The 55,567-nt window shown below is 67.7% G+C and carries 50 protein-coding genes and 1 tRNA gene (2 of these 51 running past the window's edge); 31 read left to right on the plus strand and 20 right to left on the minus strand.

Annotated elements, in window-relative coordinates; translation table 11 throughout:
- Positions 1–333 carry the 3' end of a hypothetical protein gene (locus tag ACZ5R1_RS17095; protein WP_464712592.1) on the plus strand. Its footprint begins 678 nt before the window's first position, so the window shows 333 of its 1,011 coding nt (coding positions 679–1,011); its start codon lies off the left edge, out of view; the stop codon is at positions 331–333.
- A 10-nt stretch (positions 334–343) separates the two neighbouring features.
- Here the strand turns inward: ACZ5R1_RS17095 and ACZ5R1_RS17100 are convergent.
- From ACZ5R1_RS17100 to ACZ5R1_RS17110, 3 genes are all read right to left on the minus strand, one after another.
- Positions 344–439 (minus strand) — tRNA-Sec (locus ACZ5R1_RS17100).
- A gap of 9 nt (positions 440–448) precedes the next feature.
- The gene (gene selB, locus ACZ5R1_RS17105) at positions 449–2,362 is read right to left on the minus strand and encodes a selenocysteine-specific translation elongation factor (protein WP_313594230.1); all 1,914 of its coding nucleotides are present in this window, start codon (positions 2,360–2,362) and stop codon (positions 449–451) included.
- An 89-nt stretch (positions 2,363–2,451) separates the two neighbouring features.
- Positions 2,452–3,339, minus strand: a complete 888-nt coding sequence (locus ACZ5R1_RS17110; RefSeq protein ID WP_464712593.1) for a LysR family transcriptional regulator — start codon at positions 3,337–3,339, stop codon at positions 2,452–2,454.
- A 110-nt stretch (positions 3,340–3,449) separates the two neighbouring features.
- On the opposite strand from ACZ5R1_RS17110, the gene ACZ5R1_RS17115 reads away from it, so the two are divergent.
- A complete protein-coding gene (locus ACZ5R1_RS17115) occupies positions 3,450–4,436 on the plus strand; it encodes an aldo/keto reductase (protein ID WP_464712594.1) in 987 nt (328 codons plus the stop codon).
- A gap of 45 nt (positions 4,437–4,481) precedes the next feature.
- Here ACZ5R1_RS17115 and ACZ5R1_RS17120 read toward each other — a convergent pair whose 3' ends face one another.
- On the minus strand, positions 4,482–4,790 hold the full coding sequence (locus ACZ5R1_RS17120) for a DUF2288 family protein (RefSeq protein WP_007159569.1): 309 nt from the start codon (positions 4,788–4,790) through the stop codon (positions 4,482–4,484).
- Positions 4,791–5,004: 214 nt separating this feature from the next.
- Here ACZ5R1_RS17120 and ACZ5R1_RS17125 point away from each other — a divergent pair, with 214 nt between their 5' ends.
- The 5 genes from ACZ5R1_RS17125 (at position 5,005) to ACZ5R1_RS17145 (ending at position 9,894) form a co-directional block, all read left to right on the plus strand.
- A complete protein-coding gene (locus ACZ5R1_RS17125; RefSeq protein WP_007159570.1) occupies positions 5,005–6,126 on the plus strand; it encodes a branched-chain amino acid ABC transporter substrate-binding protein in 1,122 nt (373 codons plus the stop codon).
- A gap of 114 nt (positions 6,127–6,240) precedes the next feature.
- On the plus strand, positions 6,241–7,164 hold the full coding sequence (gene livH, locus ACZ5R1_RS17130; protein WP_007159571.1) for a high-affinity branched-chain amino acid ABC transporter permease LivH: 924 nt from the start codon (positions 6,241–6,243) through the stop codon (positions 7,162–7,164).
- Positions 7,161–8,417, plus strand: coding sequence for a high-affinity branched-chain amino acid ABC transporter permease LivM (locus tag ACZ5R1_RS17135; RefSeq protein ID WP_007159572.1), 1,257 nt, complete (start codon positions 7,161–7,163; stop codon positions 8,415–8,417). Before livH ends, ACZ5R1_RS17135 begins: the two co-directional genes overlap by 4 nt.
- The gene (gene livG, locus ACZ5R1_RS17140; protein WP_007159573.1) at positions 8,414–9,181 is read left to right on the plus strand and encodes a high-affinity branched-chain amino acid ABC transporter ATP-binding protein LivG; all 768 of its coding nucleotides are present in this window, start codon (positions 8,414–8,416) and stop codon (positions 9,179–9,181) included. Before ACZ5R1_RS17135 ends, livG begins: the two co-directional genes overlap by 4 nt.
- A gap of 11 nt (positions 9,182–9,192) precedes the next feature.
- The gene (locus ACZ5R1_RS17145) at positions 9,193–9,894 is read left to right on the plus strand and encodes an ABC transporter ATP-binding protein (RefSeq protein WP_007159574.1); all 702 of its coding nucleotides are present in this window, start codon (positions 9,193–9,195) and stop codon (positions 9,892–9,894) included.
- A gap of 767 nt (positions 9,895–10,661) precedes the next feature.
- Here ACZ5R1_RS17145 and ACZ5R1_RS17150 read toward each other — a convergent pair.
- Positions 10,662–11,573, minus strand: coding sequence for a LysR family transcriptional regulator (locus ACZ5R1_RS17150; protein ID WP_464712595.1), 912 nt, complete (start codon positions 11,571–11,573; stop codon positions 10,662–10,664).
- Positions 11,574–11,671: 98 nt separating this feature from the next.
- Between ACZ5R1_RS17150 and ACZ5R1_RS17155 the strand changes: the two genes are divergently transcribed.
- The 3 genes from ACZ5R1_RS17155 to ACZ5R1_RS17165 all read left to right on the plus strand — a co-directional run bounded on the left by ACZ5R1_RS17155 (position 11,672) and on the right by ACZ5R1_RS17165 (position 15,752).
- Positions 11,672–12,271 (plus strand): short chain dehydrogenase, encoded by a 600-nt coding sequence (locus tag ACZ5R1_RS17155; RefSeq protein ID WP_464712596.1) that lies wholly within the window; start codon positions 11,672–11,674, stop codon positions 12,269–12,271.
- 59 nt (positions 12,272–12,330) lie between these two features.
- The gene (locus ACZ5R1_RS17160) at positions 12,331–13,011 is read left to right on the plus strand and encodes a membrane protein (protein WP_027602537.1); all 681 of its coding nucleotides are present in this window, start codon (positions 12,331–12,333) and stop codon (positions 13,009–13,011) included.
- 260 nt (positions 13,012–13,271) lie between these two features.
- Positions 13,272–15,752, plus strand: a complete 2,481-nt coding sequence (locus ACZ5R1_RS17165) for a bifunctional diguanylate cyclase/phosphodiesterase (RefSeq protein ID WP_464712597.1) — start codon at positions 13,272–13,274, stop codon at positions 15,750–15,752.
- 17 nt (positions 15,753–15,769) lie between these two features.
- On the opposite strand, the gene ACZ5R1_RS17170 is transcribed toward ACZ5R1_RS17165, so the two are convergent.
- Complete coding sequence (locus ACZ5R1_RS17170) at positions 15,770–16,732, minus strand: GlxA family transcriptional regulator (protein ID WP_007159579.1); 963 nt, start codon at positions 16,730–16,732, stop codon at positions 15,770–15,772.
- Positions 16,733–17,015: 283 nt separating this feature from the next.
- Positions 17,016–18,974 carry an acetate--CoA ligase gene (gene acs, locus ACZ5R1_RS17175; RefSeq protein ID WP_027602536.1) on the minus strand — a complete coding sequence of 653 codons (1,959 nt, stop codon included), beginning with the start codon at positions 18,972–18,974 and terminating at the stop codon, positions 17,016–17,018.
- 162 nt (positions 18,975–19,136) lie between these two features.
- Here acs and ACZ5R1_RS17180 point away from each other — a divergent pair, with 162 nt between their 5' ends.
- Positions 19,137–19,487 carry a 4a-hydroxytetrahydrobiopterin dehydratase gene (locus ACZ5R1_RS17180; protein ID WP_007159581.1) on the plus strand — a complete coding sequence of 117 codons (351 nt, stop codon included), beginning with the start codon at positions 19,137–19,139 and terminating at the stop codon, positions 19,485–19,487.
- A gap of 38 nt (positions 19,488–19,525) precedes the next feature.
- On the opposite strand, the gene ACZ5R1_RS17185 is transcribed toward ACZ5R1_RS17180, so the two are convergent.
- Positions 19,526–19,939, minus strand: a complete 414-nt coding sequence (locus ACZ5R1_RS17185; protein ID WP_027597131.1) for a VOC family protein — start codon at positions 19,937–19,939, stop codon at positions 19,526–19,528.
- Positions 19,940–20,064: 125 nt separating this feature from the next.
- Between ACZ5R1_RS17185 and ACZ5R1_RS17190 the strand changes: the two genes are divergently transcribed.
- Both ACZ5R1_RS17190 and ACZ5R1_RS17195 read left to right on the plus strand, forming a co-directional pair.
- A complete protein-coding gene (locus ACZ5R1_RS17190) occupies positions 20,065–20,289 on the plus strand; it encodes a hypothetical protein (protein WP_007159583.1) in 225 nt (74 codons plus the stop codon).
- A gap of 2 nt (positions 20,290–20,291) precedes the next feature.
- On the plus strand, positions 20,292–20,744 hold the full coding sequence (locus tag ACZ5R1_RS17195; RefSeq protein WP_464712598.1) for a GNAT family N-acetyltransferase: 453 nt from the start codon (positions 20,292–20,294) through the stop codon (positions 20,742–20,744).
- Here ACZ5R1_RS17195 and ACZ5R1_RS17200 read toward each other — a convergent pair.
- Complete coding sequence (locus tag ACZ5R1_RS17200) at positions 20,741–20,953, minus strand: DUF3820 family protein (protein WP_042136137.1); 213 nt, start codon at positions 20,951–20,953, stop codon at positions 20,741–20,743. The genes ACZ5R1_RS17195 and ACZ5R1_RS17200 overlap by 4 nt on opposite strands.
- Positions 20,954–21,075: 122 nt before the next feature.
- Between ACZ5R1_RS17200 and ACZ5R1_RS17205 the strand changes: the two genes are divergently transcribed.
- Positions 21,076–21,885, plus strand: coding sequence for an SDR family NAD(P)-dependent oxidoreductase (locus ACZ5R1_RS17205; RefSeq protein WP_007159586.1), 810 nt, complete (start codon positions 21,076–21,078; stop codon positions 21,883–21,885).
- 56 nt (positions 21,886–21,941) lie between these two features.
- Here ACZ5R1_RS17205 and ACZ5R1_RS17210 read toward each other — a convergent pair whose 3' ends face one another.
- Positions 21,942–22,133, minus strand: coding sequence for a hypothetical protein (locus tag ACZ5R1_RS17210; RefSeq protein ID WP_007159587.1), 192 nt, complete (start codon positions 22,131–22,133; stop codon positions 21,942–21,944).
- Between the two features lie 252 nt (positions 22,134–22,385).
- On the opposite strand from ACZ5R1_RS17210, the gene ACZ5R1_RS17215 reads away from it, so the two are divergent.
- The 3 genes from ACZ5R1_RS17215 to ACZ5R1_RS17225 all read left to right on the plus strand — a co-directional run bounded on the left by ACZ5R1_RS17215 (position 22,386) and on the right by ACZ5R1_RS17225 (position 23,849).
- A complete protein-coding gene (locus ACZ5R1_RS17215) occupies positions 22,386–22,661 on the plus strand; it encodes a BrnT family toxin (RefSeq protein ID WP_027602531.1) in 276 nt (91 codons plus the stop codon).
- The gene (locus ACZ5R1_RS17220; RefSeq protein WP_027597134.1) at positions 22,639–22,911 is read left to right on the plus strand and encodes a BrnA antitoxin family protein; all 273 of its coding nucleotides are present in this window, start codon (positions 22,639–22,641) and stop codon (positions 22,909–22,911) included. Before ACZ5R1_RS17215 ends, ACZ5R1_RS17220 begins: the two co-directional genes overlap by 23 nt.
- Before the next feature lie 233 nt (positions 22,912–23,144).
- Positions 23,145–23,849, plus strand: a complete 705-nt coding sequence (locus ACZ5R1_RS17225; RefSeq protein ID WP_464712599.1) for an aspartate/glutamate racemase family protein — start codon at positions 23,145–23,147, stop codon at positions 23,847–23,849.
- Here ACZ5R1_RS17225 and ACZ5R1_RS17230 read toward each other — a convergent pair.
- Together ACZ5R1_RS17230 and ACZ5R1_RS17235 are read right to left on the minus strand one after the other, a co-directional pair.
- A complete protein-coding gene (locus tag ACZ5R1_RS17230; protein WP_464712600.1) occupies positions 23,846–25,150 on the minus strand; it encodes a leucine-rich repeat-containing protein kinase family protein in 1,305 nt (434 codons plus the stop codon). The genes ACZ5R1_RS17225 and ACZ5R1_RS17230 overlap by 4 nt on opposite strands.
- A gap of 74 nt (positions 25,151–25,224) precedes the next feature.
- Positions 25,225–25,902 (minus strand): haloacid dehalogenase type II, encoded by a 678-nt coding sequence (locus ACZ5R1_RS17235; RefSeq protein WP_464712601.1) that lies wholly within the window; start codon positions 25,900–25,902, stop codon positions 25,225–25,227.
- Positions 25,903–26,136: 234 nt separating this feature from the next.
- On the opposite strand from ACZ5R1_RS17235, the gene ACZ5R1_RS17240 reads away from it, so the two are divergent.
- The 4 genes from ACZ5R1_RS17240 to ACZ5R1_RS17255 all read left to right on the plus strand — a co-directional run bounded on the left by ACZ5R1_RS17240 (position 26,137) and on the right by ACZ5R1_RS17255 (position 31,797).
- Positions 26,137–27,894, plus strand: a complete 1,758-nt coding sequence (locus ACZ5R1_RS17240; RefSeq protein ID WP_464712602.1) for a putative bifunctional diguanylate cyclase/phosphodiesterase — start codon at positions 26,137–26,139, stop codon at positions 27,892–27,894.
- Between the two features lie 83 nt (positions 27,895–27,977).
- On the plus strand, positions 27,978–29,231 hold the full coding sequence (locus ACZ5R1_RS17245; RefSeq protein WP_181084162.1) for a sensor domain-containing phosphodiesterase: 1,254 nt from the start codon (positions 27,978–27,980) through the stop codon (positions 29,229–29,231).
- Positions 29,232–29,352: 121 nt separating this feature from the next.
- Positions 29,353–30,600 (plus strand): GGDEF domain-containing response regulator, encoded by a 1,248-nt coding sequence (locus ACZ5R1_RS17250; RefSeq protein ID WP_027602525.1) that lies wholly within the window; start codon positions 29,353–29,355, stop codon positions 30,598–30,600.
- 117 nt (positions 30,601–30,717) lie between these two features.
- Positions 30,718–31,797, plus strand: coding sequence for an SMP-30/gluconolactonase/LRE family protein (locus ACZ5R1_RS17255; RefSeq protein ID WP_144955695.1), 1,080 nt, complete (start codon positions 30,718–30,720; stop codon positions 31,795–31,797).
- Positions 31,798–31,800: 3 nt separating this feature from the next.
- Here ACZ5R1_RS17255 and ACZ5R1_RS17260 read toward each other — a convergent pair whose 3' ends face one another.
- The gene (locus tag ACZ5R1_RS17260; protein ID WP_007159597.1) at positions 31,801–32,154 is read right to left on the minus strand and encodes a hypothetical protein; all 354 of its coding nucleotides are present in this window, start codon (positions 32,152–32,154) and stop codon (positions 31,801–31,803) included.
- A 140-nt stretch (positions 32,155–32,294) separates the two neighbouring features.
- On the minus strand, positions 32,295–33,398 hold the full coding sequence (locus tag ACZ5R1_RS17265; protein WP_464713294.1) for a DUF1615 domain-containing protein: 1,104 nt from the start codon (positions 33,396–33,398) through the stop codon (positions 32,295–32,297).
- Between the two features lie 221 nt (positions 33,399–33,619).
- Between ACZ5R1_RS17265 and ACZ5R1_RS17270 the strand changes: the two genes are divergently transcribed.
- Entirely contained in the window at positions 33,620–34,831 is a 1,212-nt protein-coding gene (locus ACZ5R1_RS17270) for a YeeE/YedE family protein (protein ID WP_144955698.1), read from the plus strand.
- Here the strand turns inward: ACZ5R1_RS17270 and ACZ5R1_RS17275 are convergent.
- On the minus strand, positions 34,828–36,099 hold the full coding sequence (locus tag ACZ5R1_RS17275) for a hypothetical protein (RefSeq protein ID WP_464712603.1): 1,272 nt from the start codon (positions 36,097–36,099) through the stop codon (positions 34,828–34,830). The genes ACZ5R1_RS17270 and ACZ5R1_RS17275 overlap by 4 nt on opposite strands.
- A gap of 37 nt (positions 36,100–36,136) precedes the next feature.
- Complete coding sequence (locus ACZ5R1_RS17280; RefSeq protein WP_077171832.1) at positions 36,137–37,714, minus strand: hypothetical protein; 1,578 nt, start codon at positions 37,712–37,714, stop codon at positions 36,137–36,139.
- A gap of 580 nt (positions 37,715–38,294) precedes the next feature.
- On the opposite strand from ACZ5R1_RS17280, the gene ACZ5R1_RS17285 reads away from it, so the two are divergent.
- From ACZ5R1_RS17285 to ACZ5R1_RS17305, 5 genes are all read left to right on the plus strand, one after another.
- Entirely contained in the window at positions 38,295–40,439 is a 2,145-nt protein-coding gene (locus tag ACZ5R1_RS17285) for a polysaccharide biosynthesis tyrosine autokinase (RefSeq protein ID WP_044341444.1), read from the plus strand.
- A 111-nt stretch (positions 40,440–40,550) separates the two neighbouring features.
- On the plus strand, positions 40,551–41,777 hold the full coding sequence (locus ACZ5R1_RS17290) for a SpoIIE family protein phosphatase (protein ID WP_074583827.1): 1,227 nt from the start codon (positions 40,551–40,553) through the stop codon (positions 41,775–41,777).
- Positions 41,778–41,782: 5 nt separating this feature from the next.
- Positions 41,783–42,346 carry a SiaB family protein kinase gene (locus tag ACZ5R1_RS17295; protein WP_007159604.1) on the plus strand — a complete coding sequence of 188 codons (564 nt, stop codon included), beginning with the start codon at positions 41,783–41,785 and terminating at the stop codon, positions 42,344–42,346.
- An 18-nt stretch (positions 42,347–42,364) separates the two neighbouring features.
- A complete protein-coding gene (locus ACZ5R1_RS17300; RefSeq protein WP_007159605.1) occupies positions 42,365–42,754 on the plus strand; it encodes a DUF1987 domain-containing protein in 390 nt (129 codons plus the stop codon).
- Complete coding sequence (locus ACZ5R1_RS17305) at positions 42,751–43,485, plus strand: GGDEF domain-containing protein (RefSeq protein WP_464712604.1); 735 nt, start codon at positions 42,751–42,753, stop codon at positions 43,483–43,485. The genes ACZ5R1_RS17300 and ACZ5R1_RS17305 overlap by 4 nt, the downstream gene beginning before the upstream one ends.
- A gap of 87 nt (positions 43,486–43,572) precedes the next feature.
- Here ACZ5R1_RS17305 and ACZ5R1_RS17310 read toward each other — a convergent pair whose 3' ends face one another.
- Positions 43,573–45,207, minus strand: coding sequence for a glucan biosynthesis protein D (locus ACZ5R1_RS17310; RefSeq protein WP_027602518.1), 1,635 nt, complete (start codon positions 45,205–45,207; stop codon positions 43,573–43,575).
- A 231-nt stretch (positions 45,208–45,438) separates the two neighbouring features.
- On the opposite strand from ACZ5R1_RS17310, the gene ACZ5R1_RS17315 reads away from it, so the two are divergent.
- Positions 45,439–45,822, plus strand: a complete 384-nt coding sequence (locus ACZ5R1_RS17315; protein ID WP_464712605.1) for a glyoxalase superfamily protein — start codon at positions 45,439–45,441, stop codon at positions 45,820–45,822.
- A gap of 318 nt (positions 45,823–46,140) precedes the next feature.
- Here ACZ5R1_RS17315 and ACZ5R1_RS17320 read toward each other — a convergent pair whose 3' ends face one another.
- Together ACZ5R1_RS17320 and ACZ5R1_RS17325 are read right to left on the minus strand one after the other, a co-directional pair.
- On the minus strand, positions 46,141–48,414 hold the full coding sequence (locus tag ACZ5R1_RS17320) for an ATP-dependent DNA helicase (RefSeq protein ID WP_464712606.1): 2,274 nt from the start codon (positions 48,412–48,414) through the stop codon (positions 46,141–46,143).
- The gene (locus ACZ5R1_RS17325; RefSeq protein WP_464712607.1) at positions 48,411–50,072 is read right to left on the minus strand and encodes a VRR-NUC domain-containing protein; all 1,662 of its coding nucleotides are present in this window, start codon (positions 50,070–50,072) and stop codon (positions 48,411–48,413) included. Before ACZ5R1_RS17325 ends, ACZ5R1_RS17320 begins: the two co-directional genes overlap by 4 nt.
- Positions 50,073–50,254: 182 nt before the next feature.
- Between ACZ5R1_RS17325 and ACZ5R1_RS17330 the strand changes: the two genes are divergently transcribed.
- The 3 genes from ACZ5R1_RS17330 to ACZ5R1_RS17340 all read left to right on the plus strand — a co-directional run bounded on the left by ACZ5R1_RS17330 (position 50,255) and on the right by ACZ5R1_RS17340 (position 55,348).
- Complete coding sequence (locus ACZ5R1_RS17330; protein WP_464712608.1) at positions 50,255–51,532, plus strand: glucarate dehydratase family protein; 1,278 nt, start codon at positions 50,255–50,257, stop codon at positions 51,530–51,532.
- 148 nt (positions 51,533–51,680) lie between these two features.
- Positions 51,681–53,960: a beta-glucosidase BglX gene (bglX, locus tag ACZ5R1_RS17335; protein WP_464712609.1), complete on the plus strand. Its 2,280-nt coding sequence runs from the start codon at positions 51,681–51,683 to the stop codon at positions 53,958–53,960.
- A gap of 449 nt (positions 53,961–54,409) precedes the next feature.
- Positions 54,410–55,348 carry a LysR family transcriptional regulator gene (locus tag ACZ5R1_RS17340; protein WP_027602512.1) on the plus strand — a complete coding sequence of 313 codons (939 nt, stop codon included), beginning with the start codon at positions 54,410–54,412 and terminating at the stop codon, positions 55,346–55,348.
- Positions 55,349–55,361: 13 nt separating this feature from the next.
- On the opposite strand, the gene dld is transcribed toward ACZ5R1_RS17340, so the two are convergent.
- Positions 55,362–55,567, minus strand: the final stretch of a protein-coding gene (dld, locus tag ACZ5R1_RS17345) for a D-lactate dehydrogenase (protein ID WP_464712610.1). 1,564 nt of this gene lie beyond the right edge of the window; 206 of the gene's 1,770 nt are visible here — the last part of the coding sequence; its start codon lies off the right edge, out of view; the stop codon is at positions 55,362–55,364.

Raw genomic sequence — 55,567 nt, forward strand, 5'->3', positions numbered from 1 at the left:
GCCGCGCCGGAGCTCCGCTTCGACATCGCCATGGGCGAGTCCTCCAGCCGGCGGCGGGGCGCGGAAACGGCGGCCGAGATCGCGGTCAGGGTGACCGGTGAGAGGGACGGCCAGACCACCACCGCACGGTCCGTGCTGGAATTCAGCCAGGGGCAAGCCTCGCTGACCGCTCTCGGGCTGGTGCTGTCGCTGGAGCGGGCGCTGGGCCTGGTGGGCGGTAGACCGCTGCCGGCAGGTCTCTATATGCCCGAACAGCTCTGGGCGGCCGACTGGTTTCTGCAGGAGTTGCAGCGGGAGGGCGCGGTGCTCCATCACTCGGTGGACGGGCACTGAGCTCAGGAAATGGCGGAAGGCAGTGGGAGTCGAACCCACCCGGGAACGGCTGCCGTCCCCAACCGGGTTTGAAGCCCGGCCACGCCACCGGGCGTGATTGCCTTCCTCTGTTGCGCTAGCCCTCGGCGGCGCGGGCCCAGGCGCTGTCCGGGCGGACCCGGCGCTCGTCGCCGAAGCGACGGGTGAAACCGATGCGATCCAGGCATTCGAGGATCTGGATGCTGCGCTTGCGACCGATGCCGAGGGCATCGCGAAAGGCCGCGGCGCGAATGATCCCTGCTTCGCGCTCCAGGCGCAATGCCTCACTGGCCGCGGCTTCCAGACTCGCTTGGGGATAGAAGAGATCCTTGACCACCTGGGTCAGTTCCCCCAGCCGGGCCAGTTTGCGCAGCAACAGGCGCACCTCGGCCTCGGGCTGACCCAGGCTCTTGGCGAGATCGCGGGTCCAGGGCGGATCGAAGCGCTGGGCCTCCAGCAGCGGCCAGAGCCGGGCCTTGAGCCCCTCCTCCGCTTCGGTGAGGCGTACCCGGTGATCGGGTAGGTGCAGCCAGGGACCGCTGCTCTGCAAGTGTCCCTCGGCCAGGGCCGTCTCCAGCAGCGCCAGATAGACGGGCCGCTCCAGTTCCGGCGCGGCGATGCGGCGCAGGCGATCCCGATCCGGACCCAGTTCGTCGGGTTGCTCCTGGTGAAAGGTAGCCAGCGCCACGCCCAGGCGCTCGAGTGCCGCCTGCCACAGAGCCGCCGCGAACAGCCGCGGACCGACCCGCGTGTCCACCCTCAGGGTGTCGGCGGGCAACTGCCAGTCGCCTTCGGGGCGGTTGAATTGCCGGGCCAGCAGTCGCGGATCGAGACCGCCCGCGGCCTGGGCCAGGAGTTCGGGCAGGGCTTCCTCCAGGCCGCCCTGCCGCAGCGCCTGGAGTTGCGCCAGGCGCTGCGGGGTGCGGCGATGGCGGGCCGGGGCGAAGGGATCGAGCAGCCGCGCACCGCCCAGGGTGCGCTGGGCGGACTGGTCGCGCAGCACCAGGCGATCACCGTGCACCCCGTGCAAAGGCGCATTGAGCACCAGCTGCGCCAGGGCCGTGGCACCCGGGGCGAGGCTGTCCCCTTCCAGCAGGGCGACGCGCCCGGTGAGATCCTGGGCGCCCAGGTGCACGTGCACCGGCGTCCAGTGCGTCAGGTTGCGCGCCTCGCCGGGCAGCAGGCGCAGCTCCACGTCGATGCGGGTGGTGGGCGCGTGCAGCGCCTCGGCCACCAGCCAGTCGCCGCGGGCGAGGCTGTCGGTGCTCAGGCGCTCGCCCGCCAGATTGAGCGATACGCGCTGACCGGCCTGGGCGGTTTCTGCCGCGCGATTCTGCGCATGCAGCCCCCGCACCCGCAGGCGCTGGCCGCGCGGGGTGAGGATGAGCTCGTCGCCAACGGCCACCTGGCCGGCGAAGGCGGTGCCGGTGACCACCACCCCGGCCCCGGCGACGCTGAACACCCGATCCACCGCCAGGCGAAAGCCACCGCGGACGTTGCGCTGGCGCACCTGGTCCAGGGCCGCGAGCAAGGCGGCGCGCAACGCGGGGATACCGGCGCCGCTGGGGCTGGCCACCGGATACAGCGGCGCCCCGGCGAAGGGCCCGGCAGCCAGCAGCGCACTGACCTCCTGACCAACCTGCGCCAGCCGCTCGGCGTCCACCCGATCGGCTTTGGTCAGGGCCACCAGCAGCCGGGGAATGCCGAGCAATTCGAGGATCGCCAGGTGCTCGCGGGTCTGGGGCATGACGCCATCGTCGGCCGCCACCACCAGCAGGGCCAGATCCAGACCGCTGGCACCGGCCAGCATGTTGTGCACGAAGCGCTCGTGGCCGGGCACGTCGATGAAGCCGGTGAGGCCGCCGTCGCCCAGATCGGCATAGACATAGCCCAGGTCGATGGTGATGCCACGCGCCTGCTCTTCACGGCGGCGGTCACCGGCGACTCCGGTGAGGGCCTGGATCAGCGCCGTCTTGCCATGGTCGATGTGGCCGGCGGTGCCGATGATCATGGGGACGATACCAGGCGGGAGAACAGGGGCGTCATAGGGGCTCCAGGCGGCGGACTGGCGCTCAGGGTAGCGGCGCCCCGCGCGCCCGCCTAGCCGTGATGCTCGCGCAGGAAGGCCACGAAGGCGCGCAGCGGGGCTGGCAGCTGGCGGCGATCCGCGTAGTAGAGCCGCGGACCGGGAAAGGACGGGGACCAGTCCGCCAGCACTTCCACCAGGCGGCCGTCGGCCAGGGGCGCAGCCAGGTAGTCGGCGAAGGAATAGATGAGGCCGACGCCGTCGAGGGCGGCCTGCAGTTCCAGGTCGAGTGCCGAAGCCAGCAGGCGACTGCCCGGCGCGACGTTGATGACCTCGCTGCCGCGCTCGAAGCCCCACTGCGCCACCAGGCCACTGGCGAAGCGATGCCCGATGCAGGAATGCCGGACCAGGTCGGCGGGATGCGCCGGTACGCCATGCTGCTCCAGGTAGGCCGGGGTTCCGGCCACGGCGAATCTCTGGGTGACCGGGCCCAGCCGCACGCTGATCATGTCGGCTTCCAGGTGCTCGTCGTAGCGCACCCCGGCATCGAAACCAGCGGCGAGCACGTCGATCAGCCGGTCCTCGGCCACCACCTCCAGGCGAATGCCCGGATACCGGGCCAGGAAGGGGCCGATCAGCGGTGGCAGCAGCACCCGGGCGACGATGGTGGGCACATTGAGTCTCAGGCTGCCCACCGGACTTTCGCCCTCGGCATTGATCGCGTCCAGCGCGCCGCGCACCTCGCGCAGGGCCGGGGTAAGGCGTTCCAGCAGGCGCTGGCCGGCCGCGGTGGGGGTCACACTGCGGGTGGTGCGGTGCAGCAGCCGCACATCCAGTTCCCGCTCCAGCCGCCGCACCGCATCGCTCAGCGAAGAGGCGGCCACGCCACGCACATAGGCGGCGCCGCGAAAGCTGCGGGCCTCGGCCACGGCGGCGAAGGCCGCCAGGTCATCCAGATTCAAGGCGCCTCCATTGTACGGCTAGGCGAACAGGTCGTTGTGTCAGGACCGGATTATCGCACGGCACCCTGGCGACTAGAGTGAAGCCTCATCCATCTGACGAGGAATCCCTCATGCAACAGCGTCGCTTGGGCCAGCAGGGCCCCCTGGTATCCACGTTCGGTCTGGGCTGCATGGGCATGTCCGATCTCTATGGCGCCGCCGACCGTGGCGAGGCCATCGCCACGGTCCAGGCCGCCCTCGAACGCGGCGTCACCCTGTTCGACACCGGTGACTTCTATGGAATGGGCCACAACGAACTGCTCCTGGGCGAGGCCTTGCGCGGCCGCCGCGATAGTGCCCTGATCAGCGTCAAGTTCGGCGCCCTGCGCGGTCCGGGCGGCGAGTGGTTGGGCTACGACGCCCGGCCGGCGGCGATCAAGAATTTCGTCGCATACAGCCTCAAGCGCCTGGGCGTGGACCACATCGACATCTATCGCCCGGCGCGGCTGGATCGCCAGGTGCCCATCGAGGACACCATGGGCGCCCTCGCCGAGCTGGTGCAGGCGGGCTACATCCGCCACATCGGCCTCTCGGAAGTGGGCGCCCAGACCCTGCGGCGAGCGGCCGCGGTGCACCCGGTCTGCGACCTGCAGATCGAGTATTCGCTGGTCTCGCGCGGCATCGAGGCCGAGATCCTGCCGACCTGCCGCGACCTGGGCATCGGCATCACCGCCTATGGCGTGCTCTCCCGCGGCCTGCTCAGCGGTCACTGGCGCCACCCCTCGGGCAGCGGCGACTTTCGCGCCCTCAGTCCGCGCTTCCAGCCGGGCAACGTGGAGCGCAACCTGGCGCTGGTAGAAGGCCTGAAGCAATTCGCCGAACGCCGCGGCACCACCCCGGCCCGGCTGGCGGTGGCCTGGGTCGCCGCCCAGGGCGAGGACATCGTGCCTTTAATCGGAGCCCGCCGCCGCGCTCAGCTCGACGAATCCCTCGGTGCGCTGGAGGTGACGCTGAGCGATGCGGATCGCGCCGAACTGGAACGCCTGCTGCCGCCAGGCGCGGTGGCCGGCGATCGCTACGGCGAACATCAGCTGCGCGATCTCGACAGCGAACGCTGAACCACCCCCGGCAACAACGGCCCGCCTTGCGCGGGCCTTTGCGTTTCAGCGCTCGGCCGGACGCTCCTGCATCAGCACCCAGGGCGCCACCACCACCGCCCACAGCGCCACCGCGGGCGCTTCCAGCCGGCGCCGCGCGCGCTCTTCGTCGACCTTGGCCAGCTGACCCTGCTGCAGCCACAGACCCACTCGGGCGGCATCGTCCTGGGTCACGGCGATGGCCGCCTCGATCAGGTCCAGCTCGGGCGCCACTTCCAGCAGCACGCCCCGCGCAAAATGCGGTTGCAATTCTTCCCAGCCGATGGCGGCCGTCTGCCCGAGCAGGGTGGCGTAGCGCGTTGCGTGATCGGTCATGGTGCGGGCCTCGCGAAAAGGGCGGATTCTACCGTCGCCCTCCCCGCTTGCCGAGCGCCCGGACGCACGGTCGACAAGCCCGACAAGTTGTCGTCGCCAGCTTTCCAAGACGAACAGACGGTGATTAAACTGCGCGGCGCGTCATAAAGAACAAAATCGGCACATTTTCGCTTCCAACTGCCTCATTAATAAAAGCATTCCGAGTGGAGCACTCATGAAAAAGGCAACTCTGCGTTTCTCCCGCTTGGTCGCGGCCCTGGCCCTGGCCGGCATGGCCAGCCACACCCTGGCAGCCGACACCCTGAAGATCGGTCTGGCCGGCCCCAAGACCGGTCCGGTCGCCCAGTACGGTGACATGGAGTTCATTGGTGCCCAGATGGCCATCGAGCAGATCAACAAGGCCGGCGGCGTCAAGGGCAAGCAGCTCGAAGGCGTGATCTACGACGACGCCTGCGATCCCAAGCAGGCCGTGGCGGTTGCCAACAAGATCGTCAACGATGGCGTCAAGTTCGTCGTCGGCCACCTCTGCTCCAGCTCCACCCAGCCTGCCTCCGACATCTATGAGGACGAAGGCATCCTGATGGTGACCCCGGCGGCCACCAGCCCCGACATCACCAACCGTGGCTACAAGCTGATCTTCCGCACCATCGGCCTGGACAACATGCAGGGCCCGACCGCCGGCAAGTTCATCGTCGAGCACGTCAAGCCGAAGATCGTCGCGGTCATCCACGACAAGCAGCAGTACGGCGAAGGCATCGCCACCGCGGTCAAGCAGACCCTGGACAAGGCCGGCGTCAAGGTCGCCGTGTTCGAGGGCATCAACTCCGGCGACAAGGACTTCTCCTCGCTGATCGCCAAGCTCAAGCAGGCCAACGTCGACTTCGTCTACTACGGCGGCTACCACCCCGAGCTGGGCCTGATCCTGCGTCAGGCGGCCGAGAAGGGCCTGACCGCCAAGTTCATGGGTCCGGAAGGCGTGGGCAACAGCTCCATCTCCGCCATCGCCGGCAAGGCCTCCGAAGGCCTGCTGGTCACCCTGCCGCGCTCCTTCGACCAGGATCCCAAGAACCAGGCCCTGGTGCAGGCGTTCAAGGACAAGAAGCAGGATCCGAGCGGTCCCTTCGTGTTCCCCTCCTACGCCGCCGTGCAGGTCATCGCCGAAGGCATCGCCAAGGCGGGCGACGAGAAGCCCGAGGATGTGGCCAAGGCGCTGCGCAGCAACACCTTCAACACCCCCACCGGCGAGCTGGCGTTCGACGAAAAAGGCGACCTGAAGAACTTCGAGTTCGTGGTCTACGAATGGCACGCCGACGGCACCAAGACTGAAGCCAAGTAAGCCCTGCCTGTAACACCGGAGCCCACCGCCAACGGCGGTGGGCTTCGTTTATCCGCCTCCATCCGAGGCCTGGGACCTGCACCAGAAGTGCACTTGGGTCCCCTGGAGACACCCATGCCCGAGTTCTACCACTACCTGCAACAGCTGGTGAACGGCCTCACGGTCGGCAGCACCTATGCCCTGATCGCCATCGGCTACACCATGGTCTACGGCATCATCGGCATGATCAACTTCGCCCATGGCGAGGTGTACATGATCGGCTCCTACGTGGCTTTCATCGCCATCGCCGGCCTCGCCATGCTGGGCATCCACAGCCTGCCCATCGTCATGCTCGCCGCCTTCGGCGCCAGCATCATCATCGCCAGTGCTTACGGCTACAGCATCGAACGCATCGCCTATCGCCCCCTGCGCGGCGGTAACCGGCTGATCCCGCTGATCTCGGCGATCGGCATGTCGATCTTCCTGCAGAACTGGGTGCTGCTGGCCCAGGACTCCAAGGACAAGTCGATCCCCAACCTGCTGCCGGGCAACTTCATCATCGGCACCGACGCCATGAACGGCGTGGTGATCTCCTATGTGCAGGTGCTGATCTTCATCGTCACCCTGCTCACCATGTTCGGCCTGACCTGGTTCATCTCCCGCTCCCGCCTGGGCCGCGCCTGCCGCGCCTGCGCCGAGGACATCAAGATGGCCAACCTGCTGGGCATCAACACCAACGGCATCATCGCCCTGACCTTCGTCATCGGCGCCACCCTGGCCGCCGTGGCCGCGGTGCTGCTGGGCATCCAGTACGGCGTGATCAACCCGAGCCTGGGTTTCCTGGCCGGCATCAAGGCCTTTACCGCCGCCGTGCTCGGTGGCATCGGCAGCATCCCCGGCGCCATGCTCGGCGGCCTGGTGCTGGGCGTGGCCGAGGCCTTTGGCGCCGACGTCTTCGGTGACCAGTACAAGGACGTGGTGGCCTTCAGCCTGCTGGTGCTGGTGCTGCTGTTCCGCCCCACCGGCATCCTCGGTCGTCCAGAGGTGGAAAAGGTATGAGTGCCCGTCTGCGAACCGCCTTCTTCAGCGCCCTGCTGGTGCTGGCCGTCGCCTATCCCATCCTCGGCCTCAAGCTGGAGACGGTGGGCGTCAACCTCGAAGTGCACGGCGCCACGCCGCGCACCCTCTGGATCGTGGCCCTGGCCGCGGTGCTGATGTTCGTCTGGCAACTGGTGCGCGACCAGGTCACCGCCGGCTGGCGCCGCAGCGGCGGCCTGCCGTTGCCGGCCACCGGCCTGGGCACCAAGCTGACCGAACCCAAGACCCAGCGCTGGGTGATCCTCGGCCTGGTGCTGGTCGCCCTGGTGTGGCCCTTCTATGGCTCGCGCGGCGCGGTGGACATCGCCACCCTGATCCTGATCTACGTGATGCTCGGCCTCGGCCTGAACATCGTGGTGGGCCTGGCCGGTCTGCTCGACCTGGGCTACGTCGGCTTCTATGCCGTCGGCGCCTACACCTACGCCATGCTCTCCCACTACTATGGCCTGGGCTTCTGGGTGTGCCTGCCGCTGGCGGGGCTGATGGCGGCGCTGTTCGGCTTCCTGCTCGGCTTCCCGGTGCTGCGCCTGCGCGGCGACTACCTGGCCATCGTCACCCTGGGCTTCGGCGAGATCATCCGCATCCTCTTGCGCAACCTCACCGAATGGACCGGCGGCCCCAACGGCATCAGTGGCATCGACAAGCCGACCCTGTTCGGCCTGACCTTCGAACGCCGCGCACCTGAGGGCATGACGCCCTTCCACGAGTACTTCGGCATCCCCTACAACTCCGAATACAAGGTGATCTTCCTCTACCTGATCGCCCTGCTGCTGGTGCTGCTGACCCTGTTCGTGATCAATCGCCTCCTGCGCATGCCCATCGGTCGCGCCTGGGAAGCCCTGCGCGAAGACGAGATCGCCTGCCGCGCCCTGGGGCTGAACCCCACGCTGATCAAGCTCTCGGCCTTTACCCTGGGCGCCTGCTTCGCCGGTTTCGCCGGCAGCTTCTTCGCCGCCCGCCAGGGCCTGGTGTCGCCGGAATCCTTCACCTTCATCGAATCGGCCATCATCCTGGCCATCGTGGTGCTGGGCGGCATGGGTTCCCAGCTCGGCGTGATCCTCGCGGCCATCGTGATGATCCTCTTGCCGGAGCTGATGCGCGAATTCAGCGAATACCGCATGTTGATGTTCGGCCTGCTGATGGTCGTGATGATGATCTGGCGTCCGCAAGGCCTGCTCCCGATGCAACGCCCGCACCTGGAGTTGCGCAAATGAGCCAAGCCCTTCTCGATGTCTCCGGCCTGTCCATGAGGTTCGGCGGCCTGCTGGCCGTCAACGGCGTCAACATCCGTGTGGAACAGGGCCAGGTGGTCTCGCTGATCGGTCCCAACGGCGCCGGCAAGACCACGGTGTTCAACTGCCTGACCGGCTTCTACCGGCCCAGCGGCGGCGAGATCCTCCTGCGCGGCGAGGCCATCCAGGGCCTGCCCGGGCACAAGATCGCCCGCAAGGGCGTGGTGCGCACCTTCCAGAACGTCCGCCTGTTCAAGGAAATGACTGCGGTGGAGAACCTGCTGGTGGCCCAGCATCGCCACCTCAACACCGGCTTCCTGGCCGGGCTGTTCAAGACCCCGGCCTTTCGCAAGAGCGAAGCCGAGGCCATGGACTACGCGCGTTTCTGGCTGGAGCAGGTCAATCTCACCGAGTTCGCCAACCGTAACGCCGGCAATCTCGCCTACGGTCAGCAGCGCCGCCTGGAAATCGCCCGCTGCATGATGACCCGCCCGCAGATCCTCATGCTCGACGAGCCGGCCGCCGGCCTCAACCCGCGCGAGACCGAGGACCTCAAGGCGCTCATCGCCCTGCTGCGCGCCGAGCACGGCGTCACCGTGCTCTTGATCGAGCACGACATGCACCTGGTAATGAGCATTTCCGACCACATCGTGGTGATCAACCAGGGTACCCCCCTGGCCGACGGGACGCCGGAGCAGATCCGCAACAACCCCGACGTGATCAAGGCCTACCTGGGCGAATCCTGATGGAGACCTCCATGCTGCAGTTCGACAACGTCTCCACCTTCTACGGCAAGATCCAGGCGCTGCATGGCGTCAGCGTGCAGGTGAACCGGGGCGAGATCGTCACCCTGATCGGCGCCAACGGCGCCGGCAAGTCCACCCTGCTGATGACCCTCTGCGGTACCCCGCGCGCCCATGGCGGCAGCATCCGCTACGAAGGCGAGGAACTGGTCGGCCAGGAAACCGCGCAGATCATGCGCAAGGGCATCGCCGTCGTACCGGAAGGCCGCCGGGTGTTCGCCCGCCTGACCGTGGAAGAGAACCTGGCCATGGGCGGCTTCTTCACCGACAAGCACGCCTATGACCGCCAGCTGGAGAAGGTCCTCGGCCTCTTCCCGCGACTCAAGGAGCGCTATGCCCAGCGCGCCGGCACCATGTCCGGCGGCGAGCAGCAGATGCTCGCCATCGGCCGGGCGATGATGAGCGAGCCGCGCCTGCTGCTGCTCGACGAGCCCTCCCTGGGCCTGGCGCCCATCATCATCCAGCAGATCTTCGAGATCATCGAGCAACTGCGCCAGGATGGGGTGACGGTGTTCCTGGTCGAGCAGAACGCCAACCAGGCGCTCAAGCTGGCCGACCGCGGCTATGTGCTGGAGAACGGCCGCATCGTCATGCAGGACAGCGGCGCCGAACTGCTGGCCAACCCGGATGTGCGCAAGGCCTATCTGGGCGGTTGAGCATGCCGTCGCTGCCCGACACGCTTCAACCTCGGCGCGGCGAAGCCCAACGATGCCGTAGCGTGGAAAACGGTGCAGCCTTTCCACTGGGGCTTCACAGCGAAGCGCGCCCTCACCCCAACCCTCTCCCTCAGGGAGAGGGGGCTATCCATGCAACGCGTAGGTTGGGTTGAGACAGCTCCACTGTCGAAGCCCAACGGTGCCGTAGCGTGGAAAACGGCGCAGCCTTTTCCACTGGGGGCTCCACAGCGAAGCGCGCCCTCACCCCAGCCCTCGCCCGCAGGGAGAGGGGGCTGTCCATGCAACGCGTAGGTTGGGTTGAGACAGCTACACTGTCGAAGCCCAACGGTGCCGTAGCGTGGAAAACGGCGCAGCCTTTTCCACTGGGGCTTCACGGTGAAGGGTGCCCTCACCCCAGCCCTCTCCCATAGGGAGAGGGGGCGATCCATGCAGCGCGTAGGTTGGGTTGAGACAGCTCCATCGTCGAAGCCCAACAGTGCCGTAGCGTGGAAAACGGCGCAGCCTTTTCCACTGGGGGGTTTCGCAGCGAAGCGCGCCCTCACCCCAACCCTCTCCCGCGGGGAGAGGGGGCTTTCAACGCGTAGGTTGGGTTGAGACGGCTCCATCGTCGAAGCCCAATAGCACCGTAGCGTGGAAAACGGCGCAGCCTTTTCCACTGGGGTTTCGCGGCGAAGCGCGCTCTCACCCCAGCCCTCTCCCGCAGGGAGAGGGGCTGTCCGCACAGGCGTTGAGCACCATCGCCCCCGCTACCCCAACGCCTCCAACCGCTGCCGACTGCGCTCGAACCAGTCGTTCAGGGCTTCCGCCACCACTCTGGTGCGCTTCGGCAACCCACCCTGGTAGGGATGGACCAGAAACAGCGGCTGGCTGGGGGTGCGCCATTCCCGGAGCAGCCAGACCAGGGCGCCGCTGGCCAACTCTTCGTGCACCATGAATGACGGCAGCCGGGCGATGCCCTGCCCAGCCAGGGCCGCCTGCTTGAGCAGGCTGTAGTGGTTGCAGGAAAGACTGGGCTCCACCTGGACGCGGCTGAGCTGATGCTCACGGTGATAGAGCCAGACGTCGCCCTCGGCATAGTGACTGTTCACCAGGCAGCGATGGCCGAGCAGATCCTCGGGCACCCGGGGAACCTCGACCCCAGCCAGATAGGCCGGTGCCGCGCAGGTCACCTCCTGCATGGCGAACAGCGGCCGGGCGACCAGGCGTTCGTCCGGCTCCAGCCGGGCGCGGATCGCCAGGTCGAAGCCCTCGGCCACCAGGTCGCGGTAGCCGTTGTCCAGCACCAGATCCAGCTGGATGGCGGGATGGGCGGCGCGACAGGCCAGTAGCACCTCGAAAAAGGTGTAGCCCAGGGACACCGGCACGGTCAGGCGCACCGGGCCGACGGCTTGCTCCTGCAGCCGGGCCACGCTCTGCAGGGCCCGCTCGCGCTGGCGCACCAGGGCCTGGGCCTCCGGCAGCAGGGCACGACCGGCGGGAGTGGGATCGAGGCGTCGGGTGGTGCGGTGCAGCAGCTGGGTCTCCAGGCGCATCTCCAGCGCCCGGATGCGCTTGGACAGCTGGCCCTTGCTGCAGCCCAGGCGCTCGGCCGCGCGGGTGAAGCTGCCGCTGTCACAGAGGATGGCGAAGGCAGCGAGATCGGCGAAGTCGTCCTGCATCGTTTCCTCCTGGAAACACTGGATTGCCATTCAGGCGATTTATCCGGGCAATGGGCCATTCTAGGCTGAGGACTCCTTTCCCTTCACGGAGCCACCCCATGAAAATCATCCTCGTCGGCGCCAGCGGCACCCTGGGCAGCGCCATCGCCGAACGCCTGGGCAGCCGCCATGACCTGATCCGCGTCGGTCGCCGATCCGGCGACCTGCAGGTCGACATCACCCAACCCGAGTCCATCCGTGCCCTCTTCGCCCAGGTGGGTCGTTTCGACGCCCTGGTCAGCGCGGTGGGTTCGGTGACCTTCGCCCCCTTCACCGAGATGACGCCCGAGGCGTACCAGAAAGGCCTGCAGGACAAGCTCATGGGCCAGGTCAATCTGGTGCTGCTCGGCCAGCAGCAGGCCGCCGAGGGCGCCTCCTTTACCCTGACCACCGGCATCCTCAGCGAACAGCCCATCGCCCAGGGCAGCTCGGCGGCCATGGTCAACGCGGCGCTGGAAGGCTTCGTGCGCGGTGCGGCCATCGAGTTGCCCCACGGTCAGCGCCTCAACGCGGTCAGCCCGACGGTGCTGCAGGAGTCCCTGGGCCACTACGGTGATTTCTTCCGCAATTTTAAGGCGGTCAGCGGCGCCGAGGCCGCCCTGGCCTACGAACGCAGTGTGGAAGGACGAGAAACCGGCAAGACGTATCGCGTCTGGTAAGTCCTTGAGCTCGCGGCGCTGTCTGAGTAACGTGTGCCCACCTCAGTCGGAGTCCTGCGATGCCAGCGCCGCGTGCCATCTTTCCCCTAGCCCTGCTCGGCCTCCTCGGCGGCTGCAGCCTGTTCCAGAGCGACGACACCCCGCGTGCACCGGGCGGCGAGCGCCTGCAGGGCGATCTGCGCTGGAGCGGTGACCAGCTGCTGTTCCGCCCCTGCCAGGAACAGCGTTTCTTCGACGTCACCGACGCCAACAACACCGCCATCCTGCGCGATGCCCACGAACTGGCCGCCGACAGCGGCGCCGCTTCGCTGTTCGCCGACCTGCGCGGCAAGCTCAAGTCCGGCGGCCGCGATGGTGCCCAGGGCGTGTTCGCCGTCACCGATGTCTACCGCGTGCAATACAGCGGACCGGGTTGCAGCGATCCCAACTTCAAGCGCACCGCCATGAACGCCGGTGGCCATGGACCGGACTGGAGCGTCCAGGTCAGCAACCAGGGCATGCTGGTCAGCACCGCCGGCCAGCAGCGCCGCGCCCTGCCCTTCGTGCAGGAAGAATTGCCGGGCGGCATGCGCGCCCTGTCCAGCGAAGCCAATGGCGAGAAGGTCGAGCTGTGGATCAATCCGCGGCGCTGCGTGGACGGTCGCACCGGCACCGTGCAGTCACTGCAGGCCGAACTGCGCATCAATGGCCAGACCTGGCAGGGCTGCGCCTTCTATGGCGGAGCCGGCAACCCCACCTAACTCGGGCGTTCGCGCGATGCTTAGCGCGATCCCCTTGGCATCTCCCGCTTTACGTTTAGCGTCGCGCGCCCCAAGGGGCTAGTCTAGCGACGGCAAGGTTTCATCCGCTTCGCTTGGTCACTTCCGGGTTCCACCAGGCGAAGGCACAGGAACGCTCATCCAGCCAGGGTTCAGGCATGCCAACATCCCCAGCGTCTCGTAGCGCGCCTCCGCGCCGACGGGGCCATACCGTTCTCCTGCGGCTGTTCCCCGCGCTCTGCGTGCTGCTCCTGGGTCTCATCGGCCTGGGTTGCTATCTGCTGGTCGACAATGCCGTGCGCCAGGATGCCACCGTCGCCCAGCATACCGAGCGCGCCGTTGGCCGCACCTTCACGCGCCTCGACGAAGAGGTCGCCCGCAACCTGATCGACTACAGCAAATGGGACGAAGCCTATCGCCGCCTGCACCAGACACTGGACAGCGACTGGGCCTTCGAACAGGGCAATCTGGGCGAGTCCCTGTTCCAGGTCTATGGCTACGAGGGAGTGCTGGTGTTCGACGGTCAGGATCGGCCCCGCTATCGCCTGCTCGACGGCCAGCTCGCCGATCCCGCCGCCCCCTGGCTGCAGGGCGACATCGCCGGCCTGCTGGCCGCGGCGCGCAGCGCCGACGCCCGCGCCGGCAGCGTGTCCGGCGTGCTGACCGTGGCCGGGATGCCGGCGCTGGTGGCCGCCGCCGCCATCACCCCGGGCGACCAGGCCGGCGTTCGCCCCCAGGACGCGCCGGCCTCGGTACTGATCTTCGTCAATGTGCTCAGTCCGGCGCGGCTGGCGGCCCTGAGCGAAGCCAACAACCTGCCGCCGCTGAGCATCAGCGCCAACGGCGCCGGCAGCCGCGCCAGCTGGCAACTGCCGGGTTCCCGCTATCAGCTGACCTGGCGCCCACCGCGTCCGGGGCTGTGGCTGATGCAACAGACCCTGCCGCTGTTCGGCGGCGGGGTGCTGATCCTGCTGCTGGGGCTGATCTGGCTGTTTCGCCAGGCGCTGATCTCGATGCGCCAGCTGGATGCCCAGTACGATGACCTGCTGGCCAGCCGCAGCGAACTGGCCATCGGCGAGCGGCGCTTCCGCGACATCGCCGAGGCCACCTCGGACTGGCTGTGGGAGGTCGACGCCACGCTGCGCCTGGTCTATGTCTCGGATCGCTTCGCCGAGGTCACCGGGGAAGCCACCGAGCGCTGGCTCGGCCGGCCGCTCGCCGAATTGCTCACCCCCCATGCCGACACCCTGGCGCACTGGCTCGCCGGCCAGGCCCACGACCGCAAGCCACGACAGCCGCTGGTCTGCCACTACCTGGACGGCAACGGGCGCGAACGCACCTGCCGGGTGGCCGCCCGGGCCATTCCCGAAGGCGGCTATCGCGGCACCGTCACCGATCTCACCGACGAGATCGAGGCCCTGGCCCAGGTCCAGCACCTGTCCTGGCACGATCCCCTGACCGGCCTGCCCAACCGCCATCGTCTGCACCAGTTTCTCGCCACCCATCTGGAAGGCCCGGAGCCCCGCCCCCTGGCGCTGATCAGCCTGGACCTGGATAGATTCAAGACGGTCAACGACGCCCTCGGCCATGCCGCCGGCGATCAGGTCCTGCAGGAAGCGGCGCAGCGCCTGCGGCAGAACGTGACCGCCACCGACCTGGTGGCGCGCCTGGGCGGCGACGAATTCTGCGTGGTGCTCAGCGGCGATCGCGACCCCGCTGCCATCGCCGACCTCTGTCGGCGCCTGGTGGAGCAGTTGCGCCAACCCTTCCGCCTCGGCGAGCAGCGGGTCTTCATCGGCAGCAGCCTGGGCGTGGCCCTGGCGCCGCGGGATACCGGCATCCCGGCGGAATTGCTGCGCCTGGCCGACATCGCCCTCTACCAGGCCAAGGCCGCTGGCCGCGGCACCTGGCGCTTCCACGAACCGGCCATGAACGAGCAGGTGCTCCTGCGCCGGCAGCTGGAACAGGATCTGCGCCAGGCCCTGCGCGATGATCGGCTCAGTCTCTACTACCAGCCGCGCCGTTGCCTGGCCGATGGCAGCCTGCGCGGCTTCGAGGCGCTGGTGCGCTGGGAGCACCCGACCCAGGGCCTGCTGGAGCCGCTGGATTTCCTGGCCCTGGCCGAAGACGCCGGCCTCGGGCAGCGCCTGGGGCGCTGGGTGCTGGAGACCGCCTGCCACGACGCCCAGGGCTGGCCGGAACGCCTCTCGGTGTCGGTCAATCTGTCGCCGCAGCAATTCCACGCCAACGAAGATCCGGTGCAGACCGTGGCCGAGGCGCTCTACCAGAGCGGCCTGGCGGCCTCGCGCCTGGAGCTGGAACTCACCGAGCGAACCCTGCTGGATCCCGCCGCCGATGTGGCCAACACCCTGGGCGCGCTCAAGGGCCTGGGCGTGCGCCTGTGCCTGGACGACTTCGGGTCCGGCCTGTGCTCCCTGGCCTACCTGCGCCGCTATCCGCTGGACGGCATCCGCCTCGACCGCAGCTTGATCGCGCGGCACCGGCAAGCGCCGGAAGACAGCGCCCTGGTGCGGGCCATGATCGATCTCGGCCGCTCGCTGGGGCTGAGGGTGACCCTCAAGGGCGTGGAAGACGCCGAGCATCTGCGCCAGCTGCAGCACCTGCCGGCGGACGAGATCCAGGGCTTCCACTGCGGCGCGCCGCTACCGGCCGATCGGCTGGGCGCCTGGCTGGACGAAGGGGTGGCGGAGCCGTTGAGCTGAAGGGGTGCGCCGGGCGCCTAGCGCTCGGCCACCATGCTGCCCTCGCCCGCCGCACCGCGTCGCTGGTTGCGGTCGTCGCGAGGAGTGACGCCAAAGAAGTTGCGATAGGCGCTGGAGAAGTGCGGCCCCGACGAGAAGCCGCAGGACAGGCCGATCTGGATGATCGATTTGCTGGTCTGGGTGAGCATCTTGCGTGCCCGATTCAGCCGTAGCTCCAGGTAGTACTGGCTGGGCACCCGCGCCAGGTACTGCTTGAAGATCCGCTCCAGTTGCCGCCGGGAGACGCAGACGTGCTGGGCGATCTCGTCGGTGGTGAGGGGCTCTTCGATATTGGCCTCCATCAGCATCACTGCCTGGGTCAGCTTGGGATGACTCGACCCCAGGCGATTCTTCAGCGGAATGCGCTGCCGCTCGCTGCCTTCGCGCAGCCGCTCGACGATCAGCTCCTCGGCGATGGTGCCCGCCTGTTCGGCGTCGCGGTCACGGCCGATCATGGCCAGCAGCAGATCGAGGATGGCCAGGCCGCCGCAGGCGGTCAGGCGATCGCGGTCCCACTCGTAGAGGTGGTGGGTGGCGATGACCTTGGGAAACTGCTCGCTGAATTCCTCCAGCCAGCGCCAGTGCACGGCGGCGCGATGCCCGTCGAGCAGACCGAGCTGGGCGAGGATGTGCACCCCGGCGGAAAAGCCTCCCATCACCACCCCGGCCCGGGCGGTCTGGCGCAGGGCCGCGGCCAGGGGCGGCGGCAGCGCGGGCGAGGGTTCGTCGGCCAGCACGAAGAGGCGATCCAGGCGTTCCAGCTGCCCTTCCCAGTGGCCACCCGGCAGGCGCGGCTGCAACTCGCTGCCGGCCTGCAGAAAGCGCACCTCGTAGGGTGTATCGCTCGAATGGCGAGCAGCGAGTTCCAGCGCTTCCTCGACCAGGCCCACGGTCAGCGGACGAACGTCGGGCCACAGCAGAAAGGCGATGCGGATGGTCATCTAACGTCTGGCTTCCTGTCGAGAGCGGCGGGGGCGACCGATCCGGGGCCCGCGCGCCATGAAACCCTTGTGGGGTGGCACGCATGGTACGCCGGAGCGCTGCCCCTGTCCCGGCCTTTGCCCGGGGTAGCGGACCGGTGTGCCCTCCGGTCCGCCGGCTGGCGCGATTCTAGCGCCAGCGCAACGGCCAGGGCTTTTACCCTGGCGACAACTCCTTACAGGACCGCCAAAAACAAACCGCCCGCTACCGGGACGATAGCGGGCGGTTGGCGAAGCCGTCGAATCAGGCGACGGCCTGGCTCATCTGCTGGTGGGTGCCGACCAGATGCTGCACCACGCCCGGATCGGCCAGGGTGGAGATGTCGCCAAGGGCGTCGTATTCACCCACGGCGATCTTGCGCAGGATACGCCGCATGATCTTGCCGGAGCGGGTCTTGGGCAGCCCCGGCGCCCACTGGATGACATCGGGCGTGGCGATCGGACCGATCTCCTTGCGCACCCACTGCTTGAGCTCCTGGCGCAGGGCTTCGTTGCCCTCCTCGCCCTGGTTGAGGGTCACGTAGACATAGATGCCCTGGCCCTTGAGGTCATGGGGCATGCCCACCACCGCGGCCTCGGCCACCTTGGGATGGGCCACCAGGGCGCTCTCGATCTCGGCGGTGCCCATGCGGTGGCCGGAGACGTTGAGCACGTCGTCGACGCGCCCGGTGATCCAGTAGTAGCCGTCTTCGTCGCGGCGGGCGCCGTCACCGGTGAAGTACATGCCCTTGAAGGTCTTGAAATAGGTGTCGACGAAGCGGTCGTGGTCGCCATAGATGGAGCGCGACTGGCCCGGCCAGGAATCGAGGATCACCAGGTTGCCTTCCACGGCGCCGTCGAGCAGGTTGCCTTCGTTGTCCACCAGCGCCGGCTGGATGCCGAAGAACGGACGGGTCGCCGAACCGGGTTTCTGGCCGATGGCGCCGGGCAGCGGGCTGATGAGGATGCCGCCGGTCTCGGTCTGCCACCAGGTGTCGACGATGGGGCAGCGCTCCTGGCCCACGGTCTTGTAGTACCAGTGCCAGGCCTCGGGGTTGATCGGCTCGCCCACCGAACCGAGCAGGCGCAGGCTGCTGCCATCGACGCCGCGCATGGCCGCGTCGCCCTGGGCCATCATGGCGCGGATGGCGGTGGGCGCGGTGTAGAGGACGTTGACCTGGTGCTTGTCCACCACCTGGCCCATGCGGGTGACGTCCGGGTAGTTGGGCACGCCCTCGAACAGCAGGGTGGTGGCGCCATTGGCCAGGGGGCCATAGACGATGTAGCTGTGACCGGTGATCCAGCCGACGTCGGCGGTGCACCAGTAGACCTCGCCGGGACGATAGTCGAAGACCCGCTCGTGGGTCAGGGCGGCATAGGTCAGGTAGCCGCCGGTGGTGTGCAGGATGCCCTTGGGCTTGCCGGTGGAACCGGAGGTATAGAGGATGAACAGCGGCGCCTCGGCGGACATCTCCTTGGGCTCGCAGTGTTCCGGGGCCACCGAGGTGATGTCCTCGTACCAGACGTCGCGGTGACGATGCCAGGCGATGTCGGCGCCGGTGCGCTTGCAGACGATCACCTTGCGCACCGAATAGGTGGCCGGATTGGTCAGGGCCTCGTCGACGTTGGCCTTGAGCGGGATCTTGCGGCCGCCGCGCACGCCTTCGTCGGCGGTGATCACCAGCTTGGACTGGCAGTCGCTGATGCGGCCGGCCAGGGATTCGGGAGAGAAGCCGCCGAACACCACCGAGTGCACCGCGCCGATGCGGGCGCAGGCCAGCATGGCCACCACGGCCTCGGGGATCATCGGCATGTAGATGGTCACCACGTCGCCGCGGTGGATGTCCTGGCCGCGCAGGGCGTTGGCCAGCTGGCAGACCTCGCGATGCAGCTCGCGGTAGGTGATGTGGCGGCTGTCGGCCGGATCGTCGCCTTCCCAGATGATGGCGGTCTGGTCGCCGCGGGTTTCCAGGTGGCGATCCAGGCAGTTGTAGGAGGCGTTCAGGGTGCCATCGGCGAACCACTGGATGTCGACGCGATGATCGTCGAAGGAGGTCTGCTTGACCCGGCTGAAGGGCTTGATCCAGTCCAGGCGCTGGGCCTGCTCGCGCCAGAAGCCATCGGGGTTGAGGATGGACTGCTGGTACAGCCGGCGATAGGTGACTTCATCGGTCAGGGTCTGGGAAGCGACTTCCGCGCGGACCGGGTAGAAAGCGGCACTCATGGGACGATCTCCTCGGCGGGAAACTGTTGTTCTTGTTGTGTTCCGTTGTACGGCGCGCACCGGTTTCGGACCATTCGACCATGGTCGGACGGGACGCCGGGAGCTGACCGGCGGGTCTGTTACCCTGCCCTTTCGTGACTTTCTTTCCCCAAGGAGCGCCCCATGGCCGATCTCGCCCACTCCCATTGCGTCCCCTGCCGCTCCAGCGAGCCTGCCCTGAGCGAGGCCGCCAGCAACGAATTGCTCAAGGCCGTCCCGGGGTGGACGCTGGTCGAGCGCGAAGGAATTCCACGGCTGGAACGCCGCTATGCCTTCGGCAACTTTCTGGAAGCGCTGGACTTCACCAACCGCGTCGGCCGCGAGGCGCAGGATGAGGATCACCACCCGGCCCTGCTCACCGAATGGGGCGCGGTGACGGTGAGCTGGTGGACCCACAACATCGGCGGCCTGCACCGCAACGACTTCATCATGGCCGCCCGTACCGATGCGGTCGCCCTGGCGGCCAACGTCTGAGCGCCGGACCGCCGGCCGCCGGATTGCCGGGCCACACGCTAGTCGCAGGCGGCGGCGAGTCCCTCGGCATGCACGAAGCACAGCTTGTTGCCTTCCGGATCCCGGCAGTAGGCGGCGTAGAAGTCCGCGCCATAGTCCGGCCGGATGCCGGGAGCGCCCTCGTCATTGCCGCCCAGTTGCAGGGCGCGGTGCCAGGCCGCCTCAACGGCCGCCGGCGACGGCGCGGCGAAGCTCACCTGGACGCCATTGCCCCAGGAGGCCGGCAGGCCATTGAAGGGCAGCTGTACATAGAATTGCGGCCACGCTCGCCCTGGCCGCTGCCAGCCACACCCGGGCGGGCCACCATCGTCTTCGGCCGGCATCCGCACCAGACCGAGCTCGTGCAACACGCCGTCGTAAAAATCGATCAGGCGCTCCAGATCACGCGCGCCTACCTGTACATGGCTGAACATGGGCTCTCTCCCGCTTGCCAGGGGGCATCAGGCCACGTTAGACCAGTCCGCTGCGGCTGCCTATCGGCTCGACAAGCCCGGTCCGGGCGGTTAGCGTGGCGGCCTTTGCCTGTGACGACATAGCCATGAATCTGCGCACCCTCCCCCGCCTGACCAAGATCGGTCTGGTCTTCTTCATCCTCGGCCTGCTGGGCGTGGCCTTCGCCCTCTATGGCCTCTACCAGGGTCCGCGTCCCTCCGAACCCGGCGCCATGCGCAGCCTGCTGTTCGCGGCAGGCTTGCAGCTGACCGGCTACGTGCTGCTCAACCGCAATCGCTTCCGCATGCTGTCCGGCCGGCGCAAGGACTGACCATGACCCTCCAGTGGAGCTGCCGCGCCGCACCGGCGCTGACCACCGCCGAGCTTTATGCCGCCCTGGTGCTGCGCGCCCGGGTCTTCGTGGTGGAGCAGCAGTGCATCTATCCCGACGCCGATGGCCTGGACCTGGCGGAAGACGTCTGGCACCTGTTCGGCTGGCGCGACGACCAGTTGCACGCCTACCTGCGCCTGCTCGGCGCGGTACGCGAGGAAGTGGTGATCGGCCGGGTGATCGTCGCCCCCGAGGGCCGCGGCAGCGGCCTGGGGCATCTGCTGCTGGCGGAAGCCCTGCGCGTCTGCGCCGAGCGCTGGCCCGGGCACCCGCTGTTCCTCTCCGCCCAGGCCCATCTGCAGGCCTACTATGGCCGCTATGGCTTCACGCCCTGCTCAGCGGTCTATGACGAAGACGGCATTGCCCATATCGACATGCGTCGCCTGGCCGACTAACGGCGGCGCAGCGGATCGAGCAGCGGCTTGAGGCCGTTGTGGTCGATCTCCTGCATCAGCGCCAGCAAGCGGCCCAGCTCGCCAGGCGGAAAGCCGCTGCGGGCGAACCAGTTGAGGTAGTGGCCCGGCAGGTCGGCCAGCAGGCGGCCGGCGTACTTGCCATAGGGCATGGTCCAGGTCACCAGGGCTTCCAGATCCGCGGGTTGCATCTCTTGTCTCCTCTACACGGCCTGGCGATTATGCCATGCCCTCAGGGGCCAACCGTCGGCCGCGGGGAGCGCCAGCCGCCCGCGACGATCCCAGCTACACCAGGTCTGCAGAGGATTTCAGCATGAGCAACGTTTCCCGGCCGCTGGCCGCCGTCACCGGTGCCTCCAGCGGCATCGGCTTTGAACTGGCCAAGCAGCTGGCCCGCCACGGCCATGATCTGCTGCTGGTCTCCCGCGGCGACGGGCTGGACGCCGCCGAGCGCGAATTGCGTGCCCTGGGGGTCAAGGTCTGGAGCCATGCGGCCGACCTGCGCACCGCCGTGGGAGTGGAAGAGACCTTTAGATTCCTGCGTCGCCAGGGCCGCCCGCTGGACGTCGTGGTGCTCAACGCCGGGGTCGGCCTGGGCGGCGCCTTCGTCGGCCAGACGCGCCTGGAAGACGAGATGGCATTGATCCAGCTCAATGTGATGGCCACCGTGCACCTGGCCAAGCTGGTGTTGCCGGAGATGGTCGCCGCCGGCCGCGGCCGGGTGCTCTTCACCTCCTCCATCTCGGCCACCGCGCCGATTCCCTTCGAGGCCGTCTACGGCGCCTCCAAGGCCTTTATCAACTCCTTCGCCTTCGCCCTGCGCAACGAGCTGAAGGACAGCGGCGTGACCCTGACGGTGCTCATGCCCGGCCAGACCGACACCAACTTCTTCCACCGCGCCGGCGAAGACGACACCAGCGTCGGCGCCGGGCCCAAGCACGATCCGGTACAGGTGGCCGCCCAGGGTTATGCCGCCCTGATGCAGGGCCTCGACCATGTCTATGGCGGCGGTCCCGAGGTCCAGCACGAGGGCGAGGTGCTCAATCGGGTGGAAAGCGAGGCTCAGAAGGCCGAACGGCACCGCGCCTGGTCGGAGCCGGGATCGGCGGAAAAAAAGGACTAGCTGCGCTTACGCCAGGCGAGGTGTCAGGCCCCTGCCTGACGTCCGCCCGACAGCCTCTAGTTGACCGGCGTGGCCCCGGGCGTGCCGCACTTGGCGAACTTGCCCTTGGCATCCTTGCATTGCACCGCCTTGGTCTTGGTCGTGTCGCATTTGACGAACTTGCCGTGGGCATCCCGGCAAGGCGCCGCCTGGACGCTGGCGGATGCGAAAAGGGTCAGGGCTAGCGCGGCGAACAGTGCTTTGAGCATGACGATCACCTCCAGGGCCGGGAGTGGCCTCTCGAAGCGTAGCTTGCATGCCAGGGCGCTGCCACCGGCGCTAGCTAGCGACACAAAAGCTCGTATCCAGGCACTGGAAGGAAGACCGTCAGGCTTGCTCGACGCGTGTCGAGGCCGCTCCCCAACGCTCGTTGACGTCATCCGCAGGCTGCCTCATCTTCCGCAGGCTCGTATGGACGAGAAAGTCTTGCCGCCCCCAATTAATGTACATACGATAAATCCATGGACATCACCTTCGACCCGGCCAAGAACGCCCTCAACATCGCTGCTCGCGGATTGAGCTTCGAAGGGGTTGCCAACTTCGATTTCGAAACGGCGCTGATCTGGGTCGACGACCGCAGGATCTATCCGGAAGTACGGTATTCGGCCCTGGGCCTGATTGCGGGCCGAGTGCATGCCGTGGTGTTCACCGAAACCGCTACCGGCATTCGGGTCATCAGCTTCCGCAAGGCAAACAATCGCGAGGTAAAACGCTATGAGCAAGCCACTCAACCCTGAATTGATCGACGCGGAAAACCCTGAGTGGACCGACGAGAAGGTCGAGCAATCGGTGCGTATCGGTGCGTTGCCGGTGACCTTGCAAGCCAAGCTGCGTCGCGGCCGACCCCAAGCGAGCGTTACCAAGGAGCGCATCACCATTCGGCTTTCCCCGGACGTTGTCGACGCCTTCCGCGCGACGGGTTCAGGCTGGCAAACCCGCATGGATGCCGCGCTCAAGGACTGGCTGAAAACGCATTCGCCGTCCTGATCGTGCTCCGCCTTGCCCTGACACTGGGCGTCCATCTCCAAGCTGGATAAATCAGGAGTCGCGCTCTCCAGACCTGCCGCTAGAGGCCTAGGGCAGCATCCGCCGATTCCCCTCGACGTTCTTGCGGCCGACCAGGCTGCTCACTGTACCGCCCGATCTCTGCCTCACTGATCCTCGCGCACCGCGGGGACAGGCGCCAAGATGCCCATTCGCCAATCACCATGGGAAAGACCATGCGCACCCTGGGCCTGCTGGGCGGCATGAGCTGGGAGAGTTCGGCTCACTACTATCGCATCCTCAACGAAGAGGTCCGGCGGCGGCTGGGCGGCAGTCATTCGGCGGCCTGCCTGCTGCTGTCGGTGGACTTCGCTGAGATCGCCACGCTGCAGCATGCCGGCGACTGGGCGACGCTGGGTCTACGTCTGCAGGCGCATGCGCGACAACTGGCGGCCGGCGGTGCCGAGGCATTGCTGCTCTGTACCAACACCATGCATTGCCTGGCGGCGGAGATCGAGGCGGCCACGGCCCTGCCGCTGTTGCACATCGCCGATCCCACCGGGGCGGCGATCCAGGCGAAGGGCCTGCGGACCGTCGGCCTGCTGGGCACCGCCTTCACCATGGAGCAGGCCTTCTATCGCGAGCGGCTGACGGCGCGCTTCGGCCTGGAGGTGCTGGTGCCTGAAGCGGACGCGCGCCAGACCGTGCACCGGATCATCTACGAAGAGCTGGTGCGCGGCGAGGTACGCATGGAATCTCGGGCGGCCTATCGAGCGATCATCGCCGAACTGGTCGCCCGGGGCGCCGAGGGCATCGTGCTCGGCTGCACCGAGATCATGCTGCTGGTGGACCAGGGTGACAGCGCGGTGCCGCTGTTCGACACCACGCGACTGCACGCCCTGGCCGCCGTGGACTGGGCCCTGGACGAGCCCCGGGACTAATCCTGCAGTCGCTGCGCCACCTCGGCCAGCAGCGGACGGGCATCGAGCGCGGGCTGCTGGCACTCCGCGGCCAGGGCCGCCAGTGCCGGATCGACCGGCTCGCTGCACCGCGCCAGCCACTCCTCCAGCAGGATGCCGAAGGCGCGACTCTCGAAGCGTTGCAGGCGCGCCGCCTGAATCTCGTCCTCGGGCAGCAGCGAGGCACCGCCGAAGTCCCCCAGCAGGCAGCGGGCGCCACCGTCCCAGAGGATGTTATGGGCATAGAAATCACCGTGGACCAGGCCGTGCCCGTGCAGGTGCGCCAGGGCACTGGCCATGCCGCCAGCCATGCGGCGCACGGCGCTGGCGGTGAAGCGGGTGTCCTCGGGATAGACGTCGCGGCTGCAGGTGGTGAAGCTGGGCGGACCGGCCAGGTTGCCGAAGGCCGACTCCACCAGCTCCAGCACCAGGCCGCTGCGCTGCTCGGGATGCTCGGCCAGGTCACCGAGAGCACCGATCAGCCAGGGATGGGTGCCGGCGCTGAGGCTGGCGGCGCTTTCGCTTTCCGGGGTGCCATCGCTGGTCATGCTGCCCTTGAACAGCTTGACGGCGACCTCGCGCGACCCGGTGGGCGATTGCCAGCGCGCCTGATGGATGATGCCGGAGGCGCCCTCCCCCAGCCGCTCGCCAAGCTGCAGATCACCCCAGGCGATGCGCTGCTGGCGGGCGGCCTGAGCTCGCACCGCGCGCTCGCGCTCGGCGCCCAGGGGATTGTCGCCATAGGCCAGCCAGGTCAGCCGTGGCAACTCCAGGATGGCCGGCGGCAGCGCGGCGAAGCGATTCGCCGACAGCCGCAGCAGTTCCAGCTGGTGCAGGTCGGCCATGGACGCCGGCAGATGCTGCAAGCGGTTACCGGCCAGCATCAGCTTTTGCAGGGCGGGCCGCTCGCCCAGGGCGGCGGGCACCTCGGCGATGCGGTTGTCGGTAAGGATCAGCCAGCGCAGGCGTGGCGGCAGGGCCGCGGCGCCTACCCGCTCCAGCTGGCAGGCCTTGAAGCCGATCATCTCCAGCCTGGGCAGCGTGCCCAGCACCTCGGGCAGCTCGGTGAAGGGATTGCCCGAGCAGAAGAGAATGCGCAGCTGGTGCAACCGACCCAGGTCGGCGGGCAAGCGGGTCAGCCGATTGCCCGACAGGTCGAGGATTTCCAGGCTGTCGGCCAGGCCATAGATCTCTTCGGGAAATTCGGTCAGGTCGGCGCGCAGGGTCAGGCGCGTGGCCCCGGCCAGTTCGCCGGCACGCAGCCGGGCAAGGGTATCCGTCATGGGAAAGCGACTCTCACTGTCTGGAAAAACCGGCACCCGCCGGTGATGGCGCGGACGTTAGCACGCCGGGGCAACTAGCCGCGGCCCTCGTGCGCCAGAATGCGCGCCACTGCCTCTTGCAGCGTGCCGGCAGTCAGCTTGGGCGGCGCCAGGGGATTGGCCGCCTGGTCGGGACGCCGCTGCAGCAGGGCACCCTTGAACCCGGCGGCCTGGGCGCCGGCGATGTCCCAGGCATGGACGGCGATCAGCCACAGGTCTTCGGCGGGTTGACCCAGGCTGCTGGCGGCCTGGCGATAGGTGGCCGTAACCGGCTTGCTGGCGCCGGCGTCCTCGGCCGAGAGGATATCGGCGAAGGCGTCGCTCAGGCCGGCGTATTCCAGCTGCGCCCGGGTCGCGGCGCGCGCATTGTTGGAAAAGGCGATGCAGCGCACGCCCTGTGCCCGGGCGAAATCGAGGCCCGCGCGGACATCGGCATGGGCGGGCAGCCGCTTGAGGGCGTCCGCGACGCGCTGCTTGTCGGCGGTGGTGAGCGTTCGCCCGAACCGTGCGCCGATCATCTCCAGCGCCGCCTGACCCTGGGTCTCGAAGGGGGCGTGCCGGCCACAGAGCTCGGCGCTCATGGCGTTCTGCAAGGTCTGGGCGAACCAGAGCGTGTGGCTCTGGGGGTCACCGAACAGGTCGGTGAACAGGCTATCCAGCGCGGACAGGTCCAGCACGGTCTCGTTGATGTCGAACAGGCAGGTCAGGGTCATGGTCGCTACTCGGCAGGGGATATCCCTTCGACCAGGGCTCGCGATCGACGTGCAGCCGCGCTAAGGTTCCAGACTGGCAGGCGAGACGAAACGGCTAAAGTCTTATGATTTCTCGCCGATACTTCCGCAGACCTGCCTCTCGTTTGCTGCACTCGCCTGGCTCGGGTCGCGGCAGTTCTTCCAGGATGGGCTTGTTGCTCGAGCAAGGCTCATCGATATTCCCGAGATAGCCTGATGGCCGATTCACTGAAGTACGAAGATGACCGCCTCAACGCCCTGCACGCCCTGGAGTTGCTGGATTCGGCGCCGGCGGAGGAATTCGATCGCCTCTGCGAACTGGTCGCCAGCAGCTTCAATGTGCCGACCGCGCTGATCAGCCTGGTGGATCGCGATCGCCAGTGGTTCAAGGCCCGCGTCGGCTTCGACCTGGCGCAGATGCCCATCGAGGACGCCTTCTGCGCCCACACCATCCAGGCCGAGGATGGCCGGATGGAGATCAACGATGCCTGCTGCGATACCCGCTTCAGCCATAACCCCCTGGTGGTACGCGCCCCCCATGTGCGCTTCTATGCCGGCTCGACCCTGGTCACCGAGGGCGGCTATGCCATCGGCAGCCTGTGCATCCTCGACAGCCAGCCGCGCGAACTGACGGCGGAGGAGCGCAAGCGCCTGGACGATTTCGCCGCCCAGGTGATGAGCCTCATAGGCCTGCGCCAGCACCTGCGCCGCCGTGATCCGGTCAGCGGCCTGCCCAATCGCCAGCAGTTCCACGCCGATGTCGCCCAGCTGGCCGAACTCCAGCCCGACGAGGGGCGCCTGCTGGTGCTGGTGGATCCCCTGGAGACCCACTGGAAGGAGCAACTGATTCTGGCCCAGGGCATGTGGCCCTTCGAGACCTTTCTGCGCAGCCTGGCCTTGCGCCTGTGCGACGCCCTGAGCGAGCGGGCCAAGGTCTATCACGTGGACACCAAGAGATTCGCCTTCCTGCTGCCGGAGGACTGCGATTATCCGCCGCTGCTCGACGCGCTCATCGCCCAGTTGCGGATGCCGGTCCAGGCCGACCGCATTCCCATCGATCCGCCGGTCAAGGCCGGTGTGGTGCCCTTCCTGCTCGACGCGGGCGAAGTCCGCGACCTGCTGCGCAAGGCCATGGTGGCGGTCGATCAGGCGGCGCTGAGCAGTCGTCACTGGGTCGTCTACGAACGCCCCCGGGACGAGGCCTTCCAGCGGATCTTCCAGCTGGTCCGGCAGATTCCCGAAGGCCTCGAACGCGGCGACTTCAGCCTGGCCTTCCAGCCGCGCCTGGCCCTGCCCGAGCGCCGACTGTGCAGCGCCGAAGCCCTGCTGCGCTGGACCCATCCGCAACTCGGCCCCATCGCTCCGGGCGATTTCATTCCGGCGATCGAGAAGACCGCGCTGATCCACAGCGTCACCCGCTGGGTGATCCGTACCGCCATCGGCCAGCTGGCGCACTGGGACACTAGCTATCAGGGGCGACTGTCGCTCAACCTGTCGCCACGGGATTTCGACGAAGGCGATCTGGTCGAGTTGCTGCGCGAGACCTGCCAGCGCCAGGGTGTCGATCCGCGGCGGCTGGAAGTGGAGATCACCGAAGGCGAATGGCTCAGACGCAATCCCGAGGCCATCGCCCAGCTGCATGCCCTGCGCGAGCTGGGCCTGGAGATCGCCATCGACGACTTCGGCAGTGGCTACAGCAACTTCGCCTATCTCTACGAATTGCCGGTCACCAGCGTCAAGCTCGACCGCTCGCTGATCCATGACCTGCCCGAGGATCCACGCAAGCAGGAGGTCGTCAGGGCGCTGCTGGCGCTGATCGGCAAGCTCGGCTATCGCAGCGTCGCCGAGGGCATAGAGACGCCCGAGGTGCTGGCCTTCCTGCAGCAAGCCGGCTGCGACGAGGTCCAGGGCTATCTGCTGGCCCGGCCCATGGCCCTGCCCGCTTTCGAGGCCTGGTACGCCGAACGGGGTTAAGCCGAACGGATGAGGTCATTTGACTGACAAATTCATTCCAGGCTCTACACTGGTTCAGGTCGTAGTTTCCCGGGAGTGAGGACATGAGGGAATCAGGTACCGAGTTGTTGGAGGTGGTTGGCCTGGATACCGGCAACCTGAGCAGCCAGGGCTGCATCGACAAGGTGCTGCACGCGCTGCGCATCCACCTGGACATGGACGTGGCCTTTCTTGCCGAATTTCGCCAGCAGGATCGGGTCTTTCGCAACGTCGATGCGGCGCCCGATGCGCCGCTCAAGGCCGGCGATGCCCTGCCGCTCAGCCAGGGCTATTGTCAGCAGGTGGTAACCGGCCACCTGCCCGAACTCATCCCCGACACCCGCGCCGTCGGCGCTACCCGGCTGATCCCGGAGACCCGCAGCGTGCCCATCGGCGCTCACGTCAGCGTGCCCGTACGGCTCAGCGATGGCGAACTCTATGGCACCTTCTGCTGCTTCAAGTACCAGCCCGATCCGACCCTGAGTCCCCGTGACCTGGAGTTGGTGCGGACCTTTGCCGAACTGGTGGCCGATCGCCTCAGCCTGGACGTCTCCAGTCGCCGCGGCCAGGTGGAGATGCGCGAGCGCATCCAGGGCGCGGTGGCCGCCCACCAGCCGAGCATCGTCTACCAGCCGATCTATCACCTGACGGATCTGCGCATCGCCGGCTGGGAATCCCTGTCGCGCTTCCACTGCCCGCCGCAGCGCAGCCCGGACCTGTGGTTTTCCGAAGCCAGCGCCGTCGGTCTCGGCGACGAACTGGAAGAAAGCGCCATGCGCTTCGCCCTGCAGGGACTGCGGAGTCTGCCCGACGACAGCTACCTGACCATGAACTGTTCGCCGCAGACCATCCTGGGCGGGCGCCTGCCAGCGCTGCTGGCCGGCAATCCTCCCGGACGCCTGGTGCTGGAGATCACCGAACATGCCGAGGTCGACGACTACGACGCCCTGCATGCCCAGCTGCAACCGCTGCGGGCCCAGGGCGTGCGCCTGGCCATCGACGATGCCGGCGCCGGCTATTCGAGTCTGAGACACATCCTCCGGCTGCGGCCGGACATGATCAAGCTGGACATGAGCCTGGTGCGCGACATCGATCGCGACGCCGAACGCCGGGCGCTGGCCTCGGCGATCATCGCCTTCGCCCGCGAGACCCACAAGGAGGTGATCGCCGAGGGGGTGGAAACCCTCGCCGAGCTGGAAGCGCTCAAGGCGCTGCAGGTGGACAAGGTGCAGGGCAACCTGCTGAGTCGCCCGCTGCCGCGCGACGACGCCCTGCGCCTGCCCCGGCAGCGCCAGCTGGAAGGCCAGGCGGACCGCTGAACCGGGAAGGATCGGCGGCCATTCAAGTCGTCGATCCTTTGGCCGATACGCAGAGGCGAATGATCCCTTCCTCTGACGCCAGAACTATTCTCGGCCGATCTTTGCCCTGCAGGAGTTACCGGTGCGCTCCATCCTGGTCATCGAAGACAGCCCCATGGTCCTCAAGATTCTGGCGCACCTCTTTCGTCAGCAGCGCGACTTCGAGCCGGTATTCTGCGCCACCCTGGCCGAAGCCGAGCTGATGCTGGAAACCTCGGCCAATCTGTTCTTTGCCGCCCTGGTGGACCTCAACCTGCCCGATGCGCCCAATGGCGAAAGCGTCGATCTGGTGCTGCGCTATCGTCTGCCCTGCATCGTCCTCAGCGGTTCCTACGACGAGCGCCGGCGCGACGACCTGCTCACCAAGGGCGTGGTCGACTATGTGCTCAAGGAAAGCCAGTACTCCTACGAATTCGCCTTTCGCCTGCTGCGGCGGCTGGACAGCAATACCGCGGTCAAGATCCTCATCGCCGAGGACTCCGACGCCACCCGCAACTACATCCGCCATGTGCTGACGCCCCACCGCTACCAGCTGCTGGACGCCTGCGACGGCAACGAGGCCCTGCGCCTGCTGCAGGAGCAGCCGGACATCGACCTGCTGGTGGTGGACCACAGCATGCCCGGCCTCAGCGGCTTCGAACTGGTGCAGATGTTGCGGCAGAAGCTGCGCCGCCACGACCTCAGCATCATCGGCCTGTCGGCCGACGAAAAGGGTTCGCTCAGCGCCAAGTTCATCAAGCAGGGGGCCGACGACTTCCTGCGCAAGCCCTTCTGCCCCGAGGAGCTCAATTGCCGCGTGGTCTCGACCCTGGAACGGCGGGATCTCATGCGCGCCCTCACCCACGCCGCCCAGTACGATTCCCTCACCGGGCTGCGCAACAGGCGCGCCTTTCAGGATCAGGCCCAGGAGCTGTTCCGCCAGGCCGAACGCGAGGGCCACGCCCTGAGCGTGGCCATGCTCGACCTGGATCACTTCAAGCGCATCAACGACGAACACGGCCATGCCAGCGGTGACAGTGCCCTGGTGGTCTTCGCCCAGGCCTTGGCCCGGACCCTGCCCCAGGATCTCACCGGTCGCCTGGGTGGCGAGGAATTCGCCCTGGTCAGCCGGATGCCACCGGAGCAGCTGCTGCAGGCGCTGGACCTGCTGCGCCGCTACTGCCACGCCCAGAGCTATGCCCCCGGCGCCCCGCCGCTGTCGTTCAGCGCCGGCGTCTTCAGCGGCCTCGCCGACGACCTCGAAGGCTTTCTCCACGAAGCCGACCGGCGCCTCTATCAGGCCAAACGCCAGGGCCGCGGTCGGACCTGCCTGGTGCTCGAGGCCGACTAGGCCCGTGCCCCGGTTGGCGCCATCCATCACAAGACATATGATGTCATATGATTAACCTGCCGATGCAGGTTGATCCGCATTGCCTCGTCTGAACAATAACAATCAAGGACCTGCACCATGCATGACTCCCTCCCGGGCCTCGCCCGGCCATTGTCACGTCGCCAGTTGCTCCAGGGCGGCCTGGTCTGCGGCGCCGCCCTCGCCCTGCCCGGTCTCGCCCGCGCCGGGGAACCCCTGAGCCAACGCTATCCCGATCCGCTGATCGAGATCCTCGACGACCGCTTCCTCGAGTTGCGGCTGTTCAACGCCAGTGTCGAACGCCTGGCCACCGGCCTGCGCTGGGCCGAAGGCCCGGTGTGGATCGGCGATGGCAACTACCTGCTGATGAGCGACATCCCCAACAACCGCATCGTGCGCTGGGATGAGGTCAGCGGCCGGCTGGACACCTACCGCGCCCAGTCGAATTTCGCCAACGGCCTGACCCGTGATCGCCAGGGTCGGCTGATCGCCTGTGAAGGCTCCACCACTCACGGCCTCGGGCGGCGGGTCACCCGCACCGAGCACGATGGGCGTATCACGGTGCTGGCCGATAGCTTCGACGGCAAGCCGTTCAATTCGCCCAATGACGTGGTGGTCAAGCGTGACGGCTCCATCTGGTTCAGCGACCCGCCGTTCCAGGCCAACAGCGACTACGAGGGTCATAGGGTCAAGACCGAGCAACCCGATGGGGTCTATCGCATCGACGGCGAGAGCCTGGCGGTGACCCGGGTGATCGGTGATCTCAACGGCCCCAACGGCCTGGCCTTCTCGCCGGACGAGAAGCTGCTCTACGTGGTCGAGGGCCGCGCCAAGCCCAATCGCCTGGTGTGGGCCTATACGGTCAGGGACGACGGCAGCCTGGGCGAGCGCCGCAAGCACATCGAGGCGCTGGAATACGGCGCCCTGGACGGTATCAAGTGCGATGTGGCGGGCAATCTCTGGTGCGGATGGGGCAGCAGTGGCGCGCCGGCGGCCAAGCCCGAGGCGCTCGATGGCGTGCGGGTCTTCGATCCCAGCGGCAAGGCGCTGGGTCACATCCACCTGCCGGAACGCTGCCCCAACCTCTGCTTTGGCGGCCCGGAAGGCAACCGCCTGTTCATGGCCGGTTCCCACTCGCTGTACAGCCTCTACGTCAACATCCGTGGTGCCGGCCTCTAGCCGCTAGCGGGACTCGGGCGGCGACTGCTCGGCCAGGACGGTCAGGGAGTCGAGCACGCTGTCCAGGGCGTAGGCCGCTTCGAAGCGCGCCAGATTCTGGGTGAGGTCGGCCAGGCTGGTGGTGATCCCCAGCCAGTTGCCCAGGCCGATCTGGCGCGCCGCTTCCGGCAGCGAACAACCGCCATCGCGGCGTTCCAGCCAGGCCAGCACCAGTTCCGGCGGGGTATCGGCTTCGAGGCCCAGGGTGCGCAGCAGTCGCAGGGCCTTGGCCTGTTCGCGGGGTGGCAGCCGATGGCGGGCCGTAGGGGTGGGCTGGTCGACGATCAGCGTCAACCGGGAGCCGGGGGTATCGGTCATCTGGACCTCTAGGGACTACACCAGAACCGTACGGCGCGAGGCCGCTTCATCGCCCCATGTTAGGCGAATAGTCTGGCCAATTGCCATCCCCGGGCCCGACCCTCGTCACCTGGAAAACGCCGTTCGGCCCCCTGCTCCCCTCAGCGCGCGGCGCGGCCCCGGCAGCGCTGCCAGCGTTCCTCCACCCGCTGGGCGAACCAGGCGGTGGTGAGGGTGCGGGTGATCTTGGGACTCTCCAGGGTGATGCCCGGCAGGATGGCGCGCGGCAGGCTGCGACCGGCCTTGCGCTCGGCCAGGGCATAGACCTTGGCATAGAGATCGGTCTTGGCGAAGTCCTCGGACTCCCCCGCCTCCAGGTCGTGGCGGATGGCGATGTCGCTCATGCCCAGGGCCGGCGCCAGGCGATTGACCGCCCGCTCGGTCTCGCCCTGGGTCCGCGAACCGGGCACCACCAGATCGCCGTCCAGCGCCAGCTTCATCCCCGTGGCCCGGCTTACCGCGCTCTGGAAGGCGGCATTGCGACTGGCGTACCAGCCGGCGTTGAAATCGGCGAAGCGATACAGCGGCGTGGCATAGTCCGCCGGATAGCCCAGCAGGTGCGCGGTGCCGAAATAGAGACCGCCCCGTCGGCTGAACACCTCGTGGCGGATGGAACCCTCGCGCTCATAGGGATAGCCGCGGGCATGAGCCTCGGCGAAGTCGATGCTGACCTGCATGGGGCCGCCGGTGCGCACCGGATTGAAGCGCCCGAACAGCTGGCCTCCCAGGGGCACCATGGCGATGAAGTCCTCGAAGATCAGACTCAGCTCGCGCTCGGTTCGGGCACTGTCCAGGCGCTGGGCGTAGGTCTTGCCGGTGGGCGACCTGAGGTTGAGCGCGGTGCGCACCAGCAGCTGGGGCACATAGGCCTGCGCCGCACGTCTGTCGATCTCTTCCCGGGCGATCCGCCCCAGTCCCGGCACCGGCGGATCGACCTGGTAGGTGGATTCCTGCTCCGCCACCGCCAGCACGGCGCAGAGGTTGTCCGTCGAGGGCTCGAGGCCCTGGGCGCTGAACGCGGTCTGGATATCGCTGGCCCAGCCCTGCCGATCCGCGACGCTGGCCGGCAGCAGCCGCAGGAGCTCGGCGCGCACCTCAGCCGGCGAACGGGTCGGACCCTGGGAGCTGGGCGTCAGGCTGCAACCGGCCAGCACCAGGGCAGCGGCCAGGGCGGTCCAGCCGCGCAATCGCGACAGGGTGGGCAAGGCGGGAACAGACGGCACGGCAGCGGCGGACACGGCGACTCCAAGGGATTCCTTTGGCCGCTTTGACCACGCCCTCGGTCAAACGGCTGTCCTGAATGCTAGATAACTTCTGGCTATATCGATGTAACCCTTTCATTGAACCAGAGTTGCCGGGTGGCTGGGATTCACGGGCAAGTCCTACTAAAATTGTCGGACTTTAGTTCGAAGCTACCGGAACCATGATGCAGCAGACCTCTACGCTTTCCTCTCCTCGCCTGCCCTGGGCGGCCCTGTGGGCGACCTGCCTGCTCGCCCTGGGCATGGTCTTTCTAGGCCAGGCCGTGGGCGGCCGTCAGGCGCTCCTGCTGCTGCTCGGCGGCGCCCTCGGCCTGACCCTCTACCACGCCGCCTTCGGCTTCACCTCGGCCTGGCGGGTGTTCATCCTCGACCGCCGCGGCGCCGGCCTGCGCGCCCAGATGGTGATGCTGGCCCTGGCGGTGCTGCTGTTCTTTCCCGCCCTGGGCGCCGGCAGCCTGTTCGGCGAGGCGGTGCGCGGCAACGTCTCGCCGCTGTCCACCTCGGTGGTGGTCGGCGCCTTCCTGTTCGGCATCGGCATGCAACTGGGCGGTGGCTGCGCCTCCGGCACCCTGTTCACCGCCGGCGGCGGCAATGCGCGGATGCTGGTGACCCTGCTGTTCTTCGTCATCGGTTCGCTGATCGCCACCCAGCACCTGGGCTGGTGGTTCGCCCTGCCCAGTCTGCCGCCGACCTCCTTGGTGACCAGCCTGGGCGTGCTGCCCGGCATCCTGGTCAGCCTGGCGGCCTTCGCCCTGATCGCCGGGGTCTCGGTGGTACTGGAGCGCCGTCGCCACGGCTCGCTGGAAGTCACGGTGCCCGGTGAACACCAGGGCGCGGCGCGCCTGCTGCGCGGCAGCTGGCCGCTGGTCTGGGGCGCCATCGCCCTGGCCATACTGAACTTCGTCACCCTGGCCCTGGCCGGTCGCCCCTGGGGCGTCACCTCGGCCTTCGCCCTCTGGGGCGCCAAGGGTGCCGGTCTGCTCGGGCTGGACGTCTCCGGCTGGGCCTTCTGGCAGCAACCGGCCAATGCCCGGGCGCTGGCCGAGCCCTTCTGGTTCGACGTCACCAGCGTGATGAATCTCGGCATCATGCTGGGCGCCCTGGCCGCCGCGGGGCTCGCCGGACGCTTCGCCCCCAGCCTGCGCATTCCCGCGCGGTCGCTGGTGGCGGCGGTGCTTGGCGGCCTGCTGCTGGGCTACGGCGCGCGGCTGGCCTATGGCTGCAACATCGGCGCCTACTTCAGCGGCATCGCCTCGGGCAGCCTGCACGGCTGGCTGTGGCTGGTGGCCGCCTTCTTCGGCAACAGCCTGGGCGTGCGCCTGCGCCCCTTCTTCTTTCCCGGCGAACGCCGCGTCGAACGCCTGACCGGCTGCTAGACCGGCAGGACCTGGCGACCGGGCGGCAGCGCTCCCGGTCGCTCCGGCAGGCTGATCATCCCGTACTGAGGCGCGCCGTGGTAGGTCTTCAGCGCCTGCATGACGAAGAGCAGGGCCGCGGTGCCCTGGTATTCGAACAGTCCCTGCAGCGGCCAGATGGTCATGAAGGCGAGGAATACCGCCAGGGTGAATTCCAGGTCGCGGCTCAGCTTGCGCGCCACCAGATAGTGGACCGCCAGGCCGATGGGAATCACCAGGATCGACAGGAAGCCGAAGCGGAACACGGTGCCGAAGATGCCGACGTCGGAAAGGAAGAAGTAGTCGCCGAAGATCGGCTTGAAGCCGTCGTTCCACATCAGGCTGAGGCTGCCGCTGGGCAGGCCGTTGTACAGCTGCAGGTGGTTGATGATCTGGGAAATGGTGTTTTCCCGGACGTTGTCGGTAGGGCCTTCCTGCACCGAGCGCGCATAGAAATCCAGGTTGAAGCCGAGGGTTTCCAGGAGGTGCGGATAGAGGATCAGCGGCGCGATGATGATGGCGCCGAACAGCGCCGGGCCGACCAGGCGCGCGCGCAGGGCGAGGATGGTGAACACCAGGCAGACCACGATCAGCTGGCGAGTCTGCAACACCACCACGATGGTCGCCAGAAAGAACAGCGCCAGCAGGCCGTGCCTCAGCTTGGGCCGCAACTGGCCGTCGATGAAGGAACGCCCGCGACCGGCGAAGTAGATGCAGATGAAGTAGCCGAAGAAGATGGCGCCTGCCCCCGTGGAGGCCCGTCCGGGACGGCTGAGGTCCTTCACCTCCTCGCGCAGGTCCGGCAGCATCTTGAAGTAGGACAGCCAGCACAGCAGCGCCGAGAGCAGCCCGACCAGGATGATCAGATTCTCGAACTGCACGGCATTCAGCCGCTTCGCCAGGTAGAGCACCAGGAAGGCGCTGAAGCAGTAGAGCACCCGCCGCTCCTCGATGAGGCCGTAGACCAGCGGCTGGCCCCAGAACAGCTGGGCGAACACCGCCGGCAGGCCGACGAACACCGCCGTGGAAAACAGGCAGAAGCCCATCAGCAGCCGATAGTCGCGCTGCGGCCGATGCCAGGTGCTCAGGGTGAAGAGCGCGAAGAAACCCAGGCAGATCGCCAGGTACAGCTCGCCCACGTAGCGGATGCCCACCGGATTGGTCGGGCTCTGTTCGAAGACGCCGAACTGCAGGACCATCAGGCCACCCAGGGCCAGAAAACTCAGTCGATTGATCAGCGTACCCGGCATACCCGGTTTCCTCGCAGCACGTTCATGGATGGGGCGTTCATTGCAGGCGCCAGTCACCCTCGACCTTGGCGTAGGTCAGTTGGCGACCGTCCGCCAGACTCAGGCGGGCGCGGGTGTATTCGGGCAGGTCGACGCGGAAATCCCGGCCTTCCAGATAGAGTCCGCCACAGGCCCCCGGCTCGCCGTGGTAGTCCAGCGGCTGGCGCTGCAATTCGTGGATGCTGCGGTGGAACAGCAGGTTGGCGTAGCCGCGCACCGTCATGTCGGTGGAGATGAGGGTGCAGTCCAGCGCGACCTGGCCTTTCACCAGCCCGACCAGGGCCTGATTCTGCCGGTCGATGGCGCCCCAGCCGGCATAGCCGGCGAGGTCCTGGCGATAGGTCTGGCCGTTCTGCAAGGCCGCGGCCACCAGCACCACGGCGAGCACGGCGCGCCCCGGGGTCTTCAGGGCCAGAAAGGCCAGGCCGAGCAGCAGCGCGGCGGGAAAGATGAACTTGAGGCGATCGAAGGAAAACTGGGTGGCATGCTGCAGCAGCAGCAGATTTTCCAGCAGTGGCACGCTGGCGGCGACCAGCAGCAGCGTGGTGCTGCGCGGCCAGTTCAGGCTCTTGCGCTTCCAGACCAGTACCCCCAGGGCGATGGCCACCGCGGCCAGGAACAGGCCGAAGGACAGTCCGTAGCCAGCGAAGAAGTCGGTCAGGTGGGCATTGTTCGGACTGCGGGCGAGAAAGCGCCGGGCAAAGGCCTTGAGCGTCGGCAACAGGCCCGCCGCCAGGCTGTAGTGCAGCAGCACCAGCAATCCGGCCAAAGCCGTGGCGAAGGCCAGGCGCCAGGCCATCCGCTGGCCTTCCGGCAATTGCCGGCGCTGCAGCCAGAACAGCGCGACCAGCCCGCCGCCGAAGACGTAGCCGGTCCATTCGGTCAGGGCGCCGAAGCAGACCAGGCCGGCCAGCAGCCAGCCCAGCCGCTGGCGCTGGCCGGCAGGCGCCTGCAGGTAGTGGAAGAGCGTCAGCAGACTGGCCAGCAGCAGCACCTGGTAGAAACTCTGCACCCAGTAGAGCAGGCCCTGGGACAGCAGCGCCTCGCGGCTGAACACTGCGATCAGGCAGCCCAGCACCGCGCTCGTGGCGGCCAGGCCGCGGCTGGCGCCGTGACTGCGCAGCACCAGGTAGAGCAGGCGGAACAGCAGCAGCGCCGTGAGGGCGCCGAGGGCGGCGTTGAACAGCGCGAGGCTGTGCAGCGAAGGCGTCAGCCCCGCGGCCTTGAGGCCGAGATAGGGCGCGAGAAAGCCGTAGCTGCTGAAGCTGGTGTAGACGTAGTCGCCACTGTGGGTGGGGATGGTCGCGCCCCAGGACACCTGCTTGTCGTGACTGCCGCCCAGGGTCACCGTGGGCAGCCACCAGTGGCGGGTCACGCCGGATTCGTCCAGGGCATTGAGACTGAGCAGGACGTGATAGCTGGCTTCGAGATTCTGCGCCCCGGTGCCGTCGCGAAAATCCGGCAGGCGCCAGAGCAGCGCCAGCAGCAACAGCAGACCGACTACCAGACCGCCCAGCCAGAACGGCCACCGTCCCACCCGGACCCCGGGATGGGTAACGTCAGATACCACGCTCATTGTCCTGTCTCCTGACAGCCATGCAGTCGAGAACGCCGTCCAGGGCAGTGAAGAACCAGGCGCCATCCTCCGCAGGCCTGGTACAACCGGTGCAAGACCGCCCACGCAGGCCAAGAGGCGCGTGGGCGGGTAACCGGGCTTCAACCGCTGACTACATTCAAGAAGCCGTCAGGAACACGCCGGTGCCAGGGGGCCGCGGCGTTTGCATCTGCTACCTGGGGTGCCTTCGCCAGCAAGGGCACGGGCACGAGCGACTCCGGAACACCAGGCGCTGGCCATGGCTTGTCGTCCGGAGACACGACAGGTCGCGAAGAAGACTGCCTTAGCACCTTGACGCTGCCAAGCGGGCATCCGTCGCGTTCTGCACGGAGTGTCACATTTTTGGCTTTTGCTTTCGCTTAGAGTCGACGCAGCACTCCAGCCGACAAGGCGCGGATCCCCGATCCAGCGCCTGGCGTTCCCAGCTGTGCCCTGCCTGGTGTGACGATTTCGACCCCCGGTTCGCCGCGCGCTGCCCTCTCGCCAGCGTGCGGCTGCGACGGCTGTCCTTTCTCGTACCTGCCCCAAGGCCCGCTCCTGCATGGACAAGTCGCATCAGACGCTCCCCGCCGCCACCCAGGCCGCGGACATAGGTTTCGCCCGTTACTGCGCCGCGCTCTGGCGCCATCGCCGCAGCCTGCTCGTCTGCATCGTCCTCTGCACCCTGCTGGGCGTGGCCTATGCGCAACTGGCCGCGCCGCGCTATCAGGCGGTGGCGACGGTGCAGATCGAATACCAGCGCGGCATCGTGCGGCTGGACGAAGCCGACAACGGCCGACCGCTGCCGCCGCCGGAAGCCATCACCGAGATGCAGCTGCTCACCTCGCGGCGGGTGGTCGGCGAGGTGGTGGACGCCGAGGGCCTGGACCTGAGCGTCACCCCGCGGCGCCTGCCGCTGCTGGGCGACTGGCTGGCGCGCCGCCACGAACGCGCGGGCACCGGGGTGGCCCCGCCGCTGTTCGGCCTCGCGCGCTTCGCCTGGGGCGGCGAACAGCTGACCATCGCCAGGCTGAGCGTGCCCGACGCCCTCTATGGCCAGCCGCTGACCCTCACCGCCGAGGCCCCGGATCGCTTCCTGCTGAGCGATGCCCAGGGCAAGCGCCTGCTGGAAGGTCGGCTGGGCCAGCCGGCCAGTGCCGGCGAGCTGCAACTGGACATCGCCCAGCTGCACGCCTATCCGGGCACCGAATTCATCCTCGTCAAGCAACGCCGCGGCGTGGCCATCCAGGCGCTGCAGGAGCGGCTGATGGTCAGCGAGCGCGGCAAGCGCTCGGGCATCCTCTCGATCCAGCTGCAGGACACCGATCCGCAGCGGGCCCAACGCATCCTGCGCGGCATCACCGAGGCCTATGTGCGCCAGGACGTGACCCGCAACGCCGACGAATCCACCCAGCAACTGGCCTTCCTGCGCCAGGAGTTGCCGCGGGTGAATCAGCGCCTGGCCGACGGCCGCCAGGCGCTGGACCGCTATCAGCGCCGCCAGGGCTCCATCGCCATCGGCGAAGAGGGACGCAGCCTGCTGCGCCAGGCGGTGGACCTCGATGGCCAGCTGTCGGCCCTGGAGATGGAGCGCCTCGGACTGGCCCTGCGCTTCACCACCACCCACCCGCTGTACCAGACCCTGCTGGCGCGCCGCCAGGTGCTCAACGGCGAGCGCCAGGCCGTGCAGCAGCGCCTGGCCAAGCTGCCCCAGACCCAGCAGGAGGTCCTGCGCCTGCAGCGCGACGTCGAGGCGGCGGACAAGCTCTATGCGCTGATGAGCAAGCGCATCCAGGAATTGTCGGTGGTGCGCGCCGGCACGGTGAGCGATGTGCGCATCATCGACAGCGCCTATACCCAGATCGCCCCGGTCTATCCCAAGAAGCCCCTGCTGATCCTCAGCGCCCTGCTCTTCGGCTGCCTGGCCGGGATGGCCTGGGTCTATCTGCGCGCCAGCCTGGAGCGCGGCATCGAAGACGCCGAGGGCCTGGAAAATCTGGGCCTGCCGGTGCTGGCGCAATTGCCACTGGCGCCGAGCCGCCAACTCGGCGGCCCGCTGCAGACCTCACTCGACAGCGGCTACCAGGAGGCCCTGCGGATCCTGCGCACCAGCCTGGCCTTCGCCCGCACCGAGGCGCGCAACGACCTGCTGCTGATCACCAGCGCCAGCCCCGGCGCCGGCAAGTCCTCGGTGGCCATGCAACTGGCGCGGGTGCTGGCCGAAGGCGGGACGCGGGTGCTGCTGGTGGATGCCGACCTGCGGCGCGGACGCCTGCACCGGCGCCTGCAACTGGCCCGCCGCCCGGGTCTGGCCGAGGTGCTGGCGGGGCTGGCGACGCCCGAGCAGGCGATCCAGCCCTCGGCGATCCCCGGCCTGGATTGCCTGGTGGGCGGCGTCCGCCCGCCCAATCCGGCCGAATTGCTGATGAGTGCGCGCTGTACCGAGCTGCTGCGCGGCCTGCAGCAGGACTACGAACTGGTCATCCTCGACACCCCGCCGGTGCTGGCGGTGACCGATGCGGTGCTGCTCGCCGCCCAGGCCGGCACCTGCCTGCTGGTGTCACGCCATGGCTGCAACACCGCCAAGGAAATCGAGGCCACCCAGCGCCAGTTCGCCCACAGCGGTCTGGTGCTCCAGGGTGCGGTGCTCAACGCCGTGCCGCCCCCACCGTTCACCCGCGCCGCCCTGGGGGTCCTGACCGGCTGACGCCCACCTGGCCAGGCCCGGCGCTATGCTGGCGCCTGGCCAGCTCCTGTCATCAAAGCTCAACACGGAGCCCCTAGGCTGCATCGACCTCCCGAGAACGGATTCGTATCGATGTCGTCCGCTCCCCTGCCCTCCGCGCGTGCCGCCTCCCGCCCCAGCCAACGCTGCGCCCTCGACCTCTGCACCCAGTGGCCCGCCGTCGAGGCCGAGCACACCAACGCCATGGTCATGGACCTGTTCAACGAACGCCGCGAGATCACCAGTCTCGCGGTAGTCGAGCACGACCGCCCGATCGGCCTGATCAACCGCGACATCTTTCTCTCACAGATGAGCAAGCCGTATCACCGTGAAGTCTACGATCGCAAGAGCTGCATCGCCTTCATGGACAAGGAGCCGCTGGTGGTGGATGCCGGTCTGTCCATCGAGGAGCTGACCCGGCGCACCGTCGAGGTGGGCGAAAAGGCCCTGGCCGATGGCTTCATCGTCACCCGCGAAGGGCGTTTCGCCGGGCTCGGCCTGGGCGTGCAGCTGATGCGCATCGTCTCGGACCTGCAGGCCGAGAAGAATCGCCAGATCATGCACAGCATCGAATACGCCAGCGTCATCCAGCGCGCCATGCTGCGCAGCTCGCGCGAGGCCCTGGCGGTGATGGAACAGGACGCCACCCTGGTCTGGCAGCCGCGCGACGTGGTCGGTGGCGACTTCTATCACTTCGCCCAGCACGCAGACGGCTGGTTCGGCGCCATCGCCGACTGCACCGGGCACGGTGTGCCCGGTGCCTTCATGACCCTGATCGCCTCGGCGTCCCTGACCCAGGCCCTGCAACAGCTGGGACCGCGCGATCCCTCGGCGTTGCTCTCGGCGATCAACGCCAGCGTCAAGGCGATGCTGGGCCAGTCCGGCGGCATCTCCGAATCCAACGACGGCCTGGACCTGGCCTGCTTCTGGGTGGACAGAGGCAGTCACAGCCTGACCTACGCCGGCGCCCGCATGCCGCTCCACCTGCTGGCGCCCGACGCCGCGGACGTCCTGACCCTGGCGCCGCTGCGCCTGGGGATCGGCTACGCCGACAGCCCGCTCGACCAGTGCTGGCCGGCTACCACCCTGCCGTTGCCGCCGGGCAGCCTGCTGTTCGCCACCACCGATGGCCTGATCGACCAGATCGGCGGCCCGCGGCGCACCTCCTTTGGCAAGCGCCGCGCCCTGACCCGGCTGAGCGAATCGCGTGCGCTGCCCACCGCCGCCTTCTGTGAGCAACTCAGCGCGGACCTCGCCCACTGGCAAGGCGACGAACTGCGTCGCGACGACCTCACCTTCCTCTGCATCCGCGTGGCCTGACCGACATGACCGCCTCCTTTCCCGCGAACGGCGCCTTTCTCGACATCGCCCAGCAGCAGCACGTGATCTTCTATCACCGCGGTTATTTCTCCCATGGCATTGTCGCCGCCATGGCCGAGGTGGTGAAGCTGCAACTGGAGTTCGAAGGCATCAGCGGCGCCACCCGGCGCAAGCTGTTTTCTTCCTTCATCGAATTGTCACAGAACGTCCTGCATTATTCCGCCGATGCCCTGCCGCCGGACGCCCTGGCTGACACCAAGCTGGGCCAGGGCTCGGTCTGTATCACCCGCCAGGACGGCAACTACCAGATGCTCTGCGCCAACCCCATCGCCAGCGACAAGGTCGACGCCCTGCGCGAGCGGCTCGAGCCGCTGTGCAGCATGTCGCTGGAACAGATCAAGCAGGCCTATCGCGAGTCCCTGCGCGCCGAGACCCCGGCCGACAGCAAGGGCGCCGGCCTCGGCTTCCTGACCATGGCGCGCGACGCCAGCGCGCCTCTGGAATTCGCCTTCCATCCCTCGACGCAGACGCCGGGCACCACCCTGTTCTGCCTGAAAGCCATCATCTGACAGGGACCTCCACCTCGTATGGACACCATGTTCATCGCTCCCACCGCCACCTCTCCGGAGGTGGACTTCCGTTTCGCCGAGGACGAGCTCTGGCTCAAGGGCGAATCCTTTCCGGAAAACGCCGCGGCCTTCTATCTGCCGGTGATCGAGTCGCTGCGGGCCTACCTCGACCAGCGCCGGGACGCCCGCATCCGGGTGCACGTGGCCCTGGCCTACTTCAACAGCTCCAGCACCAAGATGCTGTTCACCCTGTTCGACGCCCTGGACCAGGCGGCCCAGGCCGGCAACCGGGTGGAGCTGCACTGGTACTACGATGCCGAGGACGAGACCATCCAGGAATTCGGCGAAGAACTGCGACTGGACTTCCAGGCGCTGACGTTCATCGAGCATCCCGAGCTGCCGGCATGACCGCCAGCGTCAGGCGCTACAGCCCCGCCGAGGCGGGCCCCGACCTGTTCGAGCAGGAAGCCGGGGTGCTGCAGGCGGCGCGCGCCCTCTATGGGGCCGACGACGCCGATGCCGAGCGCTACCGAGCCGCCCTGGGCGACCTGACGCTGCATTTCGAACGCCTGATGCGCGAGACCCGCCGGCTGATTGCCCGCAGCGATCGCGCCGAACGCGAGATGAACACCCTCAACCAGCAATTGCAGACCCTCAGCCAGCAGCTGGAGTACCGCGCCACCCACGACGCCCTCACCGGGATGCTCAATCGCGGCGCGGTGATCGACCAGGCCGGCCAGGCCCTGCGGCAACGGGGTGGGGCCATGATCGTGCTGGACATCGACCACTTCAAACGCATCAACGACGAGTTCGGCCATCCCGCCGGCGATCGGGTGATCCAGGCCATCGCCCGCTGCCTGCAGGAGCTGGTCCAGGCGCCGGCCATCGTCGGTCGGGTGGGTGGCGAGGAATTCACCGTGCTGCTGCCGACCCTGGCGCGGGACGAGGCCCTGGCCATGACCGAACGCCTGCGTCTGCGCATCGCCCGGGAGAAGACCGGCACAGCACTGGTGACGGCCAGCTTCGGCCTCAGCCTCAACCTGCCGGGGACCGACTTCGAGCTCGCCTACGGCCTGGCCGACGCGGCGCTCTACCGGGCCAAGCGCGCGGGGCGCAACCAGGTGGTGCTGGCCGACTGACCACCGCGATCAGTCAGCCCCAAGCCCTTCTTCCGGGCACAAAAAAGCCGCTGCGCCGGGGAGGCACAGCGGCTTTTTGCTGACCGCTTAGGACTGTTTCCAGTCCGGATAGCGGCGCTTATCGGCGGCTGGCGGGAAGTACTGGTACAGCCAGGTTTCACTCAGGGCGCGATCCTGGGTGCGGATGAAGGCACGCATCTGCACCGGATCGGCCTTGTCGCTGGTGGGGTACCAGTCGAAGATCACCCGGTAGCCGCCGATCTCGTCGATCTTGAGCACGTGGAAATCCTGCACCTTGCCGTCGGTGACGGTGACCACCGGCTCGATGCCGGTACCCTCGGGCAGGAACGACAGGCCGCCGCCGTTGAAATCGATGGCGAAGCGCCGCGCCCAGACCTTGGGCCAGTGCTCACCGGGCGCCCAGCCCTCGGGGAAGCCGCCGATGCCGGAACGGGTGGCATAGACCCGCGCCAGCGGCGTGCTCACCGGCGGCAGCGCACTCCAGTGCAGCTTGTAGCCATAGTGCAGCGACTTGCCGGCGGTGATGGTCTCGGCCGGCGCCCAGAAGGCCACGATGTTGTCCAGGGTCTCGCCGGTGGTGGGGATCTCCAGCAACTGGATGGCACCCTCGCCCCAGGCGGAGGTGGGTTCGACCCACAGACTCGGCCGGCGGTCGTAGCGGACCATGACGTCCTGGTAGCTTTCGAATTCGTGATCGGTCTGCACCAGGCCGAAGCCCTTGGGACTGTCGTCCTTGAAGGCGTTGAACTGCAGCTTGGGCGGATTGTTCAGCGGACGGCAGATCCACTCGCCGTTGCCCTTCCACATGGCCAGGCGATCGGAGTCGTGGATCTGCGGGTGGTAGGTGTTGCAGGTCTGGCGCTCGTGGGTGCCGCAGCCGAACATGCTGGTCATGGGCGCGATGCCCAGTTGCTTGATGTCGCGGCGGGCGTTGACGTTGGCGTCCACGTCCATCACCACGCGGTCGTTCAGGCAGTCGATATCGAAGCGATAAGCGCCGGTGGCGCTGGGCGAATCCAGCAGCGCATAGACCACGAAGCGGGTGCTGTTCTTGTTCGGGGTGACGAACCAGAACTTGGTGAAGTCGGGGAATTCCTCGGGGCGATCGGCATAGGTGTCGATGGCCAGACCGCGGGCCGAGAGGCCGTACTGGCGGGTCTTGTCCACGGCGCGGAAGTAGCTGGCGCCAAGGAAGGAGACGATATCGTACTGGGCCAGGTGCGGCGCCTTGAACAGCTTGAAGCCGGCGAAGCCCAGGTCGCCCTTGAGCTGGCTCTTGTCGACGCCGCTGTCGTTGTAGTTGAACAGCTCGGGGCGGAAGTGGACTTCCTTGGCCTCGTTGGTCTTGGGGTCCACCGAGAACATCCGCACCGGGGTCTTGAAGCCCATGCCGACGTGGAAGAACTGCACGTCCAGCTGGCCCTTGAGGTCGTGCCAGAGCGAATGCTTGGCATCGTAGCCGATGGCGTTGAACTGCTGCGGCGTCATGTTCGCCAGGGTGTCGGGCAGTTTCTGGGCGGTGGGCTGGTAGGCCTGGCCGGCCAGCTCCTTGGCGTGCTGCTTGAGCCAGTCGAAATCGAAGGCCTGGCCATCGCCATTGGCCGGATTGGCAAAGGCCTGGAGGGCGAACAGCCCGGTGGAGGGAATGCCGGTGTAGGCCGCCAGGGCCAGGGACGCTTTGAGCAGGTGTCTACGCTGCATGGATCAACCTTGGTCACTAAGGATGAAAGATTCGGCCCAGCCGAACCGCCAGAAAGGAAAAAGAATGCACGATACCCGGATAGGTTCGCCATCGCACCGGTGAACTGCAGCCTAGCGCACGCTCTGGCCTGCCAGAGGGGTTACCAAAGCTTTCCGGATCACAGTTCCGGTTGCCGGGCCGCCCGGAAAGGGCATCATCGACCTTCCCTTGCCGCTTCCCTGGAGCCCCTCATGGCCGCTGCCGCCATCGCCTTCGGGCAACCCAGCCCCATCCTGCGCATCTTCGATGACGAAAAGGCGCGTGAATTCTACTGCCACTTCCTAGGTTTCCGCCTGGTCTGGGAACACCGCTTCGAACCGGGGCTGCCGCTGTACGCCGAAGTCGAGCGCGCCGGCCTGCGCCTGCATCTCTCCGGCCACCACGGCGATGCCTGCCCCGGCTCGACGGTCTTCGTCCGCCTGACCGGCATCCGCGCCTTCCAGGCCGAATTGCTGGCCAGGGACTACGGCTTCGCCCGCCCGGGTATCGAGGAATGGCCCTGGGGCCTGGTGATGGAGATCGCCGATCCCTTCGGTAACAGGCTGAGGTTTTGCGAGGAGACGCCGGAGGCCTAAGCAACGGCTGTACGGTGATCGCGGCCATGGGCCGCTCCTACAGGCTCGATGATGGAGATGACCGCCTGCGCGGATGGCTCCCTCTCCCCTCGGGAGAGGGTTGGGGTGAGGGCGCCCTCGCCACGAAGTCCCCAGTGGAAAAGGCTGCGCCGTTTTCCACGCTACGGCTCTACACCTGGTGCGCCCCTATAACGGCCAAGACAGTGGCTCCTACAGGCTCGATGTAATCGTAGGAGCGGCCCATGGCCGCGATCAACAAAACACCGGAGTGCCATAGGATCAGTTGCATCGGCGAGCGGCCCATGGCCGCGATAGTCTTCAAGCCGGCGCAGGTTCGCCCGTGTGCACCGCGCCCTCCTCCACCTGCCACCAGCTCGGCAGCAGCGCCCTGACCTCGGGCTGGGTGAATCTGTCGTCGATGAGATAGAGGCAGCCGCGGTCCTGCACGGTGCGGATCACCCGGCCGGCGGCCTGGATGACCTTTTGCAGCCCAGGATAGAGGTAGGCATAGCGATAGCCGTCGCCGAAGCGCCGTTGCAGGCGCTGGCGCAGCTGTTCGTTGACCGGATTGAGCTGGGGCAGGCCCAGGGTGGCGACGAAGGCGCCGATCAGGCGGTCGCCGGGCAGGTCGATGCCCTCGCCAAAGCTGCCGCCGAGCACGGCGAAGCCGATGCCGCGGCCGTCGGCCTGGAAACGCTCGAGAAACGCCTGGCGCGCGGCTTCGTCCATGCCGCGGGACTGGCGCCACTGGGGCACGTCGGGCGCCAGCTCGGCCAGCGCCTCGGCCACCTGGTCGAGGTAGTCGAAGCTGCTGAAGAAGGCCAGGTAGTTGCCCGGGCGCTGGCGATAGCGACTGGCGATCAGGGCGGCGATGGGCGCGCGGGAGGCGGCGCGGTCGGCGTAGCGGGTGGACAGCCGCACCAGGCGCACCTCCAGCTGCTCGGCGGCGAAGGGCGAGGCGACGTCGACCCAGGCGCTGCCGGCCGGGACCCCGAGCAGGTCGCGGTGGAAATGCTGGGGAATCAGGGTGGCGGAGAACAGGGTGCAGCTGTGCGCCGCCGCCAGCCGCGGACCGACGAAGGGCGCCGGCACCAGGTTGCGCAGGTTGAGTTGCGACTGCGCCTTGCCGCGACCCTTGAGCAGGGTGACATCGAACAGCGAGTGATCGCCGAAGGTCTCGCCCAGGCGCATGAACTGCAACAGGTCGAAGAACAGCGTCTGCAACTCCGGCGCCGGCGGCTGCCCGGATTCGCCGAAGTGCTCGGTGAGCAGACCCACCACCCGTTGCAGGGCGGTCAGGAAGGCGGCGGGCAAGTCCGGCTGTACCTGGTAGTCGACCTGCTGCTCCTTGTGCAGGCGATTCCACTCGCGATTGAGCGCCTGCAGGCCTTTGGCGATGGCCGGGGGCGCCACGGCCTTGCCGGCGGCCAGGCGACGCTGGTCGAGGCTGGCGCTGTACATCCCGCGCGCCCTGTCGAGCAGGTTGTGGGCTTCGTCCACCAGCACCCCGACCCGCCATTCCTGGGTCTGGGCCAGGGCGTGGAGCATGGCGCTGCCGTCGAAGTAGTAGTTGTAGTCGCCCACCACCACGTCGCTCCAGCGCGCCAGTTCCTGGGCCAGGTAATAGGGGCAGACCTCATGGGCGAGGGCCGTCTCCCGCACCCGCGCCCGGGTCAGCTGCGTAGGCTCGGCCAGGGCGGCAGCGCGAGCGGCCGGCAGGCGGTCATAGAAGCCACGCGCCAGCGGGCAGGACTCGCCATGGCAGGCCAGTTCCGGGTGCTCGCAGGCCTTGTCCCGCGCCACCAGTTCCAGCACCCGCACCGGCGCGGCCAGGGACTCCAGGCCATGCAGGGCCAGGGCGCGGCCAGGGGTCTTGGCGGCGAGGAAGAAAAGCCGGTCCAGCTTCTGCCGCGGCATGGCCTTGAGCAGCGGGAACAGGGTACCCACCGTCTTGCCGATACCGGTGGGTGCCTGGGCCAGCAGGCAGCAGCCGACGCTGGCGGCCTTGTAGACGGCTTCCGCCAGGGGCCGCTGGCCGTGGCGAAAGTCGGGATGGGGAAAGGCCAGGGTCGCCAGCGCCGCATCCCGCGTGGCGCGATGGGCCAGCTCCTGGCGCGCCCAGGCGAGAAAGCGCGAACACTGGAGTTCGAAATGCGCGGCCAGGTCCGCCGCCGTCCACTGCTCGGTGAAGACGGTCTCGGCACCCGTGCCGATGTCGAAATAGACCAGCGCCAGGGTCAGCTCAGGCAGCTCGCGGCTCTGGCAGAGCAGATGGCCATAGACCTTGGCCTGGGCCCAGTGCAGGTGGCGATGGTTGCCTGGCTGGCGCTCCAGACTGCCCCTGTGGGTCTTGATCTCCTCCAGGCGCTGGGCTGCGGCGTCGAAGCCGTCGGCACGGCCGCGCACCTGCAGGTCTTCGAAGTCGCCCTGCAGGCTGACCTCGCGCTCATAGCCGGGGCCGCGCCGGGCGGCTACCCGCTGGTGGCCCTCGATGCCTTCCAGGGCGGTGGGCGACGGGGTGAATCTGAGATCCAGATCGCCGGCCTTGGCGGTGAATTCGCAGAGGGCGCGAACGGCGATGCGATAGCTCATGCGGAGGTCGCGGCCACCTGCCACTGCACGTGGCAGACGCTGACCGGGATGTCATGGGCAGCGAAGAAGTCTAGCCAGCGGCGCTGGTTGTCCTGCAGGCGGTCGCCCGGGCCCTTGACCTCGATCATCCGGTAGCGGCCTTCCGCCGGCCAGAACTGGATCAGGTCGGGCAAGCCGGTGCGGTTGTTTTCCGGATCCTCCAGCAGCCGTTCGAAGCACAGCCGCAGGTGCCGCGCCGGCAGGCAGGCCAGGGCCTGGTCGAGCAGTTCGCTGCCGAGGATGCCCCAGGCGACGAAGGGCGAGGCCAGGCCGCGCTTGCTGGCGAAGCGCTCGCGGATCACCGCGGGATAGGAGCCGTCGTCCAGGCGCGCCAGGCAGGCGGCGAAGGCCTCGGCCCGCCGCTCGCGAAAGCCCGGCAGACGCAGGTCGGCCGGTTCGCGCTGATAGGGGTGGAAGAAGGCGCCGGGGATGGCGAGGAAGATGGCGTCCCAGCACAGCAGCCCGAACAGGCTGGTGAGCAGGGTGTTTTCCACGTAGTGCACCGGCGCCTCGTCGCGGCCCAGGTGCTCGCGCACCAGCCACTCGACCCGGCGCAGGCCGTCGTTGACCAGTTCGAAGTCGAGGCGCTCCACCGGGCTGGCCGGACGGCGCCTGTTGGGCGGGCCGCCCTGCTTGCGCACCAGCCGCGGCAGGATGCGCGCCACCTGCTGGCGTTCGGCGTCATGGGCCGGGGCGGCGACGATGGCTTCCGCCAGCGCCTGGGCGGCGGGCCAGTCCTCCAGCCGTTCGAGCATGCGCAGGGCGCGGATACGCGATTCGGGGTGCGCCGAGGCGGCGTAGAGCGCCTGCGCCTGGGCCAGTTCGCCAAGGCGTTCGTGGTGCTGCGCCAGTTCGTGGAGCAGCTTGCCGCGGCGCAATTCCAGCCAGGTGTTGGCGAAGCGTTCGGCGGGCAGCAACGGCAGCAGCTCGGCGGCCGGCAGCCCATCGCGCAGCGCCTGGCGGCAGCGCTGGATGTGGAGGTAGGCGTCCACCTCGTGGCGCTGGCCGAAGGCGCGGGATTCGGCGCTGAAGGCCACCGTCTCGTACTGGAAGATACCCAGATCGGCCAGCACGAAGTCGGTCCAGTCCTGGTGCAGGTTGCCAAAGAACAGCAGACGCAGGCGATCGCAGAGGTCCATCAGCGTCAGCCGCCAGACGCCCTCCGCCACCAGCTCGGGCACGCTGCCGGTCCAGCCGCTGAACGCCAGGGGTGTGGCCTGCTCGGCCTCCAGCCGCGCCAGCCAGTCTTCCTTGCGCCCGGCCTTGGGTAGGCGATTGCCAAAGCAGCCGAGCAGCTCTTCCTTGCGCAGCAGGGCGAAGAGTTCGATCAGGTGCAATTCCGGATCGGCCAGCAGCCAGCCGAGCTCCACCAGCGGACTCGCCGCGGCGCGGGGGCAGCCGATCTCGCCATACACCAGCTTGCTGGCACGGAACACCTCGCCCTTGCGCATAACCAGGCGCACCAGCAGAGCCCGCGAGGGCTGCGGCAGCTCGGCGAAGGCGGTGATGAAGGCCTGCTCGCGGTCGTCGAGCAGATCGGGATAGCGCAGGGCGACCCAGTCCAGTACCCGCTGGAAGTTGTGCAGATAGTAGAGGGGATCTTCGAGCGGAGCTTTCATGCGAAAGGTGCGAATAGGGTGGCGGCTGGCTATTTATCCAGCCCCGACCGGAGCGGGCAACCCCGATGCGATATGCGGTCATCCCGCCGGGGTCATGGCACTTCTTTCGGTTGAAGATCCCGATCGGTAGTCATACGATGACTGACAAAGACCACCACAACTACAAGTCCAGGAGTCTGAGCGTGAAGATCAAACGGATCACCGTCACCCCCATCGCCTTTCGCGATGCACCGCTGCTCAACGCCAGCGGCATCCACGAACCCTATGCACTGAGATCCATCATCGAGGTGGAAGGCGACAACGGCCACATCGGCCTCGGCGAGAGCTATGGCGACGCCCCGGTGCTGGCGGTGTTGAAGGCCATGGAAAGCAGCCTGGTCGGCCTCTCCGCCTGGGACCTCAACGGCCTGCGCGCCCGGGTGGTGGAGACCGTCGCCGGCCTCGCCGGCGGCGTGGTGGCCGGTGCCGAACTGGCGCCCGGCTCCCATCCGAGCAAGCAGGTGGCCAACGCCTATTCCGCCTTCGAGGTGGCCTTCCTCGATCTGCAGGCGCGCTCCCTGGGCATTCCCCTGGTCGAATTGCTGGGCGGTGCGGTGCGCCGCGAGGTGCCCTTCAGCGCCTATCTGTTCTTGAAGTACGCCGAGCATATCGATGCGCCCTACCCGCCCGATCGCTGGGGCGAGGCCATCAGCCCCGAGCAGGTGGTGGCCCAGGCGGCGCGGATGATCGAGGAGAACGGCTTCCAGAGCATCAAGCTCAAGGCGGGCACCCTGCTCGGTCCGGATCACGAAGCGGCCTGCATCAAGGCCCTGCGCCAGGCCTTCCCGGAAGCGCCGCTGCGTATCGACCCCAACGGCAACTGGTCGCTGGAAACGTCGCTGCGCATCGCCGAGGTGCTGAAGGACGACCTGCAGTACTACGAGGATCCGACTCCGGGCCTGGACAGCATGGCCGAACTGCACCGGCGCACCGGCATACCCCTGGCCACCAACATGGTGGTCACCGATTTCGACGAATTCCGCCGCAGCGTGGCCCAGAACAGCGTGCAGATCGTGCTCGCCGACCACCACTACTGGGGCGGCCTCCGGGACACCCAGATCCTCGCGCGGCTGTGCGACACCTTTGGCCTGGGCGTCTCCATGCACTCCAACTCGCACCTGGGCATCAGCCTCATGGCCATGACCCACGTGGCCGCCGCGGTGCCCAACCTGGCCTATGCCTGCGACACCCACTATCCCTGGCAGGAAGAGGACGAAGAGGTCATCCGGGGCGGCAAGCTGCCGATCCGCAATGGCTGCGTGGCGATCACCGATGCGCCCGGCCTGGGCGTGGAGCTGAACCAGGATCAGCTCGCCAAGCTGCACGAGCAGTTCCTCGCTATCGACATCCGCAGCCGCGACGACGTGCGCCAGATGCGCAAGTACCAGCCGGACTGGGAAACCCGCAAGCCGCGTTTCTAGATCTTCGCCCCCCTCTCCCAGGCCCCTGACGACCGGCTCGCCCGCCGGCCGTCAACGGCTCCGCTTCCCGGCGTCGCGGTTGTACAATCCCCTCGGCACAAGGGTGCCCAAGAACAACGAGAAAGTACGCACAGGGAATTGGGGGACGATGTTGAACGCACCACGCCTCACCGCACTCATGCTCGGCCTGGGACTGGCGGTCAGCGCCACCCTCGCCCCAGCGCAGGACAGGGATCCGGCACGCGCCTACGTCGACGCCCTGCTGGCGAAGATGACCCTGGAGGAAAAGATCGGCCAGCTCAATCTGGTGAGCGTCGGGCCGGACTATCCCAAGGAAGCCATCATGGCGGACATCCGCGCCGGCAAGGTGGGCGCCATGTTCAACACCGTGACCCGCCCCGACATCCGCCAGATGCAGGACCAGGTCGCCCACAGCCGGCTGAAGATCCCGCTGTTCTATGCCTATGACGTCATCCACGGCATGCGCACCATCTTCCCCATCAACCTGGGCCTGGCCAGCACCTGGAATCTCGACGCCATCGCCACCAGCGGGCGCATCTCCGCCCTGGAAGCGGCGGCCGACGGCCTCAACCTGACCTTCTCCCCCACCGTCGACGTGACCCGCGAACCGCGCTGGGGCCGTGCCTCGGAAACCTTCGGCGAAGACACCTGGCTGACCTCGCGCATCGGCGCCACCCTGGTGCACGCCTACCAGGGCAAGGACCTGCGCGCCCCCGACAGTCTCATGGCCAGCATCAAGCACTTCGGTGGCTACGGCGCCGTGGAAGCCGGGCGTGACTACAGCAACGTCGACATGAGTCCGCAGCGACTCATGCAGGACTACCTGCCGCCCTATCGCGCCGCCGCCGAGGCCGGTGCCGGGGCGGTGATGGTGGCGCTCAACAGCATCAACGGCGTCCCGGCCACGGCCAATCGCTGGCTGCTGCAGGACCTCTTGCGCAAGGACTGGAACTACCAGGGCCTGCTGATCAGCGACCACGGCGCCATCAACGAGCTGGTGCTGCACGGGGTGGCCAAGGACACCCGCGACGCCGCCGAACAGGCGCTCAAGGCCGGCGTCGAGCTGAACATGCACGACGACGTCTACGGCAAGCAGCTGCCCGCACTGCTGGCCGCCGGCAAGGTGACCCAGGCCGAGATCGACCAGGCCGTGCGCGACATGCTCTTGACCAAGTACCGCATGGGCCTGTTCGACGATCCCTATCGCCACCTGCAGGGCCAGGATCCGGCCGACACCAACGCCGAATCGCGGCTGCACCGCGCCGAGGCGCGTCAGGTGGCCCGCGAGAGCCTGGTGCTGCTGAAGAACGAAAAGGCCGTGCTGCCGCTGCGCAAGGGCGCCACCCTGGCGGTGGTCGGTCCGCTGGCCGACAGTCCGCGCGACGTCATGGGCAACTGGTCCGCCGCCGGCGTGGCCGCCCAGGCCGTCTCCATCCGCCGCGGCCTGGAAAACGCCGTGGCCGGTCAGGGCAAGGTGCTCTATGCCAAGGGCGCCAACCTGCTGGACGACCGCGATGTGCTGGCCTACCTCAACTCCTACGAACCGGCGGTCGCCGTGGATCCGCGCAGCGCCAGCGAACTGATCGCCGAAGCCGTGGCCACCGCGCGCCAGGCCGAGGTGGTGGTGGCCGTGGTCGGCGAATCCCAGGGCATGGCCCACGAGGCCTCCAGCCGCGCCCGCATCAGCGTGCCCGACACCCAGCGCGAGCTGATCAAGGCACTCAAGGCCACCGGCAAGCCGCTGGTGCTGGTGCTGATGAACGGCCGCCCGCTTGCGCTGGAATGGGAGCAGGAACAGGCCAACGCCCTGCTGGAAGCCTGGTTCCCCGGCACCGAAGGCGGCAACGCCGTGGCCGATGTGCTGTTCGGCGACCACAACCCCTCCGGCAAGCTGACCATGACCTTTCCCCGGGAAGTGGGCCAGGTGCCGCTGTACTACAACCACCTGAGCAGCGGTCGCCCCTTCGATGCGGCCAAGCCGAACAAGTACACCTCGCGCTACTTCGACATCGTCAACGGTCCGCTCTACCCCTTCGGCTACGGCCTGAGCTACACCTCCTTCGAGGTCTCGGCGCCGCAGCTGTCCAGCGCCACCCTGAAGAAGGGCGACACCCTGACCGCCAGGGTCACGGTCAAGAACACTGGCAGCCGCGCAGGCGCCACCGTGGTGCAGCTCTATCTGCACGACGTGACCGCCTCCCTGGCGCGACCGGTCAAGGAGCTCAAGGGCTTCCAGAAGGTGATGCTGCAACCGGGCGAGAGTCGCGAGCTGGACTTCCCCATCACCGAGGCGGACCTGCGCTTCTACAACAACGACCTCAAGCTGGTCTCGGAACCGGGCGAGTTCAGGGTGATGGTCGGCCTGGATTCGGAGCGGGTGCGCGAGGGGAGTTTCACGCTGCTCTAGGGTTTCAGCCCTCACCCCAGCCCTCTCCCAAAGGGAGAGGGGGTAAAAGCGCGCAGCTCGATGACGCCTTGCCTTCCTGCGGGCCCTCACCCCAACCCTCTCCCAAGGGGAGAGGGGGTAAAAATCCTGCATTTTGATGCCGCCGCATCCCTTCATGCCCCAGCCGCCCCCTCTCCCTCCGGGAGAGGGTTGGGGTGAGGGAACGGGTGCGCGCCCTGAGTCCAACCCGTTGGGCTTCGCTGGCGCTCAACCCAACCTACGGGGCCCGTCGGTTGGGTTGAGGCGGCTCTATCGCCGAAGCCCAACGAATCGAACCACGCCTCCTAGCGGCAGGCTCGCGGCCGATCAAGCCCCGCTCCTATTACAGTCCGTTATACGCAAGCAACGACTTGCTCTAGGCTAGAGCCCTCGGGATCAACCATAAGCAAGCGCGGTATAACGGTCGGTCAATGAAGCAGCTCGCCAGCCTCAACGCCATCATGTCGCGCCTGCACGCCAAGCAGCTGCGCCTGCTCATCGCTCTGGCGGAAAAGGGTTCGCTGCTCAATGCCGCGGAAGGCCTGGGGCTCACCCAGCCAGGCGCCAGCAAGGCGCTCAAGGAGCTGGAGTCCGCCCTGGGAGTCGAGTTGTTCCTGCGCACCAATCGCGGCCTGCTGCCGACCCCGGCGGGTACCTGCGCCATTCGCTTCGCCCGGCTGATCCAGGCCGACCTGGACAATCTGCGCCTCGAACTCCACGCCATCGCCAGCGGCTCCGGCGGCAAGCTGGCCATCGGCACCATCATGGGCGCCGTGCCCCTGCTCACCCATGCCATCTCGCGGCTGCTGGACTTGCAGCCGCGGCTGTCCATCGAGGTGGTGGAAGACACCAGCACGACCCTGCTCGGCCTGATCGACCAGGGACGGCTGGACGCGGCCATCTGTCGCCTGTCGGTCAGCGAGCGGCCGGAAAGCTACGACGCCCTGGTCATCAAGGACGAGTCCCTGGCGGTCATCGCCCACGCCGCCCATCCGGCCGCCCAGCGCGAGCGGGTCGAGTTGCGGGATCTCTCGGACAGTCGCTGGGTGGTCTATCGGGCCAATATGCCCATGAGACGCACCCTGGAACACGAATTCTTCGAGGCGCAGCTGCCCTTTCCGCTGCACCTGATCGAGACCACCTCGGCGCTGACCACCCTTTCGCTGTTGAGCCGCAATCCCCGGCTGGTGGCCCTGGTGTCGGTCGAGGTGGCGGACTATGTCTGCCAGCATGGCCTGGTCAGCCGCCTGCCGCTGGAGCTGAGGTCGCACAGCGAGCCCTATGAGCTGGTCTCGCGGCGCAGCGCCCAGCAGAATCCGGCGTTCGCGCTGCTGGTGGAATCGCTCTACGCCATCCAGCGGGAAGACTGAGCCGTCCCGCAGCTCAGGACGTGCGACTCGTCTCCGCGGTCTCCGCCCGGGCCGCCTTCGCCACCGCGGCGATGGCATCGCCGGCATGCGTGGTGCAGCAGTCCTCCTGCCAGCGATGGCGCCGCGTCAGCTGCCCGATGCCCGGATTGAAGGCGTTGGTCGGATCGAGCTGGCGATAGTGCCGCTCCAGTTCCGGCGCCGCGGCGTAGAGGTGACCGA

This window comes from Pseudomonas sp. Pso3 (assembly GCF_055393275.1).

Bases quoted from the DNA above. Each gene is read 5' to 3' on its own strand.
- ACZ5R1_RS17325 (WP_464712607.1), bottom strand. From the start codon at position 50,072: ATGAAAGCTCCGCTCGAAGATCCCCTCTACTATCTGCACAACTTCCAG.
- ACZ5R1_RS17270 (WP_144955698.1), top strand. From the start codon at position 33,620: ATGCAGCAGACCTCTACGCTTTCCTCTCCTCGCCTGCCCTGGGCGGCC.
- ACZ5R1_RS17160 (WP_027602537.1), top strand. From the start codon at position 12,331: ATGCCAGCGCCGCGTGCCATCTTTCCCCTAGCCCTGCTCGGCCTCCTC.
- ACZ5R1_RS17280 (WP_077171832.1), bottom strand. From the start codon at position 37,714: ATGAGCGTGGTATCTGACGTTACCCATCCCGGGGTCCGGGTGGGACGG.
- ACZ5R1_RS17245 (WP_181084162.1), top strand. From the start codon at position 27,978: ATGAGGGAATCAGGTACCGAGTTGTTGGAGGTGGTTGGCCTGGATACC.
- ACZ5R1_RS17315 (WP_464712605.1), top strand. From the start codon at position 45,439: ATGGCCGCTGCCGCCATCGCCTTCGGGCAACCCAGCCCCATCCTGCGC.
- ACZ5R1_RS17200 (WP_042136137.1), bottom strand. From the start codon at position 20,953: ATGCAACCCGCGGATCTGGAAGCCCTGGTGACCTGGACCATGCCCTAT.
- ACZ5R1_RS17255 (WP_144955695.1), top strand. From the start codon at position 30,718: ATGCATGACTCCCTCCCGGGCCTCGCCCGGCCATTGTCACGTCGCCAG.
- ACZ5R1_RS17215 (WP_027602531.1), top strand. From the start codon at position 22,386: ATGGACATCACCTTCGACCCGGCCAAGAACGCCCTCAACATCGCTGCT.
- selB (WP_313594230.1), bottom strand. From the start codon at position 2,362: ATGATCATCGGCACCGCCGGCCACATCGACCATGGCAAGACGGCGCTG.
- ACZ5R1_RS17295 (WP_007159604.1), top strand. From the start codon at position 41,783: ATGACCGCCTCCTTTCCCGCGAACGGCGCCTTTCTCGACATCGCCCAG.
- ACZ5R1_RS17320 (WP_464712606.1), bottom strand. From the start codon at position 48,414: ATGAGCTATCGCATCGCCGTTCGCGCCCTCTGCGAATTCACCGCCAAG.
- ACZ5R1_RS17115 (WP_464712594.1), top strand. From the start codon at position 3,450: ATGCAACAGCGTCGCTTGGGCCAGCAGGGCCCCCTGGTATCCACGTTC.
- acs (WP_027602536.1), bottom strand. From the start codon at position 18,974: ATGAGTGCCGCTTTCTACCCGGTCCGCGCGGAAGTCGCTTCCCAGACC.
- ACZ5R1_RS17155 (WP_464712596.1), top strand. From the start codon at position 11,672: ATGAAAATCATCCTCGTCGGCGCCAGCGGCACCCTGGGCAGCGCCATC.
- ACZ5R1_RS17275 (WP_464712603.1), bottom strand. From the start codon at position 36,099: ATGCCGGGTACGCTGATCAATCGACTGAGTTTTCTGGCCCTGGGTGGC.
- ACZ5R1_RS17145 (WP_007159574.1), top strand. From the start codon at position 9,193: ATGCTGCAGTTCGACAACGTCTCCACCTTCTACGGCAAGATCCAGGCG.
- ACZ5R1_RS17260 (WP_007159597.1), bottom strand. From the start codon at position 32,154: ATGACCGATACCCCCGGCTCCCGGTTGACGCTGATCGTCGACCAGCCC.
- livG (WP_007159573.1), top strand. From the start codon at position 8,414: ATGAGCCAAGCCCTTCTCGATGTCTCCGGCCTGTCCATGAGGTTCGGC.
- ACZ5R1_RS17180 (WP_007159581.1), top strand. From the start codon at position 19,137: ATGGCCGATCTCGCCCACTCCCATTGCGTCCCCTGCCGCTCCAGCGAG.
- ACZ5R1_RS17285 (WP_044341444.1), top strand. From the start codon at position 38,295: ATGGACAAGTCGCATCAGACGCTCCCCGCCGCCACCCAGGCCGCGGAC.
- ACZ5R1_RS17300 (WP_007159605.1), top strand. From the start codon at position 42,365: ATGGACACCATGTTCATCGCTCCCACCGCCACCTCTCCGGAGGTGGAC.
- ACZ5R1_RS17240 (WP_464712602.1), top strand. From the start codon at position 26,137: ATGGCCGATTCACTGAAGTACGAAGATGACCGCCTCAACGCCCTGCAC.
- ACZ5R1_RS17120 (WP_007159569.1), bottom strand. From the start codon at position 4,790: ATGACCGATCACGCAACGCGCTACGCCACCCTGCTCGGGCAGACGGCC.
- ACZ5R1_RS17195 (WP_464712598.1), top strand. From the start codon at position 20,292: ATGACCCTCCAGTGGAGCTGCCGCGCCGCACCGGCGCTGACCACCGCC.
- ACZ5R1_RS17290 (WP_074583827.1), top strand. From the start codon at position 40,551: ATGTCGTCCGCTCCCCTGCCCTCCGCGCGTGCCGCCTCCCGCCCCAGC.
- ACZ5R1_RS17235 (WP_464712601.1), bottom strand. From the start codon at position 25,902: ATGACCCTGACCTGCCTGTTCGACATCAACGAGACCGTGCTGGACCTG.
- bglX (WP_464712609.1), top strand. From the start codon at position 51,681: ATGTTGAACGCACCACGCCTCACCGCACTCATGCTCGGCCTGGGACTG.
- ACZ5R1_RS17225 (WP_464712599.1), top strand. From the start codon at position 23,145: ATGCGCACCCTGGGCCTGCTGGGCGGCATGAGCTGGGAGAGTTCGGCT.
- ACZ5R1_RS17135 (WP_007159572.1), top strand. From the start codon at position 7,161: ATGAGTGCCCGTCTGCGAACCGCCTTCTTCAGCGCCCTGCTGGTGCTG.
- ACZ5R1_RS17190 (WP_007159583.1), top strand. From the start codon at position 20,065: ATGAATCTGCGCACCCTCCCCCGCCTGACCAAGATCGGTCTGGTCTTC.
- ACZ5R1_RS17310 (WP_027602518.1), bottom strand. From the start codon at position 45,207: ATGCAGCGTAGACACCTGCTCAAAGCGTCCCTGGCCCTGGCGGCCTAC.
- ACZ5R1_RS17230 (WP_464712600.1), bottom strand. From the start codon at position 25,150: ATGACGGATACCCTTGCCCGGCTGCGTGCCGGCGAACTGGCCGGGGCC.
- ACZ5R1_RS17305 (WP_464712604.1), top strand. From the start codon at position 42,751: ATGACCGCCAGCGTCAGGCGCTACAGCCCCGCCGAGGCGGGCCCCGAC.
- ACZ5R1_RS17150 (WP_464712595.1), bottom strand. From the start codon at position 11,573: ATGCAGGACGACTTCGCCGATCTCGCTGCCTTCGCCATCCTCTGTGAC.
- ACZ5R1_RS17220 (WP_027597134.1), top strand. From the start codon at position 22,639: ATGAGCAAGCCACTCAACCCTGAATTGATCGACGCGGAAAACCCTGAG.
- ACZ5R1_RS17125 (WP_007159570.1), top strand. From the start codon at position 5,005: ATGAAAAAGGCAACTCTGCGTTTCTCCCGCTTGGTCGCGGCCCTGGCC.
- ACZ5R1_RS17170 (WP_007159579.1), bottom strand. From the start codon at position 16,732: ATGACCATCCGCATCGCCTTTCTGCTGTGGCCCGACGTTCGTCCGCTG.
- livH (WP_007159571.1), top strand. From the start codon at position 6,241: ATGCCCGAGTTCTACCACTACCTGCAACAGCTGGTGAACGGCCTCACG.
- ACZ5R1_RS17210 (WP_007159587.1), bottom strand. From the start codon at position 22,133: ATGCTCAAAGCACTGTTCGCCGCGCTAGCCCTGACCCTTTTCGCATCC.
- ACZ5R1_RS17340 (WP_027602512.1), top strand. From the start codon at position 54,410: ATGAAGCAGCTCGCCAGCCTCAACGCCATCATGTCGCGCCTGCACGCC.
- ACZ5R1_RS17205 (WP_007159586.1), top strand. From the start codon at position 21,076: ATGAGCAACGTTTCCCGGCCGCTGGCCGCCGTCACCGGTGCCTCCAGC.
- ACZ5R1_RS17185 (WP_027597131.1), bottom strand. From the start codon at position 19,939: ATGTTCAGCCATGTACAGGTAGGCGCGCGTGATCTGGAGCGCCTGATC.